Source organism: Pseudomonadota bacterium (assembly GCA_039193195.1).
In the GTDB taxonomy this organism is placed as follows: domain Bacteria; phylum Pseudomonadota; class Gammaproteobacteria; order Steroidobacterales; family JBCBZW01; genus JBCBZW01.
In genome coordinates this window covers 1-57,671 of record JBCCWS010000011.1, presented here as the reverse complement: position 1 = coordinate 57,671, position 57,671 = coordinate 1, and the positions used below count along the sequence as shown (strand labels likewise).

The 57,671-nt window shown below is 63.3% G+C and carries 46 protein-coding genes and 1 pseudogene (1 of these 47 running past the window's edge); 24 read left to right on the top strand and 23 right to left on the bottom strand.

All coding sequences use genetic code 11. The features are described 5' to 3' along the window. Positions 1-1,551 carry the 3' portion of a diguanylate cyclase gene (locus AAGA68_11580; GenBank protein MEM9385693.1) on the top strand. It extends 144 nt beyond the left edge of the window, so the window shows 1,551 of its 1,695 coding nt (coding positions 145-1,695); its start codon lies beyond the left edge, outside the window; its stop codon occupies positions 1,549-1,551. A gap of 653 nt (positions 1,552-2,204) precedes the next feature. Here the strand turns inward: AAGA68_11580 and AAGA68_11575 are convergent. From AAGA68_11575 to AAGA68_11545, 7 genes are all read right to left on the bottom strand, one after another. Next, the gene (locus tag AAGA68_11575; GenBank protein ID MEM9385692.1) at positions 2,205-2,369 is read right to left on the bottom strand and encodes a diguanylate cyclase; all 165 of its coding nucleotides are present in this window, start codon (positions 2,367-2,369) and stop codon (positions 2,205-2,207) included. Between the two features lie 93 nt (positions 2,370-2,462). Next, positions 2,463-5,546 (bottom strand): efflux RND transporter permease subunit, encoded by a 3,084-nt coding sequence (locus tag AAGA68_11570; protein ID MEM9385691.1) that lies wholly within the window; start codon positions 5,544-5,546, stop codon positions 2,463-2,465. Between the two features lie 3 nt (positions 5,547-5,549). Beyond that, positions 5,550-6,653, bottom strand: a complete 1,104-nt coding sequence (locus AAGA68_11565) for an efflux RND transporter periplasmic adaptor subunit (protein ID MEM9385690.1) — start codon at positions 6,651-6,653, stop codon at positions 5,550-5,552. After that, positions 6,650-9,052 (bottom strand): TolC family protein, encoded by a 2,403-nt coding sequence (locus tag AAGA68_11560; protein MEM9385689.1) that lies wholly within the window; start codon positions 9,050-9,052, stop codon positions 6,650-6,652. Before AAGA68_11560 ends, AAGA68_11565 begins: the two co-directional genes overlap by 4 nt. 193 nt (positions 9,053-9,245) lie before the next feature. Next, positions 9,246-11,909 (bottom strand): TonB-dependent receptor, encoded by a 2,664-nt coding sequence (locus AAGA68_11555; protein ID MEM9385688.1) that lies wholly within the window; start codon positions 11,907-11,909, stop codon positions 9,246-9,248. 477 nt (positions 11,910-12,386) lie between these two features. Continuing rightward, positions 12,387-13,544, bottom strand: coding sequence for a Rid family hydrolase (locus AAGA68_11550; GenBank protein ID MEM9385687.1), 1,158 nt, complete (start codon positions 13,542-13,544; stop codon positions 12,387-12,389). 1 nt (position 13,545) lies between these two features. Continuing rightward, the gene (locus tag AAGA68_11545) at positions 13,546-15,123 is read right to left on the bottom strand and encodes an FAD-dependent oxidoreductase (GenBank protein MEM9385686.1); all 1,578 of its coding nucleotides are present in this window, start codon (positions 15,121-15,123) and stop codon (positions 13,546-13,548) included. Positions 15,124-15,531: 408 nt separating this feature from the next. On the opposite strand from AAGA68_11545, the gene AAGA68_11540 reads away from it, so the two are divergent. Beyond that, entirely contained in the window at positions 15,532-16,431 is a 900-nt protein-coding gene (locus tag AAGA68_11540; protein ID MEM9385685.1) for a DUF1295 domain-containing protein, read from the top strand. Between the two features lie 169 nt (positions 16,432-16,600). Here AAGA68_11540 and AAGA68_11535 read toward each other — a convergent pair whose 3' ends face one another. Next, positions 16,601-17,149, bottom strand: coding sequence for a DUF1415 domain-containing protein (locus AAGA68_11535; GenBank protein ID MEM9385684.1), 549 nt, complete (start codon positions 17,147-17,149; stop codon positions 16,601-16,603). Positions 17,150-17,249: 100 nt separating this feature from the next. Here AAGA68_11535 and AAGA68_11530 point away from each other — a divergent pair, with 100 nt between their 5' ends. The 4 genes from AAGA68_11530 to aqpZ all read left to right on the top strand — a co-directional run bounded on the left by AAGA68_11530 (position 17,250) and on the right by aqpZ (position 22,058). After that, entirely contained in the window at positions 17,250-18,188 is a 939-nt protein-coding gene (locus AAGA68_11530; protein MEM9385683.1) for an AEC family transporter, read from the top strand. Between the two features lie 99 nt (positions 18,189-18,287). Further along, on the top strand, positions 18,288-19,106 hold the full coding sequence (locus AAGA68_11525; protein MEM9385682.1) for an alpha/beta fold hydrolase: 819 nt from the start codon (positions 18,288-18,290) through the stop codon (positions 19,104-19,106). An 83-nt stretch (positions 19,107-19,189) separates the two neighbouring features. Then, positions 19,190-21,247 (top strand): serine hydrolase, encoded by a 2,058-nt coding sequence (locus AAGA68_11520; GenBank protein MEM9385681.1) that lies wholly within the window; start codon positions 19,190-19,192, stop codon positions 21,245-21,247. Positions 21,248-21,329: 82 nt separating this feature from the next. Then, entirely contained in the window at positions 21,330-22,058 is a 729-nt protein-coding gene (gene aqpZ / locus AAGA68_11515; GenBank protein ID MEM9385680.1) for an aquaporin Z, read from the top strand. A 747-nt stretch (positions 22,059-22,805) separates the two neighbouring features. Here aqpZ and AAGA68_11510 read toward each other — a convergent pair. The 6 genes and pseudogenes from AAGA68_11510 to AAGA68_11485 all read right to left on the bottom strand — a co-directional run bounded on the left by AAGA68_11510 (position 22,806) and on the right by AAGA68_11485 (position 25,457). Further along, positions 22,806-23,615, bottom strand: coding sequence for an NnrU family protein (locus AAGA68_11510; GenBank protein MEM9385679.1), 810 nt, complete (start codon positions 23,613-23,615; stop codon positions 22,806-22,808). Positions 23,616-23,630: 15 nt separating this feature from the next. Next, positions 23,631-23,879, bottom strand: coding sequence for an EAL domain-containing protein (locus AAGA68_11505; GenBank protein MEM9385678.1), 249 nt, complete (start codon positions 23,877-23,879; stop codon positions 23,631-23,633). A 48-nt stretch (positions 23,880-23,927) separates the two neighbouring features. Then, on the bottom strand, positions 23,928-24,281 hold the full coding sequence (locus AAGA68_11500; GenBank protein ID MEM9385677.1) for an EAL domain-containing protein: 354 nt from the start codon (positions 24,279-24,281) through the stop codon (positions 23,928-23,930). Between the two features lie 18 nt (positions 24,282-24,299). Further along, positions 24,300-24,817 (bottom strand): annotated as a pseudogene (locus AAGA68_11495) (GGDEF domain-containing protein). 67 nt (positions 24,818-24,884) lie between these two features. Further along, positions 24,885-25,124: a PAS domain S-box protein gene (locus AAGA68_11490; GenBank protein ID MEM9385676.1), complete on the bottom strand. Its 240-nt coding sequence runs from the start codon at positions 25,122-25,124 to the stop codon at positions 24,885-24,887. A gap of 129 nt (positions 25,125-25,253) precedes the next feature. After that, a complete protein-coding gene (locus AAGA68_11485; protein MEM9385675.1) occupies positions 25,254-25,457 on the bottom strand; it encodes a PAS domain-containing protein in 204 nt (67 codons plus the stop codon). Positions 25,458-26,424: 967 nt separating this feature from the next. Here AAGA68_11485 and AAGA68_11480 point away from each other — a divergent pair. The 3 genes from AAGA68_11480 (at position 26,425) to AAGA68_11470 (ending at position 29,834) form a co-directional block, all read left to right on the top strand. Then, a complete protein-coding gene (locus AAGA68_11480) occupies positions 26,425-27,663 on the top strand; it encodes a porin (GenBank protein MEM9385674.1) in 1,239 nt (412 codons plus the stop codon). Between the two features lie 276 nt (positions 27,664-27,939). Next, positions 27,940-28,872, top strand: a complete 933-nt coding sequence (locus tag AAGA68_11475) for an SHOCT domain-containing protein (GenBank protein MEM9385673.1) — start codon at positions 27,940-27,942, stop codon at positions 28,870-28,872. Between the two features lie 2 nt (positions 28,873-28,874). After that, entirely contained in the window at positions 28,875-29,834 is a 960-nt protein-coding gene (locus tag AAGA68_11470; GenBank protein MEM9385672.1) for an MBL fold metallo-hydrolase, read from the top strand. Here AAGA68_11470 and AAGA68_11465 read toward each other — a convergent pair. Then, positions 29,831-31,351, bottom strand: a complete 1,521-nt coding sequence (locus tag AAGA68_11465; GenBank protein ID MEM9385671.1) for an erythromycin esterase family protein — start codon at positions 31,349-31,351, stop codon at positions 29,831-29,833. The genes AAGA68_11470 and AAGA68_11465 overlap by 4 nt on opposite strands. A gap of 146 nt (positions 31,352-31,497) precedes the next feature. Between AAGA68_11465 and AAGA68_11460 the strand changes: the two genes are divergently transcribed. After that, a complete protein-coding gene (locus tag AAGA68_11460; protein ID MEM9385670.1) occupies positions 31,498-31,740 on the top strand; it encodes a hypothetical protein in 243 nt (80 codons plus the stop codon). A 501-nt stretch (positions 31,741-32,241) separates the two neighbouring features. Here the strand turns inward: AAGA68_11460 and AAGA68_11455 are convergent. Further along, positions 32,242-32,721: an SRPBCC domain-containing protein gene (locus AAGA68_11455; protein MEM9385669.1), complete on the bottom strand. Its 480-nt coding sequence runs from the start codon at positions 32,719-32,721 to the stop codon at positions 32,242-32,244. Further along, complete coding sequence (locus AAGA68_11450; GenBank protein MEM9385668.1) at positions 32,711-33,049, bottom strand: metalloregulator ArsR/SmtB family transcription factor; 339 nt, start codon at positions 33,047-33,049, stop codon at positions 32,711-32,713. Before AAGA68_11450 ends, AAGA68_11455 begins: the two co-directional genes overlap by 11 nt. A 578-nt stretch (positions 33,050-33,627) precedes the next feature. On the opposite strand from AAGA68_11450, the gene AAGA68_11445 reads away from it, so the two are divergent. The 5 genes from AAGA68_11445 to AAGA68_11425 all read left to right on the top strand — a co-directional run bounded on the left by AAGA68_11445 (position 33,628) and on the right by AAGA68_11425 (position 41,290). Continuing rightward, entirely contained in the window at positions 33,628-34,698 is a 1,071-nt protein-coding gene (locus AAGA68_11445) for a glycosyltransferase family 1 protein (GenBank protein MEM9385667.1), read from the top strand. 169 nt (positions 34,699-34,867) lie between these two features. Next, a complete protein-coding gene (locus AAGA68_11440) occupies positions 34,868-36,163 on the top strand; it encodes an NCS2 family permease (protein ID MEM9385666.1) in 1,296 nt (431 codons plus the stop codon). A 124-nt stretch (positions 36,164-36,287) separates the two neighbouring features. Then, a complete protein-coding gene (locus AAGA68_11435; GenBank protein ID MEM9385665.1) occupies positions 36,288-38,483 on the top strand; it encodes a TonB-dependent receptor in 2,196 nt (731 codons plus the stop codon). Between the two features lie 348 nt (positions 38,484-38,831). Then, positions 38,832-40,142, top strand: a complete 1,311-nt coding sequence (locus AAGA68_11430; GenBank protein ID MEM9385664.1) for an amidohydrolase family protein — start codon at positions 38,832-38,834, stop codon at positions 40,140-40,142. Next, the gene (locus AAGA68_11425; GenBank protein ID MEM9385663.1) at positions 40,142-41,290 is read left to right on the top strand and encodes a purine nucleoside permease; all 1,149 of its coding nucleotides are present in this window, start codon (positions 40,142-40,144) and stop codon (positions 41,288-41,290) included. The genes AAGA68_11430 and AAGA68_11425 overlap by 1 nt, the downstream gene beginning before the upstream one ends. A gap of 164 nt (positions 41,291-41,454) precedes the next feature. On the opposite strand, the gene AAGA68_11420 is transcribed toward AAGA68_11425, so the two are convergent. Beyond that, positions 41,455-42,630 carry a serine hydrolase domain-containing protein gene (locus tag AAGA68_11420; GenBank protein MEM9385662.1) on the bottom strand — a complete coding sequence of 392 codons (1,176 nt, stop codon included), beginning with the start codon at positions 42,628-42,630 and terminating at the stop codon, positions 41,455-41,457. Positions 42,631-42,638: 8 nt separating this feature from the next. Then, a complete protein-coding gene (locus tag AAGA68_11415; GenBank protein ID MEM9385661.1) occupies positions 42,639-43,313 on the bottom strand; it encodes a helix-turn-helix transcriptional regulator in 675 nt (224 codons plus the stop codon). 110 nt (positions 43,314-43,423) lie between these two features. Here AAGA68_11415 and AAGA68_11410 point away from each other — a divergent pair, with 110 nt between their 5' ends. The 3 genes from AAGA68_11410 to AAGA68_11400 are packed head-to-tail and all read left to right on the top strand — an operon-like array spanning position 43,424 to position 45,217. Further along, complete coding sequence (locus AAGA68_11410; GenBank protein ID MEM9385660.1) at positions 43,424-43,825, top strand: carboxymuconolactone decarboxylase family protein; 402 nt, start codon at positions 43,424-43,426, stop codon at positions 43,823-43,825. Next, positions 43,822-44,451: a sulfotransferase family 2 domain-containing protein gene (locus AAGA68_11405; protein MEM9385659.1), complete on the top strand. Its 630-nt coding sequence runs from the start codon at positions 43,822-43,824 to the stop codon at positions 44,449-44,451. Before AAGA68_11410 ends, AAGA68_11405 begins: the two co-directional genes overlap by 4 nt. Positions 44,452-44,473: 22 nt before the next feature. Next, positions 44,474-45,217, top strand: coding sequence for a carbon-nitrogen hydrolase family protein (locus AAGA68_11400; protein ID MEM9385658.1), 744 nt, complete (start codon positions 44,474-44,476; stop codon positions 45,215-45,217). Positions 45,218-45,573: 356 nt separating this feature from the next. Here the strand turns inward: AAGA68_11400 and AAGA68_11395 are convergent, their stop codons facing one another. After that, positions 45,574-46,497, bottom strand: coding sequence for an OmpA family protein (locus AAGA68_11395; GenBank protein ID MEM9385657.1), 924 nt, complete (start codon positions 46,495-46,497; stop codon positions 45,574-45,576). Positions 46,498-46,954: 457 nt separating this feature from the next. Here AAGA68_11395 and AAGA68_11390 point away from each other — a divergent pair, with 457 nt between their 5' ends. Beyond that, positions 46,955-47,284, top strand: a complete 330-nt coding sequence (locus AAGA68_11390; protein MEM9385656.1) for a c-type cytochrome — start codon at positions 46,955-46,957, stop codon at positions 47,282-47,284. A gap of 13 nt (positions 47,285-47,297) precedes the next feature. Continuing rightward, positions 47,298-48,602 carry a PQQ-dependent sugar dehydrogenase gene (locus AAGA68_11385; GenBank protein ID MEM9385655.1) on the top strand — a complete coding sequence of 435 codons (1,305 nt, stop codon included), beginning with the start codon at positions 47,298-47,300 and terminating at the stop codon, positions 48,600-48,602. Between the two features lie 99 nt (positions 48,603-48,701). Here the strand turns inward: AAGA68_11385 and AAGA68_11380 are convergent, their stop codons facing one another. Together AAGA68_11380 and AAGA68_11375 are read right to left on the bottom strand one after the other, a co-directional pair. After that, entirely contained in the window at positions 48,702-50,474 is a 1,773-nt protein-coding gene (locus AAGA68_11380) for an alpha/beta hydrolase-fold protein (GenBank protein ID MEM9385654.1), read from the bottom strand. A 74-nt stretch (positions 50,475-50,548) separates the two neighbouring features. Next, on the bottom strand, positions 50,549-51,592 hold the full coding sequence (locus tag AAGA68_11375) for a serine hydrolase domain-containing protein (protein MEM9385653.1): 1,044 nt from the start codon (positions 51,590-51,592) through the stop codon (positions 50,549-50,551). Between the two features lie 437 nt (positions 51,593-52,029). Between AAGA68_11375 and AAGA68_11370 the strand changes: the two genes are divergently transcribed. The 4 genes from AAGA68_11370 to AAGA68_11355 all read left to right on the top strand — a co-directional run bounded on the left by AAGA68_11370 (position 52,030) and on the right by AAGA68_11355 (position 55,654). Then, on the top strand, positions 52,030-52,737 hold the full coding sequence (locus tag AAGA68_11370; GenBank protein MEM9385652.1) for an ABC transporter ATP-binding protein: 708 nt from the start codon (positions 52,030-52,032) through the stop codon (positions 52,735-52,737). After that, complete coding sequence (locus tag AAGA68_11365) at positions 52,734-53,849, top strand: FtsX-like permease family protein (GenBank protein ID MEM9385651.1); 1,116 nt, start codon at positions 52,734-52,736, stop codon at positions 53,847-53,849. The genes AAGA68_11370 and AAGA68_11365 overlap by 4 nt, the downstream gene beginning before the upstream one ends. A gap of 3 nt (positions 53,850-53,852) precedes the next feature. Beyond that, entirely contained in the window at positions 53,853-54,734 is an 882-nt protein-coding gene (locus AAGA68_11360) for an outer membrane lipoprotein-sorting protein (protein ID MEM9385650.1), read from the top strand. A gap of 131 nt (positions 54,735-54,865) precedes the next feature. Next, positions 54,866-55,654 carry an aspartyl/asparaginyl beta-hydroxylase domain-containing protein gene (locus AAGA68_11355; protein ID MEM9385649.1) on the top strand — a complete coding sequence of 263 codons (789 nt, stop codon included), beginning with the start codon at positions 54,866-54,868 and terminating at the stop codon, positions 55,652-55,654. Positions 55,655-55,885: 231 nt separating this feature from the next. Here AAGA68_11355 and AAGA68_11350 read toward each other — a convergent pair whose 3' ends face one another. Then, complete coding sequence (locus AAGA68_11350; GenBank protein MEM9385648.1) at positions 55,886-57,184, bottom strand: hypothetical protein; 1,299 nt, start codon at positions 57,182-57,184, stop codon at positions 55,886-55,888. Between the last annotated feature and the right edge of the window lie 487 nt (positions 57,185-57,671).

Genomic DNA, 57,671 nt, shown 5'->3' with positions numbered 1-57,671 from the left:
GAACACCGTCGCGCCGTGATCCAGCTGGCGCAAAGCGTGGCTCACAGCATCGAGTATGGGAGCGACGATCGCCTGCGCGATCTCCTCGCCTTCCATCGCGCCTACGGGGACTTCAACACGACCTTGTCCACGGACGTGAAGGCGAACATCCTCGCCTCCACGATCCGCGAGGCGGGCACCCCCGTGCAGTGGGTGGTAAGCGCAGACAACGTCAGCGACCGCAACTATTTTCAGATCGCCAAGGCGACCGAGAGCGCCTTCGTATCGGAGGTCTTCCTTGGCCGCGGCACGGACGTGCAAGTGCTCATCGTCGCGGTGAGTGCACCGATCCAGCTCAGCGACGGTAGCTTCGCCGGCATCGTCGAGGGCTCGCTTGTCCTCGACGAGTTCGAAGGTCTCTTCACCGCTGAGGAACTCCCACCAGGGTTAGAGGTGATGCTAGTGGACCAGCGAAATCGCATGATCCACCAGTCCACGGGTCTGCGCTTCGGCCCACTCACACAGATCTCCGACAGCAGCTGGGCCAGGGACGACCCCCAGGGCATCGAACGACCTGATGGCTACATCACCGCCGCCGCGCCAGCAGGCAGCGGCTGGCGCGTGCTAATGCGCCTGCCGCGCGATCGTATCGCCAGCCAGCGCTGGGGCGAGTTCCGCTTCGCGCTGCTATGGGCCGCGTTGGCGCTACTGGTCACGGTGGCGGTGGCGATCGGCCTGGCCGCTTTCATCTCCCACCCGTTGGCTTGGCTCGATCAGGAGGTAAGCGCGTTGGATCCGGAGCAGGCACAGGCACCGGAGGCTCCCCGCTTGGCGCCCCCTGAGATTCGACGGATCGCCATGCATTTGAAGGAAGTCACCCAACGTCTGCGTGTCTCCTACAGCGCCCTTCGCGAGGCCGTCGACCGCGGCGAGACCCTGCAGGCTCAGTTGACCAACACCGTGCGCGAACGGGAGGCGGAGATCGCCGAGCGTACCGCTGATTTAGTGGAGGCCAACGCACGGCTGGAAGTACTCAGCCGCCAGGACGGCTTGACCGGTGTGCTCAATCGACGTGCCCTAAATGAGGGTCTGGAATGCGCCGCGAGATCGGCCGCGCGCGAGGGAACACCGCTTTCCGTGCTGCTCATCGATGTGGACTACTTCAAGCACTACAACGATCACTACGGGCACCTAGATGGCGACGACGCCCTGCGTCGAATCGCCAGCGCCCTGCAGGAAAGCTGCGCCCGCCCGCGAGACGTCGTGGCTCGCTACGGCGGGGAGGAGTTTGCCGTCATCCTGCCGCAGACGCCCTTCGCGGGCGCCGCTCAAGTAGCAGAGCGAATTCGCGCAGCGCTCGCGCGACAGCGAATGCCCCACGAACGATCGCCCCTGGGCCTGGTCACCGTCAGCATCGGATTCGCCACGGCCGAAGACTGCACGCGCCACGTGGGTGATCCCCTTGTGAAGGCGGCAGACGAGGCCCTTTACCTGGCCAAAACGCAGGGGCGCGATCGCGCTGTGGGGGCGCCGAGCGTCAAGCACTTGCGCTCCGTTGGGGACGCAGGCTAGACACCTCGTTCGGCTTTTGTCGGTCGAATTCCAACCCGCTGCAAAGGCGGTGACTCCCGAGGCGGCGTCTGGCGGCGTCGCTGACACGTGCGGGAAGTCGGTCTGCGGATCGAAGGCCTGGGCACTGACTGGCGCCTGGAACAGGAAGCCTTGCGCCGCCTGGCAACCTAGCCCGCGCAGGGCACTGAGCGCTTCCCTGGTCTCCACACCCTCTGCGATCACGCTCATGCCAAGCGCTCGCGACATAGACAGAATGGAGGCGACGATCGCCAGGGGACGTGCTTCGTCTTCGATGTTGCGGATCAATGAGCGGTCGATCTTCAGCACCTTGAACGGCAGTGCCTCGGCGCTCTCCACCCGCTGGGTGCGCAGCTTGACCACCGGCTGGAAGTACACCTCCAGCTGCTCCTGCTCGATCGCCTGGCGAAGATCGCGCTGGATGCGCACTCGGTCGGTCAGGCGATCTTGGAGCGTGGTGTCGAAGACCCGCACGCGGTTCTTTCCCGCTCCCTTTGCGTCGTACATGGCGATGTCGGCATTGCTCATCAGCGTACTTGCGTCCGCCCCATGATCCGGGTAAACGGCGACGCCGATGCTGGTGGTCACGCCCACCTGATGACCGTCGATCGTGATCGGCTCCGCCACCCGCTCGATCATGTCCTGGCAAACCGCATCGATGCGCGCGGCATCATTAGGTCCGTGAGCACTGCGGCGAACTCATCACCACCGAAGCGGGCGACCGTATCCTCACCACGCACACGCGCCGCAAGGCGCATAGCGGTGGTCATGAGCACGATGTCGCGGGCGGCGTGACCCAGGGGCCAGCTGCTTGCTCAGCAGGCGGGCGGCTGAGGAAGCAGCGACGAGCAGGAATGCCGCCGAATCGCGATGCGGGTAAAGGCCTTAGGCCCCTAGGTGCGCTTGAAGCTAACCCCGAAGAACAGGGAGTAGAGGAGCGGCACGACGCCAAGGGTCAACACGGTGGCGAATAGCAGCCCAAAGATGATGCTGATCGCCATCGGCTCCCACATGGGGCCACCGCTCAACCACAGGGGCAGCAGCCCGCCCACGGTGGTGACCGTCGTCAACAGGATCGGCCGCAGGCGCGTTTGCGCCGAGCGCAGCACGGCGTCCGCTGGCGACAGGCCCTGCTCATCAGTCTCGATTCGGATGCGATCGAGCAGTACGATGGCGTTGTTGATCACGATACCTGCGAGTGAAATGATACCTAGCAGAGTCATAAAGCCAACGTAGGAGCGTGCGATGAGCAGCCCCGCCACCACGCCGATGAGGCCGAGGGGAATCGTAATCAACACGATCAAGGGGCGGCGCAAGCTGTTGAACTGCGCCACCAGCAAAAGCAGGATAATCAGACCGGCGATCGGCAGCTTGGCTGCGATCGACGCATTGGCCGTGCCCGAGGTCTCCGCCTCACCGCCGAATTCCCAGGCGTAGCCGAAGGGCCAGGTCTTCGCTTGCTCCTCGAGCCAGGGACTGATCGCGGCGTTCACTTCGCTCGCCGTATACCCTGGTACTAGCAGCGCTTCCACCGCCACGGTGCGCAGGCGATCGCGATGGCGGACGATCGCCGGCTCCCATACCAAACGTACGGTGGCCACATCGTCAAGGGGCACGTTGCGCCCGCTGGACTGGGCGTACACGTTCACCGATGGCACCGCGCTGCCGCGCTTGGGCAAGCTGCCCACCGCGCCGCGCGAACGCAGGATCACGGGGATAAGCTCATCCGCTTCGCGGTACTCGGTGGTCTCCAGACCGTCGAGGGCCGTCTGCAGGGAGAGCGCCACGTCTTGGTTCGTCACCCCAGCGAGGCGGGCGCGGGTCTCATCCACCCCCACCTGCAGCTTCTTCGAGCGAGGGCCCCAGTCGTCGGTCACCTGTCGCGCGCCGGCCACCTGCTCGAGCTGCCCTTTGAGCGCGTCGGCGATACGGAACAGCTCCTCCGTGTCTCGTCCCGAGAGCCTTATGGAGACCGGCGGCCAGGCGGGAGCACCGAGGGGTAGCGGGCGAATGGTGGGGTTCGCATCCGGAAACTCGTTCTCCAGGTAGTCCTCCAACTCAGGTACGATACGCGCCGTGATCTGCTCTACGCTGCTCGCCTCACCGAGCACCATCGCGTAGTTCGGCGACGCGGGCTCGGGGTTGTAGGGCAGCAGAAACTTCGGTGCCCCGGCACCGACGAAGGTGCCCCATTGAGTAATCCCAGGCTCCTCATTACGCGCACTTAGTCGATCGCGAACGAAATCATCGAGTGCCTGCATCAGGGCGTCCATTCGCTCGATCGGTGCACTATTCGGCAGCTCAACCTCGGCCGTGAACTGCGGACGATCGTTGTCCGGAAAGAAGATGTTCGGCACGTATGCAAAGCCCTGCATGGCACCCCACCACACGGCTCCGACGAGGCCAAGGGCGATGAACCGATGGCGCAGAGCCAGCAACAGCAGCGCGCGGTAGACACCATAAAAGGGGCCGCCGTAGGGATCCGTGCCCTCCTCGCGAACCTTGATGCGAAGAAATCGAGAGCACAGCAAAGGCACCATCGTGAGGGCGAGCACCCAAGAGCAAAGCAAGGTGATCGTCACCACGATGAACAAGGGCGCCGTGTACTCGCCCGTGGACGACTCGGCAAGGTAGATCGGCAGGAAGGCAGCCGAGGTGGTAAGCGAGGAGATCAGCAAAGGCAGACGTAGCTCCGCCGCCGCGTTCAGGCTCGCGTCCCAAGCGGATTCCCCAGCGCCCATGCGCACCATCACCGACTCGGTCATGACGATGGCGTTATCAACCAACATCCCAAGAGCGATGATCAACGCCGCAAGGGACATCTGATCGAGCCCGACACCGATCGTAGACATGATCAATAGAGCAGAGATCATCGCCGCCGGAATCAGGCTCGCCACGATCAGGCCCGTACGCAGGCCGAGGAACACCAACATGACGGCCGCCACAATCAGCACCGCTTGTACCAGGCTGCCGGTGAACTCATCCACCTTGCGCTGGACCACCTGCGCCTGATCCAGAAGCAGTTCGAACTCGACGCCGATGGGGTAGACGCTACGCGCGCGCTCTACAACGCGGCGCACGTCCTCCCCCAGATCGATGACGTTGCCGCCCTCACGCAGTGATACATGCAGGGAAAGGCCCGGCTCCCCGTTGTAGCGGAACAGCTCCTCGGGCGGATCCACATAGCCACGCTCGATGGCGACGATGTCCTGCAAGCGAATCACATCGTTCGAGCCAGGTACGTTGACGATGGTGCGCCCGAGTTCGTCGAGGGTCTGGAAGTTGCCGGACGGCTCGAGCAGGAGTTTCTCGTACTCGGTGATCAGGTCGCCGCCGGGCAGGATGATGTTGCGACTGGTGAGAATGCTCTGCAGCTGCACAGGAGAGAGACCTAGCTCAGCGAGGCGCGCGTTGTCGTACTCGACGAAGATCCGCTCCTCCTGCGTACCGAAGATCTCCACCTTAGCAACGTTGTCGATGAGCAGCAGCTCATCGCGCACCTCCTCGGCGATATCCTCGAGCTCGCGGTAGCTGAAGCCCTCGCCCACTACCGAGACGACAGTGCCGAAAACATCGCCGAACTCATCGTTCACGAAGGGGCCGATCACATCGTCCGGCAGGTTGCTTTGCGCGGAATCCACCTTGCGCCGCAGCTTGTCCCAGATGGGGCGCATCTGGGTGTAGCTCTCCTTTACATTGACGTATATGACGGAGACGCCAGCCTTCGAATCGCTACTGACGTAGTCGAGCTCCGGCATCTCTTGAATGGCCTCTTCGAGCTTGTCGGTGACCAGCTGCTCGACGCGCTCAGGGCTAGCACCGGGAAACAGGGTCTGCACTAACGCAGTGCGGATGATGAAACCGGGATCCTCGTTGCGTGGCATCGACTGGTAGGCAGCGAGGCCTGCCATCAGCACCACTGCCAAGGCGACCAACGTCACCCGGTCTCGGGACATAGCCAGCTGGGTGATGTTCACGGCTCAGCGCTCCAGCAAGCGCACGATCTGATTCGGCTGGATGCGACTAACACCAGCAGTAACTACGAGCTCCCCGGGTGAGAGACCCTGGCGAACGGAGACGCCCCCGGGCGTGAGGTCCCCAACGGTCACCTCTCTGCGCAAGGCCCGCCATAGTTCACCCTCATCCGGCTCCAGCACGAAGACGAATTTACCCGCCGCATCCTCGCCGACAGCCACCAGCGGCACGACCAACTCGTCCCCACTTGATTCGACGCCGATCTCGAAGATCACATCGCCCGCCATGCCGGAACGCACAGCGCTGCAGCCTTCGATCAGTGCCACCGTGACGGGAAATGCCGACGACCCGTTGCCCGACGCCACGCCGACCTCGGTCACCGTCGCCGGAAACTGCCGGTCCTCCAGAGCGCCGATCACCACGGAGACGGGATCGCCCTCGCGCACGCGCGAGATCACCGTGCCGGGAACGCTCACCTGCACTTCGGGACAGTCGCCGCAGTTCACCCGCACCACCAGCTGGCCAGCCGAAACGTTCTCACTCGTCTTCACCGGCGTTTGCGCGACCGTGCACTCCTGGGGCGCGCGCAAGCGCGTATAGGAGAGCTGCAAGCGTGCCGCTTCGAGCTGCTGAGTGGCTTGGCGTACCTGCGCGGCCGCCGATTCGGACTGAGCTCGGGACGCGTCCAGTTCGCTGCGCGACGCATTGCGGTTCTCGTACAGCCCTCGGGTACGGTCGTAGGAGGCACGGGCGTTGCGCTCGCTGGCTTCGGCCGAGGCCAGGCCCGCCTCCGCCTCTTGCACACGCACCTGGTAATCCGTGGGATCGAGGCGAGCGATCACCTGCTGCGGCGTGACCCCATCTCCCACCTCCACCAGCAGATTCGTGACCGTGCCGCTGACCTTGAAGCTCAAGTTACTCTCGAGGGCCGCCTGGGCGACACCTGAGAAGGTACGCACCTCCGCGGAATCCCTCGGCAGCACGCGTTCGTAACGCACCGGCCGAACCACGGGAGCCACCTCCGGTGTCGGCGTGTCACACGCGGCCAGGGTGAACAGGGGCAGTGCGGCGATCAGCGCGGCGCGAGGCTGGGCGTTGGCACGGGTCATCTCGGTCTCTCCGGCGCGAGCGGCTGCACGCCGCGATCAGCAAAGTACTCCGCTAGGCGGACGAACCAGGCTTCCAGCCCATCCTGGCTGAGCACAGACTCGAAACTGCCTGAGGCTCGTACTAGTTCCACGTAGTCCAGCAGGAAGGCGTAGCGGGCCTCGGCTTGGGCCAAGTTGGCGGCCAGGGCTGCGTCCTGGGCGTTCACCAGATCGGTGATGGACACGGCTCCCTGGGAGTAGGCATCGGCGATAAGCTCGAGGTTCTCGGCCGCCGCACGGGCAGCATCCCCAGACAGCTCAATCGCCGGATAGGAGCCGCCCGTCTGCTTGAGCGCCGCGCGGGCGCGCGCCTCTACCCGCTGCGCCAGGTCTGCTCGCTGGGTTTGAATTTGATCGAGTTCGTGGGCCGCCTGGGAACGCGCCGCCCGGCGGGCGCCGCCAGCGAAGAGCGGCAAGCTCAGCTGCACGCCCACGTTCCAACTCTCATCATCGAGGCCGGCACCCGCGAAGTCAGAGCCGCGGCCACTGCGATCGAGGTTGCTCGAGCCGCTACCACCCACGGTCACCGAAGGGATATAGAAGCTACGTTTCTGCGCAAGCAGGTCCCGTTCTTGGGCCGATTCCAGGGCGTCGAATTGAGCTAACTCCGGGGCCTGGCGCAGGGCGTCTTCGACGACGTACTCCTGGAACGTCTCCCATACGATGGGGTTGTCGATAAAGCGCGTGAATCGCGGATCCTCCAAGGCCTGTAAGGGGCCCTGTGTCCCAGCGTCGGTAGTAGCCAAGGCGATACGCTGAGGTCGATTGAGAACCCGGCTGAGCTCCACTTCGGCGGCGCGACGGTCCGCCTCTGCCGCCAACAGATCGCGCTTGTCCGTGGCCAGCTCGCTCTCCCAGCGCAGCACATCGCCGCGGCCGCTAATGCCGATGCGCTCGCGGGTACGGGCGAGTTCGAAGTTGGTGCGCGTCACTTCGAGGTTGGACGCTCGAACGCTCTCGAGGGCCTTCGCCCGAAGTACGCCGAGGTAGGCGTTTGCCGCCAGCTGCAGTACATCGAGCACACGAGCGCGATAGGCATGGTCTTGAGACTCGCGCAGGAAGCGAGAGACCACGAAGCCCGCCCGCACCTCTTCGGCATAGATCACCTGCGAGACTTCGATGCCCGCATCGATGGAGCGCTCGCTGGAGATCCCGGGCGCGGCACGGTCGCCGTCGATCTGCGTCCGGCTGAGAGAACTTGATACCTGAGGCAGCAGACCTGAGCGAGCCTGATCGACCGTATCCTCGGCGATGCGCACATCGAGCTCGTCCGCGCGCAAGCCGAGGTTGCGATCGATCGCGTCTAGCATGGCGCCGATCAAGCTGAAGGCTTCCCCTTGATCGGGTTCGACATCGTCAATGCGGATCGCATCGACCAGGACGGACCACCGGGGCAGGAACCCGATGGCTCTTGCGGAGCGCATGTTGATCGCGACACGCTCCGCTTGCGGCAAGGCGACTCCCAACTCCGCGGCCGGCTCGCCGAGCAGGATTCGCTGGGCCATCAAGGCGATTCGGCGGGCGTACCGCGTGAGATCATCACTGCCGCCGCCGGTGGCCAGCATCAACCCCTGCTCCACCTGGGTGCGCCCAAGCAGGGAGAAGCTTGGCAAGCGCTGCGCGATCAGCCCATCGGCCAGGGCGCGCATGTCCGCACCGCTAAAGCGGTGCAACGGTGTCACGTACACTGCGTCCGTGCGCTTGGGCAAGCGCCGGAGCGCGTCCGCCACCGAATCGGTGACTGGGACCACATCCACGCTCACTGAGAAGGCGGCCTCAGTCGCCTCGGCACGCTGGCGCAGCTGCGGAATCGACTCCAAGGTGAGCGCGTCCACCAGCACCGTGAGGTGCTCGAAGGGGCTGATGCGATAGAAGCTCTCCAGGTCCTGCTCCACCTCGCGCAAGCTCGTCACGTAGGTGAAGTTCGCCTTACCGCTCGCGCCGGCCTCGAAGGGAAAGCCCTGCAGTGCGGCGTCTGCCACTCGCGCCGCAATCACCGGCTTTCGCAAGCGCTCAACGCGGGCGGCCTCGTGAGAGGCAACGAGACCTAAGGTGATGATCAGGTCTACCTCGTCATCATCGAGAAGCTGGCGCAAGCTGGCACGCACCCCCGCTAGGCGCCAGCCTCCGTCGAGCTGCTTGGCGGCGGGAAAGCGCGGCTGTACATCTGGGCGCAGGAGATCGACCATCTCGCGCTGAATCGCGGGGAGTTGCGTTTGCGCCAGCTCGTCAGGGCCGTCGAGCAACACTCCGATCGTGACCGAAGGTTGGGCTAGCGCGGGCAGGGCAAGGCACAGGAGCAGCCGGGCGAGCAGCGACAAGAGGGCGGGCCGCGAGCCAAGGGCGGCTGAGGAATTCATGGGGAGGGTCGTTCCCTGAGCGATCACGCGAAGGAGCGTAACCGCCTGCCCTGACGAACACCAGCGATGTCCACCGTGGCCCAGGGCAACGAGGGGCTAGGGTCGATACGTCGCTAGCCCCTCGTCAGCAAGAAGGTGGGCGCGGCCAAAAGAGGGAAGAGAGGGATTGGCCGCGCCCGGGGGGATCGTCGCGCTAGAAACTAGCGTTCAGGCGCGCGTAGTAGTAGCCACCTTGCCAGGGCACGATCGAGCTCGACGCGAATATGCGCCCGCAGCAAAAGTCGTTATCGCTGGCGATGCGGTCCACCTCGTCGGGGAAGGTGTCGAATAGGTTACGACCGCCTACGGTCATGCGGACGCGGTCCGTGACCTGATAGCTCGCCTCGAGGTCGACGAAGAGCGTGCTGTCGTACTCCTGGATCGACAGTGGATCGGTGTTATCCGAGTTGTCGCTCGGGCCGAAGAAGCGGCCGCGCGCGAGCACGGTGAAGCGGCCGATGTTGTGCACTCCGGTCACATTGAAACGTAGGTTCGGGTCAGCGTTCTCAAAGTCGAACTGTGCTTCGGGGTTTAGAAACTCACTAGCATCCGAGCGAAGCTCGTTTTCGTTGTAGTTCATCGAGAACATGAAGTCCGTGGTGCCCGCATTGCCCCAGGCCACCGGGTAGGTGGCCACCACGTCCACACCCTGCGTGCGGCTATCGAAAGCGTTGGTAAAGTAGTTGACGCCGCCGATCGACTCTGCACCCACCACACCAGCCGCTTGCAAGGCCAGGAAGTTGTCGAAGGCATCTCCGCTTTCGGGATCGGCAGACACGTCGAGCGTAGAGATCGCGTTGAAGCGGTCATCAATGTCGATGCGGTAGAAGTCAACCGTTAGATCCAGCGCACCGACCGCGGCGGTGAAGCCGACGGTGAAGCTGTCGCTGGTTTCCGCATCGAGGGGTGATGCGCCGAGCGCCTGGGCGACGGGGCCAGAGGCTGGGAACAGGCCGGTTGCGACGGGGAAACCGTTCGGCAAGCGGGTGGAGACGTTCGTAGTGCCTTGCTGCCCTGGCGTGGGCGCGCGAAAGCCCGTGCCCCAAGAGCCACGGATGCCAAAGGCCGGCGTGACGTAGTAGCGCGCCGCCACTTTGCCCACGGTCACGCTACCGAAGTCCGAATAGTCCTCAAAGCGCACGGCCCCCTGCAACAGCAACTTCTCCGTGACGTCCGCGCTTAGGTCGAGGTACACCGCGAAAGAATCGCGTTCATAGGTATCAGAGAATTCGGGCGAATAGCCTGGGAAACCGTTCGAGCCGACACCGACCACTGTGTAGACCGCATCGTTCGGATCCGCGCAGCTGAGGCTGGAGCCGTTGGCGATGACCGCCTCGCCCGCTGCCGTGGGCGTGCGTGTGGCCACGTCGGCCTCGTCCGTGCAGAAGCCGAAGGGATCTTGAGCAGCGAAGGGGCCTGGCGTGTAGGAGGCAGGGTCGTCGGACTGGCCTACCTCGTAGCTCTCATCCAGGTATGAGGCGCCATAGGCGACCACCAGCGGCGACGCCGTCCCGATATCAAACTCGCTGGTCATGTCCAGCTGCACTTGGAACTCTTCGTTGGACAGGGTGCCGGGGCGGAAGTCCGTCGGCGTATCCGGCCCCAGTGATGGATTAATCGTGTTGAACAGGCGGTAGTCGATCTCGTTGAACCCGTAGCGTGCACTCGCGTCCCAGGAGAACAGGGCGTTCTCCCGGCTGCGCAAGCCACCAGCCACGGAGTAGTCGGTCACCTCGCCTTCAAATCGCGGCGTGAAGCCACCCGGGAAGATTTCCAGGGGGCTGTAGAGTGAGCCGTCCTCGAGTCGCAGATCCTCCACTGTACCGTTGCCCGGATAGCGGTAGAAGAAGCTACCGTCGCCCTCGCTGTCGGAGTAGTTACCGAAGCTGTAGAGTTCCATGCCGTTGTCGAAGTCGTAGCCCGCGTTGTAGAAAAAACGCACGGACTGGGCGTTGGGCTGGCCCCAGGGCTGGACGACGCTGCCCTCTACGGACGCATCGTCGATGCCCCCCGGGAAGGCCTGCTGAAGGGCGTCCAGACGCGCATCATCCTCATTGGGACGACCGAGAACGAAGTCTGCGTAACCGGCGTCCGGATCGAAGCGCGGGTTGCTAGGGTCGACGCAGAACCAGGACTCACAGTATTGCTCAGCTCGCTCGGTGAAGTCGGCGTCGTTGAACTCACCGGAGATGGACAGAAAGCCTGAATCGCCCAAGGGCAAGCCTACGTTGGCTTGGGCGGTGACACTGGTGCCATCGGACTCGTAGAACTGCCCTGTGTCCAGGGCGACGTCGATGCCTTCGGAGTTCTGCTTCAGGTTGAAGTTGATGACGCCAGCGATAGCATCCGATCCGTACTGTGACGACGCGCCATCGCGCAGCACCTCGATGCTCTGGATAGCGATAGAGGGAATCGTGGCAACGTCGGGGCCCTGGGCCCCATCGCCGCCAATCGTCACCAGTGAGGCACGATGGCGGCGCTTGCCGTTCACAAGTACCAAAGTGTGGTGCGAAGGTAGCCCCCGCAGTGACGCGGGGCGAATGAAGGTGGAGCCGTCGCTGATCGGTTGGCGACCGACGTTGTAGGACGGCACCAGCGTCTGCAGGATGTCCTGTGTGTCCGTGTGCGAGACGGCTTCGATGGCCGAAGCATCAAAGGTGTCTACGGGTACTGCCGCATCCACGGCCGTGCGCGGCGCGCCGCGCAGGCCCGTTACGGTGACCTCTTCCACTTCGCCTTCCTGTGCGATCGCGACCCCCACCGCACTCATCGCCCCCAAGGCGAATGCGATCCTAATACTGTTGCTGCGTACGCTCATTGCGTCACCTCTCCCCAGAAACGAATTTGGCCCCACCGCCATCCCCAGACGTTCGGCGACCGACGGAACCCCTACGGGCCCTCGGGGGGAATTGTGCATAGGTCGTGCCAACCCTATCGCGGCGCAGCGGAAGTAGCGCCACGGGCATGCTTACTAACTGATTAACCGAAGCTTTTCCCGCTTGCAGCAACAGCGCCAGGGACGTCTGGGGCAGCTCAAGCCTTGGCTAAGCGAGCGACGGCCCGCACCCCTACGCTCTCCGCGATGCACCAAAACTGCGCACTCAGCTAATGCAATTGATTGCAGTTGTAGTTGACAACGATGAGCGGCTTATCGATAAGTACGAGAGTGACGGGCAGGAGACTTCGGCGTGCCGGTTGGCCCGAGAAGTGAGCCGCCTGGGCAGGCGATACACCCACGCGAGCGACACCGACAGGGGCGCTCGCACACACGCTCGGGAGGGGGGCGAGTGGGACGCTACTCGCCAGCAGGCCTTGCGATGATGACCTCTACTTCTACCAACATCCCCGGGGCTGCCAAGCCAGCCACTTGCACGGCCGAGCGGGCGGGCAGATTGGGCTGCTCTTCGGTACCGAAGTACTGCGTGTACGCTTCCATAAAGCCCGCGAAGTCCAGCCGACCTCCCGTCGCCTCCGTACCGACCAGGAACACGGTCATCTTGATGATGTCCCCGAACCCCACGCCAAGGTTCTCCAGCGACGTCTCCATGCGGCTGAAGACACTCATCGCTTGGGTCTTCGTGTCTCCCCAATAGGCCTCACTGAAACGCTCGGCGTCGGGGTCCACGGGACGCGGTGTCAGACCACTGTGGTGAATGAGCGTAGTGTTCGGCGAGGTTTCCACCGCGAGGGCGATGGGGAAGGTGGAGCCGTTGGGCAGGGGGTACCGGGTGACTTCCTGCGCCGCTAGCGGTGCTGCGGCGATCATGGTGCTGGCTAGCATGGCCGCTGCACGCACGCGGGGGGTGTTCATCTTGGCTGACTCCTGTTGGCCGGAAAGACGGTCGTGGTCCACTGGCGGCAAGGCCGCCAGGTACTGACTGAGTTGATCTAGAGCATCCGCTCCGCCGAGGCTAACGAGTGAGGCCTGCATAGCCAACACACTGCTGTCCTGCTCGGACTCGCTGGCGCTTGTGAAGGCATCCATGCGCTTGCGCAAGTACCAGGCGTTCTGCCCCGCCAAGGCCGGGGCGCCGAGCGTCTGATTGCCACCGGCATCATCACCGTGGCACGCGGCACACGCTGGGTATGCGGCGGCCGCGGTAGGCTCCGAGGGCACAGCGCCAGCGGGTGAGGACTGCTCCGGCTCCAAGGAGATGACCGTGCGCGCTACGCTTGCGATCTGCTCATCGCTCATAGCCGCAGCCACAGCCTGCATCACCGCTCCGTACTCATCGTTGCCACCGCGTCGACCCTCCCGGTAGGCATGAAGCTGCTGTTCGACGTACCAGGGGGCCAGCACTCGCAAGGAGGGCGCGCCGATCGCTTGATTCCCCTGCGCACGTACACCATGACATAGCAGACACTGCTCGTGGGGCTGCGCCCCCGTGGAAGGGGCGATCAGAGCAGCACCTAACAGTATCGTTGCAATCCCTGCATCAGACACTGTCCCCATGTTAGGTGGATGCCATCGTGGTCCGCTCGTCGATCTGCTCGATCACCTTGAGCGCTGATGCCAAAGCGCCCTCCTGCCAGCCCGCGTGGTAGCTCACCTGATCGCCGATCATGAAGTGATTACCGACGGGGGCGGCTAGCGTGGGGAAGTACTCACGCCGGTTCTGCTCATCCCAGCGCGCCGCGCAGCCGAGCATGTGATTCATCCGGTGCCACGCCACAGAGATGCCCGTTTGCATGTAACTGCCGTACCCCGGGTGCACCTTCTCGCCCTCCCGAATCGCCTTGGCGATGCGTTCGGCGGGGGTGAGGCGTGCGAATTTCTCACCCACCTGTGGCGGGAAGGTGTAGGCACCGAGCACGATTCCCTTGGCGCTATGGATGCCATGGCTGGGGTACCAAATCTGGGCAATGTCCTGGAAAGTCCATGAGATACCGCCGTAGATACCCTCACGCTCCCAGAACCGTTCACGCGCCTGCAGACCAATTTTGAACAGCTTGCCTCGGGTCGGTGCCTGCAATGCGCGAGCGTAGCGGGCCGGGAAGTTATGCTCTATGCCGGAGAGAAGATGGGAGGGGATACTGTTCAGGCAGTAGGTCGCGTCGATCTCCTGACGTTCCCCATTGGCGTCCTGGTAGGCGACGCGCACGCCACCCGGGCGCAGGAACACGCCGCGTACGGGACAGTTCAGTCGCACCATCGATCCAACCTGACGCATGAAGCCCGCAACGATGCGATCCATGCCGCCGACGGGCTGCATCATCGGTGTGGCCTGATCGCCTAGCTCTCCCCAGTGCATCGGGAATCGCCAGAAATCGGACTTCAGCAGCTCCTTTAACTCGAAGGGATCGCGCTCGCTCGCGGGGATGATCATGCCGCCGCCCGCGATGCCCGCACGATGGGAGCCCTGGTAAGTGTGATCCGGCCCGAGATCGCCGTAGGCGCGGGCAAACTCGCGAACGCGCTCGATGTCGTCAGCGGACAGCGTTCCGTCCATGGCTTGGGGCGACATGGCCTTACAAAGCAGCTCACTTAGGAAGCCGCGCATGTCCGTCACGTACTCGCGGTTGCGGATCGGCCGCCCTCCCAACATGCGATCGTCCTGCACGTAGGCGCTGCGGTTCTCGTTGACGAACACTTCGAGGGGCACGCCGAGGACGCGGCAATAGTGCAACAGGCGGCGGTGGTTGCCGGGGATGCGGGCCGGCCCCGCATTGAAGTAGAGGTTGGGGTGGTCGTCGAAATCGCACACTTGGCGTGCGCCAATCTCGTCGATCACGGTGCCGTGGCGAACGGTGAAGTTGCGCCCACCGGCTCTGGCAGACGCCTCCAACACCGTCACCTCGTAGCCGGCCCGCCCAAGCTCGTAGGCCGCTGCAAGCCCTGCGATGCCGGCACCTAGGATGACCACACGCTGAGGTGAGCGCGGGCGCATCAGCGCTGAAGGGATGCTCGCGCCGTTGGCAAAGTCCGGCAACAGACCAAGCGCCATCGCGACGCCGTAGGCGGCACTCGCGCCGCCGGAGGATCCGACAAGTTCAAGAAACCGTCGACGCGATAGCTGCGGCGGTGGCTGCATGGGGGCTCCACAAGACGACCCGTGACAAGACAGCCATGCATTTTGTGCGCCAGCTCACAACTCTTACGCCGTTACCGGGCACGCGCCATCACCTTACCCAGTTGTTCGCTAACGCCAGGCGTTGCCCTGCAAACGTTTGCTGCCCGCGCTGACGGCCGCCGCAACCGCCAAGTCGTGAGTATGGACCGGCACGCGGCGACTCTTGAGGTGCTCCCGACTTGCCGCAGCGCCGATCAGGTGAGCGGCGCGCTAAAGTCGTGCGCCACGCCGGTGCAGTGCATCAAGGTTGGGCATCGGGCGCGCGTCCCCGCGACGGCGCATCCGGGCACGGGAGGCGGACGAACGCTGCCAGTGGGGTAGCCTAGGCCCCCTGTATCCCATTGGCGCTGCAGGCAAAGGAGCCCTCAGGTGGCCGAGTCAGAGTCCGAAAACTCCAATCCCAAGTCGCTGATCGCCACCGTGATCGCCACGGCTGTCGGCGCAGCGATCGCATTCGCCGGGAGTGACGGTGGCGAGACCACCGCTGGCGGTTGGCCCATCTTCGCCCTCTGTGCCGGCCTCGCCTTCGCCATCAACTGGGTGGCGTTCATCCCCTCGGCAATTGCTCGCAGCGAACGGATCTACGACCTCACCGGCGGCATCACCTACCTAAGCGTGACTTCCGTAGCGGTCCTTTTGTCCAGTGATTTGGACCTGCGTGGACAGCTGGTTGCCGCGGGCGTGATCCTCTGGGCCACCCGGCTGGCGTCCTTTCTGTTCATGCGCATCATGAAGGACGGCAAAGACGGACGCTTCGATGAGATGAAGACCAACCCCATCACCTTTCTCATGGCCTGGACCCTACAGGGCCTTTGGGTGCTGCTGACTGCCGCGGCCGCCCTCGCAGTCATCACCGGGGGCGAGCGGCAACCCCTCGGCGTGATCGGTGCGATCGGGATCGCCGTCTGGGCAGCAGGCTTTGCCGTCGAAGCGCTGGCTGACGCGCAGAAGTCTCGCTTCAAGGCCGATCCGGCCAACCACGGCAAGTTCATCGACACGGGGCTGTGGGCCTGGTCGCGACATCCGAACTACTTCGGGGAGATCGTCATCTGGGTGGGCATGGCGATCATCGCCCTGCCGGTGCTCCAAGGCTGGCAGTACGCCACATTGATCTCACCGGTATTCGTCGCATTCCTGCTCATCAAAGTGAGCGGTATCCCGATGCTCGAGGAGCGGGCGGACGCGCGTTGGGGCGGGCAAGGCGACTACGAGAAGTACAAGGCGGCAACGCCCGTGCTGGTGCTCAAACCTCCCTCGCGCAGCGCCTAGTGGGCCGCTTGGCAAATAAGGTAACGCTCAGTCTGCGTAGGGGCAGCGTCAGCAAGGCGCGTCGCGCAGCCGATGGCATCGGCCATTGGCAAGCGATGCAACGCCGCGGACGCTGCCCCTGGCAAACCCGAAGGGCGAGTAGCACCTTGTTTACCAAGTGGCCCACTAGCTAGGGCCCGCTGCGGCAAGCGTCTAGCAGTCGCGCTAACTCCTTCTCACCTAATTTATTCATTTGCTGAATGTTACGCACGGGTACGTCGTTGGTGTCGATGCCGGAGGCGACGGCCCTCCCCACGCTCTCCTCGCGCAACAGGTGGAGCATCGGGTAGGGCGAACGGTTGGTGTAGTTTTCGGCCGCGTCGGGCGCGGTGCCCGCAAACTGGTAGGAGGGGTGGAAGCTCGCCACCTGGTACACACCGTCGCGATCGCAATCGACTAGCAGGGCGTCCGCCAAGTCGAGGAAGTCGTTGTAGGCCAGGAAATCCTGCAGGACAGCCGGATGGATCAGCAGCGTGGTGTCGATCGCCGGCTGCCGATCGAGAAACGCAATCTCCTCCTGCAAGGCCACAAGCAGAGCCCCCTCCTCGCTCGCCGCGCTCACCACAAAGCGCACGCGATCCTGCGCCAAGGGAGACGCCGCGAAGGGGCACAGGCCCATCCCTACCACAAAGCGCTCCAGCCAACGGCGCGTAGCGCATTCGACGGTCTCATCTTCCATCGTGGCAGTGTGCCACGGGCGACGGCAGACCGTTCGCCCATGCTAAGGTGCCGCGCGGCCCATCGGCTGCGTATTGCGCCAATCGCCGTCAGGTACCCCCATGTCTGACCTGCTGACCGTCATCCTGCCGGTCTTCGTGCTTATCTTCGCTGGCTTCCTCGCGGCCAAGGCGAAGCTCATCGGCGCCGAAGGCGCCAAGGGCCTGAGCGACTTCGTCCTCTATTTTTGCGTGCCGCCGCTGCTCTTTCGCACGATGCAAACGGTCAACCTGGACGCGGGCTCCACCCTTCGCGTGTGGGGTGTCTACTACTCCGCTGTCGCCATCATCTGGGCGATCGTGGCGATCGCGGTGCGACGTATCCCCGGTCTAGGCGCTGCGGGCGGGGCGGGGACAGCCTTCGCTGCAACCTTTGGCAACTTAGGGATGATCGGCCTGTCGATCGCCTACCTGGCCTTCGGCGATGAGGGCCTTGTGATCGCCGCTCTCATCATCGCTATCCACTCGGCTAATCACTGGTTCTTCTGTACCTTGTGGGCGGAGTTCGCCCTGCGCAGGCAAGACGTTTCCCCTGGCGCGGTCGCCGCGAGCGTCGTCCTCAGCTTGTTGAAGAACCCGATCGTGCTGGCGCTGATGTTCGGAGCCGCCTGGAACGCCCTCGACCTGACCATGCCCGCCACTGGCGAGCGGCTGATCGCCTTGGCTGGCGATGCGGCCATCCCAACGGGATTGTTCGCCCTGGGACTGGCGGTGGCGGCCTACCCGATGCGCGGCAACCTCACCGCCATCGGCGCCCTGATCGTTCTGAAGATGTTGGTGTTTCCCCTCACGGCGTGGGCTCTCGCCATGTTCGTGTTCGCCCTCCCAGCGCGCGAAACAGGTCTCGTCGCGCTGTTCGCAGCCCTACCCACAGGAATGAACGCCTACTTCTTTTCCGTGAAGTTCGATACGGGCGTAGCGGCGGTGACGGGCGCGATAGCGGCAGGCGTTGCGCTGTCGGCTGTCTCCATCCCACTCGTGCTCCACCTGGCCGGTGTCTAGACAGGCCGCGCCCGCAGCGAAGAGGATGCCGCGGGTGCAGATCCGCGTCGGCCGGCGCGGCGAACCTATGCTTGCACCAGCGATCACTCCAGAGAGTAGATGAGCACAGCTTCCCCCCACCTGAGCCCACCGGGTCGACTCGGCTTGATCGGTGAGAGCCGCACGGCACTGGATCTACTGACCATGCTCGCGCCCCTGGCCGCGGCGCAGCTACGACCGCGGCAGCCGCGGCAGCGGACAGTTGTCGCCGTACCCGGCTTCGGCGCGGACGATCGCTTCCTTGCACCGCTGCGCCACTACCTGCACCGCCATGGATACGACGCCATCGGCTGGGGCTTGGGTCGTAACTTGGCAGGCGTCGACATGCGCCACGCGCTCGAAGACATCTCCAACGCCTGGCCGATCGAACCTCGCGAACCCTATCGCGGCGAAGGAGGCGTCCCTTACCTCTGCGAACGCTTCATCGAGACCTTGCGCGAGCAGCACGCGACGCACGGCCGCCCCTTGACACTCGTCGGCTGGAGCCTAGGCGGCTACATCGCCCGCGAGGCCGCCCGCGACCTTCCCCAGATCGTTGAGCAAGTAATCACCCTGGGAGCGCCTACCGTCGGTGGCCCCAAGTACACCATGGCGGCATCCTTCTTTACCCGCCGCGGCATGGACCTCGACTGGATCGAAGCGGTGGTCGAGCGGCGTGAGCGACAGCCGATCCAGCAACCCATCACCGCCATCTACAGCCGCAGCGACGGCATTGTGCAGTGGCAGGCCAGCCTCGATGGGCACAGCCCCAACGTGCGACACGTGCAGATCGCAAGCGCCCACCTCGGCCTGATCTTCAACCCAAGGGTGTGGGCCGAAGTCCTCGCCGCCCTGGCGCAACACAACAGCTGCGCTGCCAAGATCGAGGTGACCGCCTGAGGTCGACGCAAGGCCCAAACAAACGAACTCCGCCCGGGTGACATCCCAGGGAAGTCGTCTTCCCATACCCCCGGAGCTTGCCCATGTGTCGCTGCGTCACCGTCCTGTTCGCCTCGATCGTCCTCGCCCTTACGGCCACGACCAGCCAAGCGGACAACGGCCAACTCGCCCACGCCCTGCCGTCCACCAACGCGCCGCATGTGGACGGCGACCTCAGCGACTGGCCCGACCACCTGCCGCGCTACGCGATCGCCTTCGACGGCGATGGCGCCCGCCGCGCTGGCAACGCGGACTTCGATGCCATGTTCCGCACCACCTACGATGCCGCCACACGCTCCCTCTACGTGGCCCTTGAAGTACTGGATGACGTGCACAGCGTGGCAGACTCAGCGCAGGCGGATTGGTCAGCCCAGGACGGCGTCATCCTCTACCTCGATGAGCGTCACGAGACGCGCGGGTCCGGCCCCATCCTCTACTCAGTAACCGGCGAACATCGACGGCTACTGAGCGACGAGAACAGTTGGGACCCGGCGGTCCGGCAGGCCAGCTGGGAGCAAGTCTCCCTGGCCACGACACGCGGCGACGACCGCCGCACGCTATACGAGTGGCGTATCGTCACAACTAGCCCGCTGGCACCGGGACTCAGCTTCGGCCTCGACTTCCTGCTGAGCGACGACGACACGCCGGGCCAGGCAGACCCCGCGAAGCTCTACTCCTGGGGCCCCGGTTTCGGCAAGAGCCAATCCGGTGGGCGCCTCGGAGATTTGCTGCTAATCGACACGCTGGCACCGCTCGGCACCCTCGAGGGCAAGGTCGATTGGCAGCCCCCAACGGCCATGGGCGAGGAGGACACGCGGGTTGCGCGCCCAACCCGCGTGCGGATAACACCGGCACAAGATCCCACGCGAGCGCTGCATGCGGCGCTCGATGACGCCGGTCACTACGAGCTACTCGTACCCCGCGGATCCTATCGGATGAGCATCGCCGATAACGCTGTGGGCGACCCCTGGGGCGCCCATGCGGTAGTGGGCGATAGCGTTCCGGTAACGGCGACGGTCAGTGCCGCCCAACGCACGATCGCGCCAACGCTACACGCGGCGGCAGCCGAAGCTCCGGCGATCTTCGAGCCCCAAGGGGTGCTGTTCGATTTCGATGCCAGCTTACACAGCGGCAAGGTGGATGCGGCGCTCGCTGAACTTATGAATTACTACAGTGTGCCCGGTGTTTCCGTGGCTTTGGTAAAGGATGGCGCGGTCGCCTACCAGCGCACCCTCGGTCTCGCCAATGCCTACACGGGCGACTCGGTGACAGACGCTACCCTCTTCGAAGCCGCCTCGATCACTAAGATCGTCTTCGCCTTCGCCGTCAACCGCATGGCCGAACGTGGCGATATTGACCTCGATCGCCCCTTGCACGAGTACTTGCCCTTCGAGGAGATCGCCGACGACCCGCGTCACCGCAAGATTACCGCGCGGCACGTGCTCTCTCATCAGACGGGCTTTCCCAACTGGCGCTGGAGCACCGTCGACGGACGCATGCACATCAACTTCCACCCAGGCACTCGCTACGGCTACTCCGGAGAGGGCTTTGAGTACCTTGGCCGGGTAGTCGCAAAGCTGGGCGGTAAGCCCCTGGCCCAGGTCGTCTACGATGAGGTGCAGGTGCCGATGGGGTTCGCCGCACACACGGTGTTTTCAGCCACCGACGACCTGCGCAAGGTCGCCTCTCGAGGGCACTTCTCTGGGTTCACGTCGGTACAAGACCTGCCTGCGCAGATCGGCGTGGCGCACAGCATGTACACCCATGCGGGTGAGTTCGCCAACTTCATGCTCGCCCTGATGGCACGACAGGGGCTCTCGGCCCAAGGCTATGCGAGCATGTTCGAACCACAGGTTGCCATTCCACAGGAGCCTGAGGACGATCCCCCATGGCCCGCGCAGTACGGCCTTGGCTTTCACCTCATGGAGTCGCCCTACGGACTGACCTACGGGCACGGCGGCAACAACGGAGACTTCGTGTGCCTGTTCGAGGTGTACGATGAGCACGACGTGGGCTTCATCGTCTTCACCAACGCCGATACGGGGGCAAAGCTAGTGCAGGGCCTTCGCAAGTTCCTCATCGTCGGCGAGGGGAGCGGTTGAGGTAAGGCCCGGGATCATTGTTCACATCCTTGAGCGGGGAACCGCGCTAGCTTCAGCGTCGGTTTCCTTCAAGGAGTGATCGATGAATCTGATCCAGCGCAGCGTCGCCGAGTCTATCGGCACCTTCTGGTTGGTACTCGGTGGCTGTGGTGCGGCGGTATTCGCCGCTGGCGTCCCCGCCGCAGGTATCGGGTACCTAGGGGTTTCACTAGCTTTTGGACTCACGGTTCTCACCATGGCATACGCCATCGGCCATATCTCCGGCTGCCACCTCAACCCCGCCGTGTCCGTGGGACTGGCCGTCGCGGGGCGCTTCAAGGCAGCAGAGGTACCAGCTTACATCATCGCACAGACGATCGGCGCGATAGCTGCCGCTGCAGCTCTGCTCTGGATCGCTGGCGACATGGGCGCCCACCGCCCCGACCAACCAACGTTGCAGCTCGGTGCCTCCAGCCTAGCAGTGAACGGTTACGATAGCTTATCACCTCAGGGTTACGGCATGACGGCGGCCCTAGTCACCGAGTTACTGATGACCGGCATTTTCCTGTTCATCATTCTCGGCGCCACGGACAAGCGCGGCGTAGCGATGAACGCGGGCCTGGCGATAGGCCTAGCGCTCACCCTGATCCACCTAATCTCGATTCCCATCACCAATACCTCGGTGAACCCGGCGCGAAGCACAGGGCCTGCGGTGATACTCGCCTTGTCCGGTCATGGAAAGGCACTGCTGCAGCTGTGGCTGTTCTGGCTGGCCCCGATCGGCGGTGCGGCGGTCGCCGCGATGGCTTACCGCGCGCTTGAGGAGAGCTGACTCGATAGCTCGTCGAAAGCGGAGGGTGCTGGCGCGCTGGCGCTAGCGCCTTCGCTCTCCCCGGGCACTTGGCACTCGTGCGACTCCCCACGACCGCAAGGCACTCAAAGTGCTGATATATGTTGATTTCTCCGGCCACAACAACCAAAGCCGTGGTCGCCGCATCTAAGGGGTTTGAGTCACCCGGTTTTGAGGTCACGACGCATGTCGCAGCGCGCCCCGTTCTCCTCCACAGTAGCCGCGATAGCGGCGTGTAGCTCAGTCACCCTGTTGGCCATAGGCGCCACGGCACAGGCTGACACCTGGGTGCAGATCGGCCCAACCCACGAGATCAGTCTGACCGTGCCCCACAACGCACATCTGCGCCTCGACCTGCCGGTCGGCGAGGTGCAGGTTGTCGGCACCGATGGTGACGAGCTGCGCGCTCGGATGCAGATCGAGTGCAAGTCGAGCAAGGGCCGCTGTGCGAAACGAGCCGGGCGCGCCTCCCTTACAAGCGAAAGCGACGGGGCTTACCTAACGCTAGCGGCGACCCCCGAAGGCATGAATGCCTACAAGGGCAGCAACGTACGTATCACCGTGGAGGTACCACGTAGTGACACGCTCGAGGTGGAGTTCGGCGCCGGTGAACTCGAAGTGAGAGACGTCGATGCATGCCTGAGCATCCGCATGTTTGCCGGCGAGGCGGACCTGTATCTGGCAGACGACCGCATCGACGAGATCAACCTAAAGACAGGCATGGGCGAGTCAGCGCTGTACGTAGATGACAATGCCATCGACGGCAAGCGACCGCTGCTGGTGGGGAGCAAGGTAGTGCACGCCCTCGGCAACGGGGACTGCTCCCTCGCCGCACGCCTGCGCTTCGGCGAGCTCACCGCTCATTTGCACTAAGCCTGCTCTCAGGGCGCCCCTCAGGGTGATCAGGGGGTCGACGGCGAAGGCAGCCTGATGACCCCACAAGAGCATCGCGAGCCACAGCACGCTCCCGAGCAAAATCCCGGCGACCGCGCGGCCATCCAAGTGACCACGCCCAGGACTCAAGCGTGCCCACGCTGCGCGCCCCAGCTGTCGGCGGCGGCGGCGTTCCACGGCACCCGCTCCCAAGATGCCGAACACACCAGCACCTAGGAACAGGACCAGACTCGGCCAGTCCCCGTTGGCCGGTACGTGGGCGAAGCCCCATGCACTGAGGCCCCAAAGCAACGGATGGCGTAACCACCCAACCACGCCCGGGCGGTCCGGATCGTAGCCCTCCTGCGGCCGCAGATTGACGGAACACGGGGCTGGCGTGGTCGCCCCGACCCCGATCGAGCAAAACGCGCCAAAGCTGGTTACGATCGCGAACGGGTAAGCCCACGCTGGCGTCACCCATAGGGTCGTCCGGGGAGCTTGCGAGAGTGCCACCACTACCCAGCTGAGCAACGCCACGGAAACGGCGCTGTAGATCACCAGATAGGCGGGCCGACCGACAACCTCGACACAGCGCACCTTCACCGCCGGCCTGGCCATCAGAATGTGGACGAATACAAAGGCCGCCATCGCGAGCAGAACGCTCACCGGGACCCTTCTGGATCAGACGTCGCTGAGCGATGAGATCGGCTCGAGCAGCGCAGCCGCATCGTCCACCAGCAGATGGAATGTCCTTTCGAAGGGCATGGGTTTGCCAAACAGGAACCCTTGATAGAGCGAGCATCCAAGCGATCTCAGGCATTGCGCCTGCTCCCTAGTCTCGACGCCTTCAGCCACGACACCGAGGCCGAGGTTGTCCGCCAAGCCGATGATCGAGCGCATTATTTCATCGTCATCGCCGCCGTGCTGCAAATTGGCGATCGATCTTCAAGATATCAACGCGGAAGCGTTTGAGGTGAGTCAGGGAGGAGAACCGGTGCCGAAGTCGTCGAGGGCAACCGTGAAGCCATGTTGGCGAAGCGCGCGGACGTTGCGCTCTACATGCTCCGTCGCCTGACTGATGAAGGCAGTCTCGGTGATCTCCAACTCCAAGCACCTGGGCTCGATCCGGTGGTCGCGAGCGGCGGCGATTACCTCCTGAGCCAGCCCAGGCAGGCGTAGCTGCTCGGCGCTCACGTTGACGGAGAACACGCCGGGATCGAAGCCCGCCTCGCGCGACTGCTGCAGCGCGAAGCGCGCCTCGATGTCCTCCTGCAGAGCACTACTGAAGAACGCTTTGCTCGGCTCTTGAGCCTTGGCCGCACGCGTCGCCATACCCGCACAGCGCAGCAACTGTGGCGCGTCTGTCGCATCGCCAGGGTAGCGCCTGGCACCCATTGAAAGCGCGAGGGCTAGGGGGACACCATCGACGTGGAAGGGCGCCTGCAGCGCGCGATCGATTCGATCCACCGCACGTTCCGCCTCGGACGCTTCCACATCGTGCACGAGCAGGCAGAACTCATTGCCACCGACACGCGCCACCGTATCTACCTTGCGCGAGAGATCATCGAGCGCCGTGCCACGGCGTAGAGCACACGGTCGCCCACCTGGTGCCCCCGAGACTCGTTTACGGACTTGAAGTCTTGGATGTCCAAGAACAGGACTAAGCCGCAGGCCGCCTGTCCGTCCCGCCCCGTGGCAGACAGCGCCTCATCCAGTGCCCGCAGCAAGGCTCGCCGATTACACAAGGCCGTCAAATCGTCTTGCTCAGCAAGGCGCTGCGCCTGCGCTTCAGCTTCCTTGTGCTCCGTGATGTCTATGCGAATCGAGACGAAGCGCTCAGGTGTGCCGTGGTTACCGGCGATGGGCACGATAGTGGTATCGACCTAGTACAACTCACCGGTCTTACGACGATTGCAGATTTCACCGCGCCAGCAGCTACCAACCCGAGATCGTGCGCCAGAAATCGCGGAAGAAACCCTTGCTGTGCCAGCCGCTGTTGACAACCCGATGTTCCTGTCCGAGCAGTTCTTCGCGCGCATAGGCGTTGATCGCACAGAAGCGGTCATTCACAAAGCGGATGGCGCCAGTGCGATCGGCGATGGAGACGATCGCCTGTTCATTGAGCGCTTGCTGGAAGGCGGATAGGGTGCCGCTGACTTCGCGCGCCTCGGTCACGTCGCGCTCGACTGCCACGAAGCACTCGATGTCACCGTGAGATCTCCATGTCGATCCAGTACTCCTGGCCGTGCTTGGTGCAGTTGAGGAGCTCCACGCGTATCGACTCGGCCGCACTGAGTCCATCTGCTACGCGCTGGCGCAGCCGAGGGTCAGTCGCCGGCCCCTGCAGCAAGGAGCCGGGCGATTGCCAATCGACTCCTCGGCGGAGTAGCCCGTTCGCGCGACGAACGCAGCATTGACCCACACGATGCGCTCCTGCGCGTCGGTGACGATGATCATGTCCCGCGTGTGCGTCGCGACGAGGGCGAGCAGGTTAGGATCGCCGATCATGGCCCCGGCATCAGGCATCGCAGGTGAGGGCGCTGGCGGGGCTCATCGCTGAACACTGCCATGGGGCCCTGCGGCGAGCCTGACCCGATGCGCAGATCGTCGGCAGGCTAACTGTGTCGACTGACTTATGAACGTTGCCTGTAGCCCTTTCCGATCCGCTCGGCCCCGGAGCGGCGGGGTCGCACCGCCCTGCTGTGCCGGGGCGCGGTTCGCAAGAAGTTACCTTGGCCTGGCAGCAACGATGCTGCGAGCTTGGCGACAGCAGGGCCGACCGTTCGAGTACGTAGCCGATTGTTTTGCAGAGGAAACGACTTGAGCACGGAGTCGCCAGGTTGGCCCGGAAACGAGGCGCTACGATCGTTTGCTGCAGCGCGCAGACAAGACCCCAACACCCCCTCGGCCGGAGGTCCGTCAAACACCGTCTAGTTGCTCGGGAAGGCGGAGCGCAGCTAACGGTGCATCCGCAACGATGCAAGCTCGGAGCTAGAATCGATCTAGATATAGGGTTCGCTGACCAGCCGTACCTGGCTGTCCACGTGCACTCCGACGTTGCTGGCGACGGGCCGCCAACACCCTTAAACCTGTTCCGCCATCTCCTCATCAAACTCTCCATGCTACTTGTGGTGCGTTGACCCACCTTGGGCGACCCGTGAACGGTGAGGTGCATCAAGGGTAGGAACGGCGCGAGCACCTTGTGGCGAAAAACTCACCTACGAGACTGTGTGATTAAGGGTTGGGTCCGTATTAACCGCAACTTACGTGCATTGTCGCGAATGATCAGTTATGTTTTTTTCCGCTATTCGGGGAAGTTCGCGATGATCGGGGGGTCTGTCTTGGAGACTTGCTCCCTTCCGGACGCTTCGGGGCGTAGCTCCGAAGCAACGGACTAGCGATCTTTGAGGGCGTAAACGGCGTGCTCGCAACACCAATCGAGAGCCGTTGCGGTTGAAGAAGAGGGGAACTATTGATGATCTCTAAATGGAAGACGAGAGGCCTGACGGCAGGCGTCGCTCTAGCCCTGGCAGCTGCGTATCCCGCAGTGGCCCAGGACGACGAAGCGACGTTCAGCATTTCAGGGTGGATCAACGAAGGCGCAGCCTTCTACGACGATGGCGAGAGTTCCGACATCGTACAAACGTCGGACAACGGCACGACGTTGGGTAGCCGCATTACCTTTGCTGGCTCGGCACCGCTGCCCAACTCGGGCATGAAAGCAGGCTTCGAGGTAATCCTCGAGCCGCAGTCCATCTTCACGCCACTCATCTTCAGTAACCAGACCAACTTCGATTCCCAGGTCGGTGGCGACATCCGGCTTTTGGGCAGCAGCGCGTACGTCGAAGGCAAGGCCGGTAAGCTGACCTTCGGTCTGCAGTCTATGCCGACAGATAACATCGCCGTGCTGGCAGACCCCTCGCTCACGCTGTGGTCCTCGATCTCGCCGCTGTTCCGCTTCAACGGCTTCAGCATCCGAGGCACCGGTGACGGGGCCGCGGTCTGGGGTGACTTCGCCGAGTGTTTGACCGGCAACGAGCTGCAGGGCGCCGGCGGTATCGGTATCGACTGTAACGGTATCTACCGCAACGGTATCCGCTACGACCTACCGACCATCACCGAAGGCCTCAACATCGCCATCGGTTACGCTAACGACGACATCTACGACGTCGCACTGAAGTACAACCACGACTTCGGCGGTGCTACCGGTGTCTTCCACATCGGCTACGCCGAAAACAATGGCGGCACGACCTTTTACGAGTCCGCAAGCAACCTGCAGGTGCAGGCCGGCCTAATGCATAAGGACTCAGGCATTTTCGGCACCCTAGCCTTCCAGTCCGAGGAAGCCGAAGACCTGAGCGCCACGGCGCAGGCCATTGGCTACGGCGACGACACCACTGCGTGGTGGTTCAAGGGCGGCGTCAAGCGCAGCTTCTTCTCCTGGGGCGACACGGCACTGACGGGTTGGTACGGCCAGTACAACGATCAATTCGGTGACATCAACGCCACGCTGACCACCGGCATGATCACCGACTCGCAGATGGATCGCTTCGGCCTCTCCATCGACCAGTACTTCGGCAGCAAGCTGATCATGTACTTGGTGTGGGAGACGCTCGACATCGAAGTAGATGGCACTACCACCCAGGTGGAAGCGGCCTTCAACAATGCTGAGCAGATCAATTCTGTGGTGCTCGGCATGACATTCTTCTTCTGAGCTAACGACGCTTACCTCGACGGGAAATGGCACGGACGTCGGTCTCGACGTCCGTGCCTCGAAGGCTCCCCGGCCACCCCCATAGCGCTACCCCAGCGCCCGCTTCCCGTCGTACACTGATCCATCAATTTCTGACGCAGGCGTATCATGCTGAGTCTTCTCTCGTCGTGCGGCGCAAGGCCGCGCCCGCTCCGCCCCCTTGTCTCGCAATTCATTGCTTTGGCAACAATTTTCACCCTGACCGCCGGAACTGTCAGCCACGCGCGAGACCCGAACGTGTTCTACAAGGACGGGGCCTACTCCACCTTCGCCTTGGCCGACCAGGACACGGATCGCTACGGGCTTAACGAGCACCCTGTCGAGCTGTCGCCGGACGATCTCAAGCCTATCCTTCAGGCCATCACCGTGCGCGCCGATGGACTATTCTCAAACAACGAGCTGGAGACTTTGTTCTCACCCCAGCAGGCGACTTTGCTCGCCGGTCAAATCGCGAAAGGCCTGCAGCTGGCGCAGCCCGATCAGGACGTCACGTTTGTGATTCAGCGGCGTGCGCGGCGGCTGGTGCTGCTCAGCGGGTTGGCCCTGACCTCGGGCCGCATCTTCTACGCGGACGGCAAGCTGAACATCATCATCGGCGAGCTCGATCGCCAACGAAACCGAGAGTTCGAACGGCTCTTCGATACCACCGGTGCGGTGCAGCCGTACGCGCTCAGCTCGGGTAACCGCAAGCGCAACTCTGGCGCTCTCAAAGGTCAGCTGCTCGCCTACGAAGGGCTCAGCAACCAGGTGACCTCCAAGGGTAAGGTTCGCACGGACTGGATCGTTATCGACGTGGACCTGGCCCTCGACAGTATCGAGGCCCAGCCTACCCTAGCGACCGCCGCCGGTGGTGCTGCACCCGCCGCCGAAGTCTCTGCGCCTAGCGCGGGCATGACGAGCGAGGAGGCCACCGCGCTGCAGGCTGAGCAAGAAGCAATGCGGGCGGAAATGTCCCGCATGCGTGAGCAACTAGAGGCCGCCCCCAGCAACAGTAGCAGCGCTCCAGCCGCGGTACCCGCAGCTGCCAGTGCACCACCGAGTGCTCCCCTTAGGGTGCCTGGAACGAACATCGAAGAGCGCCTTCGCTTGCTGATCGACCTGTACCAGCAGGGCCTGATCACCGAGGCAGAGTACAACGACAAGCGGCGTCAGATCCTCTCGGAGCTGTAGCCATGCTGAGCGCCGCCACCGCTGCGGCGCTGCTCGCGGCCGCGGCCCTCGGAACCTGCGAGGTGGAACTGCTGGTCCTCGGTACCTCCCAGGACGGCGGCACGCCCCAGTTCGGACGCTGGCAAGACCCTGCGTGGGAGGACCCTGCCGCTGCGCGTTTGATCGTCTCCCTGGGCCTGGTCGATCACCGACGGGGTGCTCGTTGGCTGTTCGAGGCAACACCGGACATACGCCGTCAGGGATACGACCTGACTCGCCTAGCAGGACCACAGGCGCGTGGACGACCAATACTCGACGGCGTGTTTATCACCCACGCTCACATCGGCCACTACACGGGGCTCATGTTCCTCGGACACGAGTCCCTCGGCGCGCGCAGCGTCCCCGTGTACACGCTGCCGCGCTTCGCGCAGTTCCTGCGCGAACACGGACCCTGGAGCCAGCTCGTCGCTTACGAGAACATCAGACTCCAACCGATGACCGCAGGCGGCATCCAACGGCTAGGTGCACGCCTAAACGTGACCGCCTTCACCGTGCCTCACCGTCAGGAGTACGCCGAAGTGGCGGGCTTTCGCATCGAAGGTCCGCAGGCATCCGCTCTGTTTATCCCCGACATCGATTCCTGGGAGCAGTGGGATGACTGGGGCGTGCGCATCGAGGAACTGATCGCCGAAGTGGATCTAGCCTTTCTCGACGCCACCTTCTTCGCCAACGGCGAGATCCCCGGGCGGGATATGAGCGGCTTCCCTCACCCCCTCGTTAGACACTCGATGGAGCGCTTTGCGCCCCTAGCCGTGGAGGATCGCGCGAAGGTGCATTTCATCCACTTCAATCACACCAATCCCCTGCGCGACCCGCAAAGCACGGAGGCTGCACAAGTGCGCGCGGCGGGCTTTCATGTTGCGTCCGAGGGCGATCGGCACTGCCTCGGGGGTGCAAGGCAAGAAGCTCACGCCAAGCCCTAGTCGACAGGCTCCTCCCGCAGCCGTTGGGCGGCTGCCGTTCGCCTGACAAAACCGATAGCATCAAACTGCGACTCAAGGGTAACTGGCAGGAACTGATCGAACGGCTGTGGCAACGCGCCGAGCACCCGCAGTCCTCGCCGCTCTCGAAGAGGATGCGCTTCGGGGACATCCGCGAGCCCTAGGATAAAGCGCTCCAGGCCTGTATCTGCGAGGAGGTGCTCGTGAGTGCCAGGGTAGGGGGTTTGCACTGGGTAGGGCGAGTCGGGGCCATGGGCGGCGTAGGCGCCCTCTGCGAAGGTAAATCCAATCACGGCGTAGTCTTCGCCGAGCGCTTGTGCCAGCTCGCCTCCCAGCCGGCCCGCATGGCGCGCCACGTGCGAGTTATCTGCCCATAGGACAAGTTGTCCGGTTTGTGCTCGCGCCAGGCGCAGCACCTCGTCCGCCATATAGGCGCCACGGGATCGACCACTCAGGTCAGGACGGCCCACGAGCAAACCTCGGCGGGCCAGTCGCAGGTAGCGCGCAAGGGCAGGATCCCCGGCCGTACGCGGGGCCAATGCTTCGATCCTGGCCAGCGCGCGCGCCACCTCGCCGCGTTGCCACGGCTCCAGCACTGCGTCGATGCGAATGCTTGCCCTCTCTAGCGCCCGCAACGCCCAGCGCGGCTGCCGTACGTCGAAGCCGGCGATGCCAATCGCCTGCGGACGCTCACCATTGGTAGTGCGCAGCCAGTCGATGATCTGCAGCATCTGCGCGGACTGAAAGGCGGGGTAGGTCAGAGCGTCGACCACGGCTTCCCGATCGTCAGCGCTGCCGCGTACGTAGCGATCCACTCGCTCCGCTGCCACTGCCGGCACGTCCAGCACGAGCATGCGCATTCGCCCCGTGCTGGCGAGGTGGCGAATGAGATCGAATTTGGCCAAGAACACGTCTGCGGCACCGTCGCCATTCTCGCCCAAGGCCAGCACCCGACGTCCTAGCACAGCGGCGAGACGCGGTGTTCGCGCGGGCTCTGCCGGGCTGGCGGCCACCCGCCGCAAGACGGCAAGATCCGCCCAGCGCACCGGCGAAAGACTCGGCATCACCTCCGGTCGACCGTCCAGCAGTATATGCAAACGGCGCAACTCCACATGTCCGCGCACAGCGAAGCCGACCAGCGCGTTGGGCGCCACACAGGGAATGCCCTCGACCTCGTGGCGCGCTTCCACCCACTCGCGCGAAAGCGGGACGGGCGCTCCAAAGTTGGGGCTACCGTCGATGCGCACCACGCCACTCACGGAGCCGGAGTCTTCGGTCCTCGCCTCGGCGGCTATGCGCAGGCGCCGATGACATACGCTGGCACCATCGCTGCGCGTATAGGCGATCGCTGGCGACGGGCCGGCGTTGCGTAACACCCAACGAGGAAGCCCTGTCGCCGGGTCCGCCAGCACTTGCTGTTCCAACTTCTCCGCATCTGCCTGCAGATACCAACCGAAGGGCTCGCCCGTGGGGGTCAAATCCTGAAGCGACAGGGACACCGCTGGCCGCGCTCCCTCGAATGCGACAGCCGCCACACTCCAAACCAGCAATAATGCGGTGGCGGCATGAACATGCGGCAGCTTGCGTCGGCTGCCTCGCGATCTAGACAAGGCCATGACCTAAAGGCAAGCGAGAATCCGTATCCATGATGACCAAGCTCCTGAGGCGCGCCCTCGCCGCCTGCTTCCTATTGACCGCGCTCGCTGCCATCGGTGCCCAGGCCCGCGATGCGAAAGCACTAAAGGCCACGATCGACGCGCTGGCCACGCAGCTCCTGGCTGAGGAGCATCGGCCCGGTCTTACGGTGGCGATCGTGCACGAGGGGGAGATTGTCGTACAACGGCTATGCGCAACTCGAGCCGCGACGCCCCGTCGACCCCAAGCGTAGCCTGTTCCGTATCGGCGCTATCTCCAAGGCGTTGACTGGGCTCCCGGCTGCCCGCCTGATCGACCGCGGACGCCTCACCCTGAACGACCCACTCAGCAAGTACATCGACCAGGTGGATGATCGGGCGAGCAAGGCGCTGCCGATTCGGGCATCGGCGAGGAGCACTTCCTCGCGACGGCGGTACGCGACGTGTTCGCGAGCGAGGACGGCTCGCGGGCCGTGTTCTTTCGCCGCGATCATCGCGGGGCATTGCGGTCCTACAGCTACAGCACGTCGGCGGACAGCTTCGAGCGGATTCACTAGCCTTGAGCGGCCACCCCCCCAGGGAGCGACCCGGTGACCGGCGACACTTCGTCGTGGGGGTTGCACAACCGCCGCGCTACGGGGCAATCGATGAGACCGGTTGATCGATCTACGATCCGAGCACGGGTTTTATGGCCAGGGCTAGCACCTCAGGTGGCCGGAGTGAATCGCGACTACCATTCGACGACGCGCAAATCGCTAGGCGGAACGCGCGCAGTACGCGGCATAGCCTGCATTGATCACAGAGTCCCATCCGGTGTGGTATTGATCGCGGGTCCGCCTGGCATCGTCTCCTCGCGCCTCCCAACCATCATGGGTGAGAACCACGCGGGTTTGGCCGTGGCCGTGGGGCTCGAAGCGCACGTCCACGCGCGTCGCCTGCGCCTCGGGCAAGCCAGGATGCCAGCTAAAGCTGAGTCGCACCCCCGGCTGCCACAGGTCGATCTTGCCCCAGACATGGCGCCGCCCCTCGGAGTCGACCTCGTAGAAGGCGCCACCTGCGATCGGTTCGAAGGCACAGCGCTGCGCTGACATACTGCCGGTCTGCGCGCTCACGCTGTGGGTGCCCAAGGGCCACCAATACTCCACGTGGGAGGTAAAGAGCTCGAAGGCTCGTGAAGGCGTGACGGCGATAGTCACGGATTTGCGGACCGCATCCGGCGTTTGCTCACTCGTCATCGCGTTCTCCCGCATGCTGCTGATTCACGTAGTCTGCGAAGCAGCCGAGGGCATCGCCCCATAGACCGTCCAAATACTCGCTCAAGGCGGCCGGACAGGTGGGCGCCAGGCGGTAGTGGCGTCTAGTGCCCCGAGCCTGCACCACGACCAATCCGGCAGTGAGCAGTTGCTTTAGGTGCTGGGATACTGCCGGGCGCGACACGGGGAGCTGCGCGGAAATCTCCCCGGGGGTGCTACGGCCTCTGCGCACTGCCTCAAGGACTCGCCGCCTAGTGGGGTCCGACAGAGCCTCGAACAACGGCTGGACTGCATCCGTTCGGTAAGCCATGACTTACGGTAAGCGATGACTTACACGAATGCAAGCGTGTCGAGGCCGAACTCTGCGCAATCCCGTTTTTCGGTGTCGGTCATACAAGTGAGCATAATCAATAGGTATGCAGTAGACCCGCCTTCGCGCACCGACAAGCGGGATCGCATGGCTAGGGTGCTATGCGATCCTCTTTGGCAAGCGGTTGCAGCGAGACTCGCTGGCGCACTCATTGCGCCGTTCGCCAGGGCCCATTTCAGTAATCGTGTGGTGCTGAGCTTCCCCGCGTCCGGGGCCGTCGCTAACTAGGCCCACGCGCGCCGCGGCGAGGCTTCCTCGCAGGCCCCGCCCCGTCCAGCGACGACATACACGGCAATCCTCGGGACTCCTGCCGCTGGGCGAGGTGCGAATGAGGGCGGTCGAGCGGTCGATGGCGCATACTGTGCGCGTATGACTCGCACGCCGCATTGGGATACATGAGCCGCAACGACCACTCACCCGATCACCCCCCCGGCACGGAAAAACCCCAGGCCAAGTCACGTTTCGCGCGGGTGCGCTCCGGGGTGTCGCGTCTGACCCGCCCCAAGCAGAAATTCACGATGCCAACGGGGCGGTCGGGCCTCAGAGTCGTCGTAGCCACTGACGCCTGGAAACCGCAGCTCAACGGCGTGGTGCGCACCCTGGACGTGCTCGGCCAGGAGCTGGAGAAGTTCGGCAACGAAGTGCGCTACATCACGCCGAATGAATTCCGCTCGATTCCGCTCCCTTCGTACCCCGAGATTCGCCTTTCCCTGCTGCCGAATCGAAAAGTGGCGAAGATCATCAACGACTTCAAACCGGACGCGATCCACATCGCAACGGAGGGGCCGATCGGCCGCGCAGCTCGACGTTTCTGCAAGCGACGGCGTTACCCCTACACCACGAGCTTTCACACCCGGTTCGCCGAGTACGCCGCTGAGCGCTGGGCCATCCCCGTGTCCTGGGGATACGCGATGCTGCGCGACTTCCATGGCGACGGCGCAACCATGATGGTGGCGACCCCCGGCCTGATCGAGGAGCTTACCGAGCGCGGTTTCTCCAACATGAAGCTCTGGTGCCGCGGGGTCGATCTGCAGGCCTTCACGCCCGGCGAGGCAGAGCTGTTCGCCGATCTTCCCCGGCCGATTTGGCTATACGTCGGGCGGCTTGCGGTGGAGAAGAGCATCGAAGACATGCTCAAACTGGCGTTGCCTGGCACCAAGGTGGTCGTCGGCGAAGGCCCCCAGCGCCCTGAGCTCGAGAAGCGTTTTCCCGAAGCGGTGTACCTCGGCGCTAAGTTCGGCGACGAACTCGCCGCCTGCTACCGTGCGGCAGACGTTTTCGTGTTCCCATCCCGCACGGACACTTTCGGCCTGGTCAACGTCGAGGCCTTGGCCTGCGGCACGCCCGTCGCAGCCTACCCCGTGCGCGGCCCCCTGGAGATCCTCGATGGCGCGCCCCCCGGCGCCGGGGCGATGGATGAGGACCTCGAGCAGGCCTGCATAAAGGCCCTCGAGAACCGCGATCGTGCGCAGTGCCGCGAATGGTCCGAAAACTACTCCTGGGAGGCGGCCACGCGACAGTTCATCTGCAACCTGGAGATCCCCGGATTCGACGAGTCTTTCTGGCTGAAGTCCGCTAGCATGGAGTAGGCACCTGCCAGTACCTACTTCTCATCAAGTTATCGATTGTGATAGCTACAGGGCAACGCCCATCCCAACTCTTCGCATCGCATCGCCCACCGCAGTGTCTTAGTCTTCGTCTGGAGGACCCGCCCGACGCCGCCGCGTCGGGGGTCTCACCCCTCACCACGGAGCCGTCATGGAGGCGATAAACCGCCGATTTCAGCTCGACAGCGCCGGCACGAGCGTGCGCACGGAAGTCATCGCCGGCCTGTCGACCTTCCTCACCATGGTCTACATCAGCGTGGTGAACCCGGCAATCTTGTCCGATGCGGGCATGGACTTCGGCGCCGTCTTCGTTGCCACCTGCCTCGCCGCCGCCTACGGCACATTGGTGATGGGCCTGCTGGCCAACTACCCCATCGCCCTGGCGCCGGGGATGGGCCAAAACGCATTCTTTGCCTACACAGTGGTACTGACGCAGGGCCACAGCTGGCAGACAGCCCTCGGCGCCGTCTTCGTCTCTGGCGTGCTGTTCGTGGTCTTGAGCCTGCTGCCTGTACGCGAATGGTTGATCAACTCGATCCCGCGCAGCCTAAAGCAGAGCATGACGGCAGGGATCGGACTGTTTCTCGGCTTCATCGCCTTGAGCAACGCGGGCGTGGTGACGGACAACGAGGCCACGCTGGTCGGTCTTGGCGAGCTGCTTGCGCCCGGCCCTGCCTTGGCCCTGTTCGGATTTATCCTGATTACGGCGCTCGCCGCGCGAGGAGTGGCGGGCGCCGTGGTGATTGGCATCCTCGCGGTGGCCGCCATCGGTTGGCTCACGGGGGTGGCCGAGTTCCGCGGGCTCGTCTCCCTGCCGCCCTCACCGGCGCCCGTGTTGCTGCAGGTGGACATCTCGAGCGCGCTTGAAGTCGGCATGCTCACCACGGTGCTCACGATGCTTCTGGTAGATGTGTTCGATACGGCGGGCACGCTCGTTGGGGTGGCGACGCGCGCAGGATTAGTCGATGAGGAGGGCAATCTGCCGCGCCTTCGGGGGGCGCTCTTCGCCGATTCAAGCTCCACGGCAGTGGGCGCACTGGTCGGTACTTCCTCCACCACCAGCTACATCGAAAGCGCGGCCGGCGTGGAAGCGGGGGGGCGCACGGGGCTCACCGCGGTGGTCTGCGGGCTGCTGTTTCTCGTATGCCTATTCTTCTCGCCCTTAGCACAGAGCATTCCGGCCTACGCCACGGCGTCCGCCCTACTGTTCGTCGCCTCCCTGATGGCAAGTTCCCTGGCCGATCTCGATTGGGATGACCTGACGGAGGTAGCGCCCGCCATGGTCGGCGCCCTCGCCATGCCATTGACTTTTTCCATCGCCGAAGGCATCGGACTTGGCTTCATCTGTTACGCCGCCATCAAGCTACTGAGCGGCAGGGGTGCCCAGTGTCCGGCCGCCGTGTACTTGGTCGCGGCAGTGTTCGCGCTCAAGTACGTCTTCCTGTAGCGAAAGGGCGCTGCAATCGGATTCATTGACAAGCGTCAGAGTGTCAATGATGAATAGGCGCGGCTGCCACCGCCCGCGGTGGCCGAGTTCATTGCGTCATTCAACTCGGAGAGTTCCACACCCGATGTTCCGCCATGCCTACCGAACGCCCATCGTGGGCGCTGCCCTCCTCGCCACTACGCTCACGCCACCGGCCTTCGCCGAGCTCGAAGAAGTCACTGTGACCGCCCAGCGCCGCGAACAGGCGCAGAGCGACGTACCGTTCTCCCTGGTCACGCTCTCCGGTGAGGATGCGGCAGATTACTTCGAAGCCGGTGAGGACATCCGCGCACTCTCCGCGCGCATCCCAAGCCTCAACGCCGAGTCGTCCAACGGCCGCGTCGCGCCACGTTTCTACATTCGCGGCCTCGGCAATACGGACTTCGACCTCGCCGCCTCCCAGCCCGTGCAGGTGCTAGTCGACGAAGTCCCGATGGAAAACGTGGTGCTAAAAAGCTTCCCGCTGTTCGACATTGAGCGAGTGGAGGTGCTGCGCGGCCCGCAAGGCACCCTGTTCGGCCGCAACACGCCCGCCGGCACGATCAAGTTCGACACGGTGAAGCCGTCTCAGGAGTTCGACGCCTACGGCGCCATCACCGCGGGTAACCTCGGCACCTTCAACGTGCAGGGCGCCCTGGGCGGCGGCCTCTCGGAGCATTGGTCAGGTCGCGTCTCCGTGCTGTCCCAGACCCGTTCGGACTGGATCGACAACGACTTCACCGGTGAAGAGGACGCCCTCGGCGGCTTCAGCGAAGTCGCCTTCCGCGCCCAGCTGCTGTACGAGAACGACGGCTTCTCCGCCCTCATCTCCGGCCACGGCCGCGAGCTGGACGGCACCGCCGCCGTCTTCCGCGCCAACATCTTCACCACCGGCTCCAACGAGTTGAACGAGAACTTCGATCGCGACGCCGTGCAGTTCGACGAGGGCGACAACAACATCCAGCGCTACGAGAGTTACGGCGGCCTCATCCGCTTAGAAAGCACCTTCGCCAACGACATCACGCTCACGGCGATTGGCTCCTGGGAGACCACCGAGGGCTTTTCCATCGGCGACATCGACGGCGGCTTCGGCGCCTCTTTTGCACCGCCCTTCGGGCCGGGCTTCATCCCCTTTAACTCCGTGACTCAGGACAGCATCGATACGCTGGACCAGTACACCGCCGAGGTGCGCCTCGCCTCACCAGGAGACGGACCGCTCACCTGGCAGTTCGGCGCCCTGTACTTCTCCCAGCAGTTCGAGATCACCACGGCACCGTTCTTCGTCGGCCCCACCACCGTGGGGCACGACAACGACTCCTGGGCCGTGTTCGGCCAGACCAGCTTCGACCTAAGCGACAAGCTGACCGCCACCGCCGGCTTGCGCTATACGGACGACACGCGCGACTTCGAGGTGACCCAACTGTTCGGTGCTCCCGCCGCAGGCCTCGGTGCCGAGTTCAGCCCCAGCACCGACGAAGGCGAACTCACCTGGGACCTCGCCCTAAACCTCGCAGCGACCGAAACGACCACGCTGTTCACCCGCTACGCACGCGGCTTCCGTGCCCCTACCATTCAGGGCCGCGACGTCGCCTTCTTCGGCCTGCCCTCCGTGGCTGACTCCGAGACCGTCGACTCCTTCGAGATCGGCATGAAGAACGACTTCGGGGTGTTCCGCTCGAACGTCGCCGTCTTCTACTACACGGTGCAGGACCAGCAGCTCTCCGCTATCGGCGGCGACGGCAACCTGGTGCAGCTGGTAAACGCCGACGAAGCCACCGGCTTCGGCATCGAGGGCGACCTCGAAGCCTTGTTCACCCTCAGCGAGACCAGTAGCCTGCTCACCCGCGTCGGCGGCAGCTACGTCGACACGGAAATCAACGACGACGATCTACTCGTCGCGCCCTGCGGCTCCGGCGCCTGCACGCCGCTCGATCCCTTGGTCGACGGCAACGCCCTGGTCGACGGCAACCCCCTGCCCCAGGCGCCGGGCTTCACCCTCTCGCTCCTCGCCCGCTACACCCTGGACATAGGCGAGGCGCAGTTCTTCCTGCAGACAGACTGGTGGTTCCAGGGGGAGACGAACTTCTTCCTCTACGAATCGGAAGAGTTCTTCACCGACGACGCTTACGAGGGTGCCGTGCGCGCCGGCTTCAGCTGGAACGACGGCCGCTACGAGATCGCCGGCTTCGGCCGCAATATCACCGACAATGAGTTTGCCCGTGGCGGCATCGACTTCAATAACCTGACCGGCTTCGTTAACGCGCCGCGCATCTGGGGCGTCACCTTCACGGGCAGGTACTAGTGGGCCGCTTGCTAAATAAGGTAACGCTCAGTCTGCGTAGGGGCAGCGTCAGCAAGGCGCGTGGCGCAGCCAATGGCATCGCCATTGGTAAGCGATGCAACGCCGCGGACGCTGCCACTGGGCAGACCCGAAGGGCGAGTAGCACCTTATTTGCTAAGCGGACCGCTAGGGCCGCGCACCCCCACCGTGGTGTTCGCACCGCCGTTTAGCTCAAGGCCAGGGCCCCTCTGCGCCCCGGCACCCAGAAGGCGGTGGGCGGTCATCGCCGCCTGCTCGTTTCTGTCGCTTGCTGCAAGCGCCGAGAAGATCCCGACCGATCTGATCGTAGGTGGGGACTGGGTGGTCACTATGGACCCGGCCCAGCCACTGCTCGAAGACGCCGCCCTCGCCATCGACGCAGGCCGCATCATCGCCATCGGCCCGCTCGAGGAGATCGCCGCCACCTACGAAGCCAGAGAGCAGGTAAGCGAGAGCAACCGCGTGCTCATGCCCGGCCTGGTGAACACGCACAGCCACGCGGCCATGACCATCCTGCGCGGGATCGCCGACGACCAAGACCTCATCACCTGGCTCAACGACTACATCTTCCCGGCGGAAGTGCGCTTCGTCGACGACGCCCTGGTCAGCCTTGGCACGGAACTGGCGTGCGCGGAGATGATCCGTGGTGGCACCACCACCTTCGTCGACATGTACTACCACCCCGATGCCATCGCCGAGGCGGTCGCGCGCTGCGGCCTGCGAGCCTTCGTCTCGGCGACGGTAATCGACCAGCACAGCCCTGACGCCGCCGATGCTGCCGAGGGCCTCGCCAACGCCCACGCGTTCATCCGCCGCTGGAAGGGCAAGCACCCGCGCATTACGCCCATCCTGGGCCCTCACTCGGTGTACACGCTCGCCCCCTCGCACCTGAAAGCGGTGAGCGAGGCGGCGCGATCCCTGGACGTGCCGATATCGATCCACCTGTCCGAGTCGCGCTTCGAAATCGACACGATCCAATCGAAGCACGACACCACCCCGGTCGGTCTGCTGGACAGCATGGACTTCTTCAACAACCGCGTGATCGCTGCCCACGTGGTGTACCCCACGGAGGAAGACGTGGAGATTCTCGCCTCGCGTCGTGTGGGCGTGGCTCACTGCCCGACATCGAACATGAAGATCTCCTCCGGGATCGCACCGATCAGCGCGCTGCTCGCAGCCGGTGTCGAAGTGGGCATCGGCACTGACGGCGCGGCTAGCAACAACGACCTCGATATGTTCGAGGAGCTGCGCCTGTCCGCCCTCCTGCAGAAGGTGGCGACGATGGAACCGACGGTGCTGCCGGCATCCGCAGTGCTGGAGATGGCCACGGCCGGCGGCGCACGCGCCATCGGCCTCGGCGATGAGATCGGATCGTTACGCGTAGGCATGCGCGCCGATCTGATCCAGATCGACTTGTCCAACCTACACTTCGCTCCCCTGTATGACGTGATCTCCCACCTCGCCTACGTCGCCGACGAACAGGACGTGGTGACAGTGATCGTGGACGGACGCGTGGTGATGCGCGAGCGCGCGCTGCTTACCATCGACATCCAACGAGTAAGGGCGCAGGCACAGACCCTCGCCGAGCGCATCGCCAAGGACCTCCGCCGTAACCACACCCCCGTCGACGAGATCGAATAATGTTGATCACCCTTTCCTACGCTATGCGTCGAACGCTCACCTTCGCTCTCGCCAGCACTGCCCTAGTCACGCTCGCCGCGTGTGCGGACAGGGATCCGAAGAGCACTAGCGCAGGCGCCGGTGACGAGCTGACCGTATGCAAGATCGCAGCCCCCTGCGCCAACCCCCTGCCCGTCCGCCTGGTGCTGATCACGATGTTCGAGATCGGCGAGGACGCGGGCGACCGGCCAGGTGAGTTCCAGCTGTGGAAGGAGCGCCGCCCACTCGATGTGGTGATCCCCTTCCCCCACTCCCACCACGACCTGCACTACGACCCGCAAAACCAAGTCCTCGCGGTGGTCGCCGGCATTGGCAGCACCAAGACGACGGCAGCGACCATGGCCCTCGGCCTCGACACGCGCTTCGATCTGAGCAAAGCCTATTGGCTCGTCGCCGGCATCGCGGGGATCGATCCGGAGGACGCTTCGATCGGCTCCGCCGTCTGGTCAGCCTACCTCGTCGACGGTGACCTGGCCCACGAGATCGACGCCCGCGAGAAGCCCGAGGACTGGCCCACCGGCTACTTCGCGATGAACAGCAAGCGCCCCTACGACCCTGATAAACCCGAGCCCTCGGGCGAGGTACACCTATTGAACGAGGGCCTGCGCGACTGGGCCTACGAGTTGACACGGGACGTCGCGCTGCCGGACTCCGAGGCCCTGCAGGAGACCCGCTCCCACTACACGGCGCACGACAGGGCGCGCCTACCGCCCTTCGTGACGCGGGGCGGACACATCGCGGCCATGACCTTCTGGCACGGCGAGATCTTGAACCAATGGGCCAACGACTGGGTGGCCTACTGGTCCGACGGCAACGCCGACTTCGTCACGTCGGCGATGGAGGACACGGGCACTTTTCAGGCGATCCGCTATCTCGATGCGATAGACCGCGTGGACGCAAACCGCTTCATGGTCTTACGCACCGGCAGCAACTACACGATGCCACCCCCGGGCGTCACGGCGGCCGACAACCTGCTGCGTGAGAGCGAAGGCTACGCGGGGATGCTCGCGTCGCTGGAGTCCCTATACCTCGTGGGCGGTGAGGTAATCGACGAGATCACGGGAAACTGGGAGCGCTACGAGAACGACGTTCCCGGCATCGAGGAGTAGGCGAGAAGCATTTAGCGACTTCACGGAATTGAGACTGGTGCCTGATCCGGACGGTGGCGCAGGCGCCACCTCGCCACTCGTCCTGCTCCTGCTTGGTATCGGCACGCGCCTTAGCAGAGGTCGGGAGAATCCGCGCCCCCTGACCAAAGCGAGCGAAGCGCACGTTACCTCGAGATAGCGGCCGGCGTGCCGTGTAGCGCCGGATACACCCACCACCACGGATAGGCCGTCTCTGCGAGCATCAACTGCGCGAGCTCGGGGAAGATGATCTCCGCCCTGACGCTATTGGCCAGCATGACCAAGCAACGCTCGGCCCGGGACTGGCAAATCACCAGATTGGCGGTCCAGGGGTTGTGACCGCCTTTAGCAAAGGCAGGTCCGTGCGGCCCTTCCCAGACCTCTACGCCCAATCCGGCTGCTAGGGCGATTTGCTCGCCGCCGGGCATTTCAGTGTCGTGCATCTGCACCGTCGGGAACTTCTGCGCCGTACGGATGGGAAACTGGGCGCGCACCCACTCTGCCCGCATCTCCTCGGACAGTCCTTCACCCGCGAAAAGCGCGCGCCACAGCTTCGCTTGGTCGGCGATCGTGGTGTCCATGGAGCCTGCTGCGCTTACGTTGCTGCGCTCGTCGTGCGGTTCGAAGCTGCCGTCCATGGCGTAGCCATCAGCCAGGTTCTTTGCAAAACTGTCGCGCCACTGCATGTCCGTGTTGCGGAGACCGAAGGGCTCGAAGACGCGCTTGCGCATCTCTTCTCTGATGTCGAGGCCTAGGCCGTACTCGAGCACGCGCTGGAGCACCCAGAAGCCCTCGCCAGAGTACGCGTAGTGGGTGCCAGGCGCGAAGTGAAATCGCGGCTGGCCGTCGGGCTCAAGAAACCTCAGATTCGACAGGCCCGTGCGGTGGGAGAGGATGATTCTCGGCGTCAGCGCCCGCCACGTGTCATCGTCGGCGAAGGCGCGATACTCCTCATACGCGGGGAGTGGCTCTTCCAAGTAGTCCGCGATCGAGCGATCGAGCTCTAGCAGGCCTTCATCCACCAGCTGCAGCACCATGTAGGCGAAGGCCGCTTTGGTGAGGGACGCGCCGTACATGATCGTGTCCGTCTCCAGCGCAAGCTGCTGCTCTCGATTGCGGTACCCGTAGGCTTGCACGTGAGAGATCTTCCCACCCTCTATGACGGCCACCGCGAGCCCAACGACTTGTTCTCGCTCCATGAGTTCGCCGATCCGAGCATCGAGCGACTTGCCGCTGATTTGCGCGGGCGCAGTCGATGGCGCTTGCGCGTGGGTGTGAAGGGAGAGCAACAGCAGAATGGCAACTACGTAAGTCATTTTCATTTTCTCTCCTAACGCCAGCGCCAACTGGCAACGAAACAGCCAACACCTGCGAACAGGAGCGCGAAGGCGGGCACCAGCGCCAGACGGTAGGGCCCCACCCGCTTCTCCTCATAGCCGCCGACGAGCGTCCAGACGCGCCTTGCGGAGGACGGCAGGGTCTCGACGAAGCGCGGCCCTCGGTACTTGTGGAAGGACGCGATCTGCTCATCCACCCGGGCGAGTAGATCGGCTGGCCCGTCGTCGTCTACGGTCGCGAAGAGCTCCAGCGGTTCGTCGGCGTTGACCACGCCCATAGACTGGTAGGTAAAGCGCTGCTCTGCGCCACCGTGCCCGAGCTGTGCCAGGCCCAAGAGCGCCCCGCCTAGGGCCAATGCCGCTACACCACCGATCAGCCAGCCCTGGCGAGTGGACTCGGTGCGAGTGTCCTGGGCCAGAATGGCGTTGCGGACCGCGCTGATCGATCGCAAGCGATCTAGTTCCGCGGGGTAGAGGGAAGCCGCTAGATCAGCCGCCTGCAGCTCGTAGACCGCCACCAAACGCTGATAGACGTCCTCCGAAGGCACCGATTTACCTGCCTCCAGCTTCGACAGATACGACTGCTCGATGCCTATCTCGGCACAGGCCTGCGGTTGGGTCCAGTCTCGCGAGGCTCGCGCCTGCTTTAGTAACTCACCGAATTTCATAGAATTCCTCCTGCCTAAGAGCGTATTTTCAGCAGGAATACTGTGAATGCCAGTTGAATAGTGAGGAATATTGCGTCCTGGCGTTGCCCAGCACAGACAAAGGAGCCACCGTGTCGTCGCAAGATAATGAGAGCAAGGGGTTGGAAGTGCGCAGGGAGGTGATGGGCGAGGCTTTCGTTGAACGGGCCGCGCGCACTACCACCGACCTCACTCGCCCGCTACAGGCCTGGATCAACGAGCACGCGTGGGGTTCCACCTGGCAGCGCGACGGTCTCACACGTCAGACTCGCTCCTTGATCACCATCGCGATGCTCGCCGCCTTGAGAGCGCCCACCGAACTCAAGGGCCATGTGCGAGGAGCCCTCAACAACGGCTGCACCGTGGAGGAGATTCGCGAAGTTCTTCTTCACTCGGCCGTCTACTGCGGCGCCCCTGCCGCCCAGGAGGCATTCCGCGCCGCCCAGGAGGTCATCGACGGCGCGGCGCAAGCGGCCAGAGCTACCGAGTCATGATCGTTTCCCACGAGAAGCACTTTGTGTTTCTGCACGTCGGCAAGGCCGCCGGCACCAGCATCACCCGCGCCCTCTCCCCCTACGCAGATCCCATGCCCCGTGATGCTCTGTCGCGAGCCTTGAGCAAGCTTGGGATCGTGCTCTCACCGAGGCGCGTTTACTGGCCCATCCACGCGAGCGCGCATTACGTACGGCAGCGCTTAGGCCCCGGTGCTTTCGATGACATGTTCACCTTCGCCTTCGTGCGCAATCCCTGGGATCTCTTGCTGTCCGCCTACGAGTACATCCGCGCAACGCCGAGCCACCATCGTCATCGCCAAGTGCATGCACTCGGCACCTTCGAGGCCTATCTAGCCTACGAAGCGCGAGCGCGTCGCTACCGTCAGGCGCATCAATTGTGTGACACGCAGGGCCGTGTACTGGTCGATTTCGTGGGCCACTTCGAGCGCCTCGAGCAAGACTTCTCGCAGGTCTGTGAGCGCCTTGCGCTAGACCACGTAACGCTGCCTCACGTCAACGCAACTCAACGCGCCCCGTACGTCGAGCGGTACACTACACAAGCGCGCTCGTTGGTGGCGGAGCACTGGTCTGAGGACATCGAGCGCTTCGCCTATACGTTCGATTGACACACGGGAAAGCTGAGCAGCAATGAAACTCGCCCTCGCGCAACTTGCATCCGCCCCGCTCGACATCGCTGGCAACCTCGCGAGCCACTTGTATGCCGTGGAGCGCGCCGCGGCCGCCGGCGCGGAGCTGGTGGCATTTCCGGAGCTCTCCCTGACCGGTTACTGGCTCGACAGGCTCGGTGACCGGGCCTTTGCAGCCGATGACACTGCCTTCGACCCCCTTCAGGACGCTGCCGAGCGATTCCATTGTGCGATCCTAGCGGGCCTTCCGACCCGATCATCGGCGGGACGCCACATTAGCCAGGCAGTCTTCCGCCCGGACTCCGCACGTCAAGTCTACGCAAAGCAACTGCTCCACAACGATGAGCAACCTTACTTCATCGGCGGCGACACTCCCCTAGCGCCAAAAGTCGGAGAGACGCAGATCGGGCCGGCAATATGCTACGAATCGCTGCACCCTACCCACGCGGAAGCCGCCCGCGAGGCCGGCGCGGAGGTGTACCTGGCCTGCGTAGCCAAAACCGATGCAGACGTGGCGAATGCCTTGGACTACATGGCGTCATTGGCGCAACGCCTGACGATGGCGGTCGCCCTGGTGAATGGGATCGGCGAGAGCGAGGGCTTCGAGAGCGCTGGCGGCTCCGCCGCGTGGAGCGAGAAGGGGCGGCTCGTCGCGCAGCTGCCGTACCGAGAGCAAGGCCTACTGATCTGGGATCCAGAGTCGACTGAAGCGGAGGTTATCATGCTGGACACCACGCTCTGCTGAATGGCGCCTTCGCTCAGGTCCGCTACGCTCGTGTAGCTTGGCTGCCAGCAGCGCCAATCAGATCCTTGTGCTTATCTTTTCTCTTCGCTCTTCGAGGAAAGGGGACTCCCGACCTCCCGCCTTATCTGAAGAGCCAGACTGACGTTAGGGACCACCACAGGGAGCATAAGATGTACAACTTGGCGAGCCTGGATCCGAGCGAGATCAGCAGATTCATCGAGGACGACATCTCGCAGATGTTTGCACAGCTTCGCGATGAAGCGCCCCTGCACTTGTGCCAGGAAAGCGCTTTCGGTGCCTACTGGTCGCTGACGCGCTACTGCTGGCACGAGTCGATGGCTTTAGGGACCCCCGCCTCAGCGTACTACCAGCTCCACGCGCCGGTTCCGTGCCCTGCCCTGGGCGGTGCTGTTCAGGGCTCGTGGTGCAAGAAACCCGACACCGTGCGCCCCTAAGCGATCCCCGGAGATAGCAAAGTCTCTAACGAGTGCAGTTCGCACTGCACCCGCACGCCGCCTCGATAGATCGAGGTTGTACTCGAGCGAGCCCTGGTTATCCGTGTGACCCACGAGGAGCATCGAGGAGGTGCTATCGCGCTTTAGAAACTCGGCCATCTCCACCAGCGCCGGACGGGAGGTCGACAGTAGCTCCGCCGAGTCCGTCGCGAACTCGAGCCCGTGGATCGCTACGGCACCCGCGTTGCGGATTGCAGCGGAAATCTCGTCGGCAGAAAGGGGCTCTAAGTCCGCTTGCTTGCCGTCCCTTTTCACTGACTCCACAAAAACCGCTGGCGGTCGGCTCCCCGCCATCATCACAAGCACGTGGACGACTTCGAGCACTCCATCGCGCTTGCGCTCCAACACGGCATACTGGAAGTCGTTCCCCAACCCGACCTTGCCGCGGCCGTCGCGGTTGATGAGGTAACCCACGTTGCCCCCGCAACCTGAGACGCCCGAGCAAACGTAGCGCTCCGCGTAGCCAAGATCGGCCGCAGCTCGCTGGTAGGCCTTGAACACCTCTAGCGTCGCCCTCGCCTCCTGTAGCTGATAGGCGACGATGCGCACACTGCCCTCCAAGGTCAGCGATGGACCAGGCTCGAACTTCGATTGCATGTCACCGATGTAGAAGGTGGCGGACGCGTAGGGAAGTTGATCCTCGCCCACGAGCTGCGCCCCGGGGAATTTGCTATCAAAGAGACTCTCAGCGTCGGCAACGGATATCAGCAGTACGGCAACGCACCATACGCGAAGAGACAGCGCGGTGAGAGAGGGCTTCGTCATCTGCAGTCACCAGGGGGTTAAGCGTGCGATCGGAGGTCTTCGACACTGACGGGTACACGATAAGGGCCGTCGGCAGTTGGCGCCAGATCCCGCGCGGTGTCGATAGCCGCAGAGTCCGCCCGCCGCCATGCCCGAATTGCCAAGCGCGATCCCTCCGGCCGCCCTGTGGGGCATAGCCTCTAGACTCGGGACTTTTTCCCGTTCGATGATGTGGCGGTTGGTCTCGCACCGGTAATGCGTAACCATCTGAACGGCGCCGGGGCAGCACCTCGTGAGGCGTCGAGGGCTTCGGGGCACGCGAATCGTCCGCAGGATCGACGAGGCGGTAACCAACCTGGTAGACGAAACATCGCGACTGCAGCGCAATCAGGGGGCTTCCCGGCGCATTCCGGGAGACAACGTACACTCCATCAATGCCTTAGCTTTGGTCAAGGCGCCACAAGCCTCGAGGTCTTTTGTGCGTATATTCTTATTAGGTATATCGATACTGATAGGTACTATCAGCACAAGCTATGCCGACGACGAGACGACTGCCACCGAAGCCGGTGAGGCGCGGTATGCGCAGAACTGCGGAAACTGCCACGGCCCAGGAGGGATGGGACTCGCCAGCTATCCAAGGTTAGCTGGAAAGGACGCTAGCTACATCGAAGAGCGCCTCAAGACCTACAGGGCGGGCACGAAAATCGGCCCCAACTCTGCCCTGATGATCATGATGGCGAAACCGCTTTCCGATGCGGAAATCAAGAATTTGGCTGCGTACCTATCGACGGTCCAGCCGAATGGCTAGAGGAGCACAAGCCTTGAATCGAAAACTGAGCCTATCATCAGCAGCGACCCTGACGGCCACCGCCGTCGCCGTACCCCTCGCCCTTGCGGACACCATGGGGACACCGAGCATCAGCGCAGAGTCGATACTCAGCGGTTTGGAAAACCCCTGGGACATGGCCTTCACCGATGACGGGCACATGTTCTTCACGGAGAAGTGCAGGGGCCTCTCCCTAAGGACCAAGTCTGGAGATGTGGTGGCACTGTACGGCATGAAGGGGTCCAGCGGCTACGCCTCGGCCGGCCAGGACCTGTTCTGCGAAGGCCAGGCAGGCATGCTGGGCGTGGCGGCAGACCCCGACTTCGACAACAACCGCCGGGTCTACGTGGCGTCCACCTCGAACAAGTACCATGGCTCGGGGTGCAAGACGAACTTCGACAAGTGCGATGGCAACATCGTCATGCGACTCACGCTCAACAAACGCATGAACAAGGTTGCCAACCGCACTGACATCGTGAAGGACATCCAGTACAAGCCCTTCGAATCCAATCACCCCTTCGGCGGCCCTGGCGCTCACAACGGCGACCGACTTCGCTTCGGCCCAGAGGGCTACCTATGGGCAACATCAGGTGATAGGCACAAGGGCGATGTACCGCAGTCGCCGACGCTCCTTGGCGGCAACGTTTTGCGTATCGATACGGACGGCAAGCCCCATCCGGGCAACAACCCGCCGGACGGCTTCGACAAGCGCGTGTACACCTACGGCCATCGCAACGTTCAAGGGATCGACTTCCGCCCGAGCGACGATAGGGCCTTCGTGGCCGAGCACGGCCCCTGGCACAACGATGAGATCACCATGCTGGTCAACGGCGGAAACGGTGGCTGGGACCCACGACCGAACATGGGCGGACGCGGCGACTGCCCAGACGAATACTGCGGGTACATGCCCAACCAGATGGACGGCATGCTACCTGCCGCTCGCGCAGCCGCCGGCACGCCAATGAGCGACACCCGCTTCGAAGATCTAATGCCGCCCGCGTGGAACAACAACGGATTATCCCAGGGCACCGGCTCCGCCGCCTTCCTGAAGGGCAGCAACTGGGGCTATTGGGAAGGTCGTCTGGCGGTTGGCATCATGGGCATCGGATTCGGCGGTACGCCCTCGGGAATGCGTATCGACGTCATCGATATCACCGACGACGGCCAGGCCGTAAGAAGCGTCATTCGGATGCCGACGGGGCTGAAGAAGCGTTTCCGAGGACTGCGACTCGGACCCGATGGGGCTCTTTACGCCGCAGTGGATGAAGGGGAGATCTTCAGGATCACTGCGCAACAGTAGTCGCAGGCCGGTTGGGAAGAAGGGGTTTTTCGCGCGGCGTTCGCGGCGCGAAAAACCCTCGGAATCACTCACCGCGCAGCCCCCTGCAAATCTTCGTCCTCAGTAGCCCCAACTCTCTAGATCTGCATTGGCAGGGGCTCGCTCCCTCACGAACTGTGCTACCACGCGGATGAACTCCCGATAGCGAAGTTGCTGCGTGGGATCTTCGAGGCTGTGCCCTATCCACGAGTGACGGCCGTTCGTACCGTATTGAAAGGTCGCCGCTGCGGCGGGGTTTGCGAGCGCCGCCATGCGCGCGTGGGTCAGGTATACCGCCTGCTCGAGGTAGTAGTTGTCGCGCCGCCCCACAGCGAAATGAAGCTTGCCAGCAAGCTTCGGACCTAGCCTTGGCCAGTCTCGCTGGATGATGTGACTTAGATCCCAATGCTCTCGCCAGTAGGTAGCGACCTCGCGGTTGATCTCCCCCGTATCCGGATCCCACAGTGGCGCCGGGTAGCCGTCATCGGCGACCGGGCTGTACAGCGCCTGCCAAATCGCCCACTGACCGCCTGAGCGATCTTTAGTGGCCACCACTTGCTCGTAGCGGTGCTCATCAAGCACCGAGTAGTTAATGATTCCATCAATATCTCGTTGAGCTGGCAAGGGCGTGCGAATCCACTCGAGTTCGTTGTAGAAGGCGCTGTTGGAATCGTAGATGTTGATCTGCATCAGCTTGCGGAAGTCGATCGGGTCTGGCGCCCAGGGAAACGCACCCGCGAAGCGCTCCGGGTTGAACACCATCATCGCCGCCGCCTCCCAGCCGCCGGTCGAACGACCCGCCAGCACGCGCCCCCAAGGCTCAGCAACGATTCGAAACTGCGCCTCTAAGTGAGGAATCAGCTCCTCGTAGATGGCGTCGGCATACGGTCCGACGTTCGGGGAGTTCACGGAGTAGGACGTATCAAAGAAGGGGTTGGCATCGCGAATCGTGATAACGACGATCTTGGGCAACTCCCCCGCGGTCCAGGCCTCGTAGAAACCCTCCAGCTGCGGGCCGACGGCTACATGCTCCGGTTCGTAGCCCGGCCGAAACCACGGCGCCGGCGCCCAAGGCATGGGCGTTAATCCTGAAGAGTGGCCCTGCATGTAGAGCACCGGGAAGGTGGCGTCAGGGCGCTCCTCGTACCCGGATGGAAGCAGGACGTTGGCGCCGATGTACATGTCTCGGCCCCAAAACGCTGAGAGCTTCTCGCTTCGAATTTTGATGTAGCGGACCCATACGGTGTCCTCGAAATTCCCTTGCTGAAGAACCTCGCCATCTTGCAAGGGCCGCGATGGCTGGATGACCTCGCTGATGGTCAGGTCAATCGCACCCAAGCCCTGCTCGCCGACCGTGACGCTCTGAACCTCGCTGTACGCGTTGCCCGGCGACTTGAAGGGACTTTGAAACGCGCCGCTATTCATGTGCGCCTCGATCACGTGCCCATCGGATCGATGGAAAGTGGTGTACACGTTGATGAAGGCCTGCACGTGATAGTCCCCGGGCGGCAGGTCTGCGAGGGCGTTGAAGGGATAGCCCGAGACCGACGTATCCCCGTCCCGGATGAGCGCGCGATCGCCAGGGCCGAAATCGCGCACATCGACACCCCAGAGCGGATTGCCTGTCACGCCAGTACCTAGGTGAGGCATCTGCTCATCGTCGCGAGCCACGATAAAGAAGATGCGCCCAACGATGGGCACCTGCAAGCCTAGCGCTGCGATGGCCGTGACCGCCCCTTCACTTATTGATACGCGGACCTCTGCTGCCCCCGGTTCTTGAGCGAGCGAAGCGAGTGGCGCAAGCACTGGCACGCAGAAACACAAGGAGAGAACGAGCGGCTTCAGTGAAGGCATGGGTGACTCCGGACGTAAGGGCAGACTCCTCCCGCGAGTCTGCAGACGAATCCGCTAACCAGGCAAGCCAGCGATCAATCGTATAGCGCGTCGACAACCGCATCGAACAACGCTTGGGAAGTCGCCTCACTGCTACCGCCCGTATTGTTCACGAACTGCACCACCACCGTGTCGATATCGGTGAAGTAGTAGGTGATGCTCTGGTACCCCGGCAGCCATCCCGAGTGACCCACACTACCGAAAAGACCGAGATACCGCTCACGTTGCGCCGCGCTGAGGAGCGCTCCCGTCGCCAGCGCCCGCAGAAACGCCCCGGTTTCCTCAATGGTCGAGATCATCGATCCGCCTGGCACCACGTAGTCTTGGGTGGTTCGATCCACACCATCCCAGTAGCCACGCGCCATCAGTGACGTATCGACCTCGCTCAGTAGGGAGACAGTTCTGATCAACCCTAGGGGCGAAAGAATGTCGTTGCGCACGAATTCGTGGTGACTGTAGCCGAGGGCGGTATCGAGGATCAGTCCGAGCAGCAGGTAGTTGGTGTTGCTGTATGCGTAGCGGGCGTCGGGAGAGAAGTCCCCCGGGTCGTCCACTACGAGGGCTAGCAACGCCTCAAGGTCCGTGTGGGCAGCTTCCCAGCTGAAGCCCGGCTCGCTGTCGAAGTCGGGCACGCCGCTGCGGTGCTGGAGGAGATGGCGCAGGGTGATCTGCTCGGCGTTGGCCAAGCGCCCCGCGAGGGAAGGCAACCAGAAGGCGACCGTATCGTCGAGCTGCAGCAGGCCGGTGTCGGCGAGTTTGACGACGCTGACGGCGATGAACAGCTTGCTGACACTGGCGATCTTGAACAGAGCGTCCGCTTTGGCAGGCTCATCCGTGCGTAGGTCCTCGACGCCGTCGAAGTAGGTCGCCTTTGCACTACCACCCGCGTCGACGTAAACCCACGCGGCATCGAGTCCCTTCTGGAGGCCGCTCTGTAGAGCTCCGCTGATACCATCTGAGGGCGTTGCCGCTGAATTGGTATCTGCAGTGGTCGCCGGAGAACTGGTGCTGCTGTCGCCGCCACAGGCGGCGAGCAAAGCCATCAGCCACGCTATGCAAATGAGGTGTCGTAGCAACATCCGGTCTCTCCATACTCACCGACTGCGCCTCATGGTCCAGCAGCGTTCGATGGGCTGGCAAGGACCATTCGCCCATCCACCGGCGGGTCAGCGCCCATTCCCCAGGCCCCACCAGATTGAAACTGCCCGCGCCAACGGTGAAGAGCCAGCAAACATCGTACTATTACGGAGCACGCTCGAGAGCAGGAATTGTCGCATCCAGCCGCCCCGCCAAACGCGGTCGCACCCGCCACCAACCGGTCGTTCGACAGCGCCGAGTAAGCAACGCATACTCCGGCTTCGTGCGGGCCTCGCCGGCAACCACCTGCGCTGCCCGACCCAAACCCGCGGATGAACCATACGCTGCCCGCAGCGCCACCCTCAGCAGCCGCCACTGAGCTTCCGCTCCAGAAGCGAGCCCGTGGCGTTGCTCACCAGGATTCGACCCTACGCAACCGATGACTGCAAAATCACCGCTGATCGAAGCCAGGGGCCTACAGAAATGGTACGACGGGGATCGGGTACACGCCTTGCGTGGCCTAGACCTCTCGGTGGCACACGGAGAGGTGCTGGCGATAATGGGCCCCAGCGGCAGCGGCAAGTCGACGCTGCTGCAACTCCTCGGTGCCCTGGATGAGCCCACCGATGGCGAGTTGCTCTTCGACGGCAAGGCGATCCGCGGGCAACGCGCGCTGGCCAGCTACCGCTCCCAGCACATCGGGTTCGTCTTCCAGTCCTTCTATCTCATTCCCACCCTGACGGCCCTGCAAAACGTTCAGGTGCCGATGCTCGGCCAAGTGCGCTCAGCGCGAGCGCGAACCGCTCGCGCGCGCGAGCTATTGGAGAGCGTAGGCTTGGGCGAGCGCCTGCATCATCACCCCACGGAGATGTCCGGCGGCGAACGACAGCGCGTAGCAGTGGCCCGGAGCCTTGCCAATTCCCCGGCCTTGCTGCTAGCCGACGAACCGACCGGTAACCTGGATTCGGAAAACGCCAAGCGCATCCTGCAGGTGCTGCTCGACGTGCATGAGCGTTTCGACACCACGCTCATCATCGTCACCCATGACGCGAGCGTAGCATCGAGCGCCGACCGCGTGGTGCATATGCTCGACGGTAGCTGCCAGGCGCAATCCGGCGCCGCCGAGTCAGCGGCAACAAGCGCATGAACCTGTTCACCATCGTGTGGAAGAACCTGCAGCGCCGAGTGGTCCGCACGGCACTTACGGTGGTCGGTATCGCCGTCGGCATCGCTGCCGTGGTCGCCCTCACCGGCTTCGCCCGGGGCCTGGAGGCGAGCTGGGCCGGTATCTACGAGGCGCGCGACACCGACGTGGTGGTAAGAAAGGTGACCAGCCGCAGCGTGGTGGCGGCCAACTTCGAACAAGATATCTTCGATGACATTACGGACCTTCCGGAGGTGGAATCCACGGCTGGGCTGCTCACTGACATGATGGGCGTCGAGGAGGTCTCGACGATCTTCGTCTTCGGCTGGGAGTACCCGAGCTTCCTGTGGGACCACCTCACGATCATCGAAGGCCGTATGCCCTCAGGCAACGACTCGCGCGAGGCACTGCTCGGTGAGCTGGCCGCGGAGACCTTGGGCAAAGGCGTCGGCGATCCCCTGCAGATCGAGTTCGACGACTTCGAAGTGGTCGGCATCTACCGCACCTCGGCGCTGGTGGAGACCGGCGCGATCGTGCTGCCCTTGGAGGCTATGCAAACGGCCACCGAACGCCCAGGGCTGGTCAACCTGCTGAACGTGCGCCTGCACGATCCGGCCAATGACGGCCCAACCGTGAAAGCCTCCCTGGAGGCATCACACCCCACCTTCACCGCACTGGAGGCCACCGAAGTGGCGTCGAGTAACAGCGGCATCGAGGTGGCCAAGGCGATGAGCTTCGCCACCTCGCTGATCGCCATCGTCGTAGGCGCCTTCGGCGTTGCCAACACCATGCTCATGAGCGTGTTCGAGCGCACACGGGAGATCGGCATCCTGCTCGCAGTCGGTTGGAACCGAAGGCGCGTGATGGCCATGATCCTGCTCGAATCGCTGATGCTGGCGCTGCTCGGCGGCGCTGTGGGTACGGCGATCGGGATCGGGGCGGCGCGCCTGATGGAGACCACTGAGGTGATGCGCGGTCGCCTGCAGGCCGAGGTGGGCCCCGATCTGTTCCTAACCGCCTTCCTGGTGGCCGTGGGGCTCGGCACAGCGGCGGGGCTTTACCCTGCGTGGCGCGCGGCCCGCCTGCGTCCCACCGTTGCACTGAGCGCGGAGTAAGCCGTGAGAGGTCATCGAAATCCTTGGGCGCCGCTGGCCTTCATCTTGTGCGTGCAAGCACCGATGGCCTTGGGCCAGGGCATCGCAGACGCCGTGCCTACCGAAGACGTCCCAGTCAGCGCGGACAGCGAACTGGTGGCGAGCGCGCCGCAAGACGGGGTGGAACTGCCCTCCCCGAACGACCTCGTAGAGCGGCTTCAAACGCAGGAGCAGCGCAGCAGCAGCCTGCGCCTGCGGGCGCGCTTGGAAGTCGACCTGCCCGGCGAGGAGAACGACCGCGCCGTGCAGCTACTGATCAAGCAGCGCCAGGACGAGAAGATCCGCCAGACCCTGCTGATTGCCATGTGGCCGCGAGACCGCAAGGGCGAAGCGCTGATGATCCAGCGCGACGACGAGGCCGAGGTCTCTGGCTTTCACTTCGTGCCGCCCGATACATCCACGCCCCTCACCGAGGACGATCTCGGCGAGCCCCTGTTCGGCACCTCCGTGCGCCCGGAGGATCTGTTCGAGTCCTTCTGGGACTGGCCGCGCCACGCCACCGTCGGCGCCATGAGCGCTGGGCGGCGGGACTGCTGGATCGTTGAGTCCTATAAGTACGAGGAAAGGCGCTTCCCCGCCGTGCGCTCCTGCGTCGGTGCAGAGGAAGACATCCCTTTGATCATCGAACGCTTCAACGGCGAGGGCGAGCTTATCGCTCGCATCCGGGCGGAAAAGCTCATCTTTCGTGAAGACCGCGGCTGGTTGCCGGTCGTGCTGACCGTGGAGACGCCGGGCACCCAGGAACGCGCCACCATTCGCTTCACGCGAAGCGATCGCGACGTAGTCTACGAGACGGAGGAATTCACGCCGGAAGGCGTTCGCGCGCTAAGCGCGCCGAGGAGCTGAGACGCATCGTAGCGAGGCGCGTTTCGCGGGCTTGCTCTGCCCTTCGGACGCATTGCGGGCGGACGCCGCCGCCGGCTCCCGTATAATGCCGAATACTCTGTCGATCCAATCAAGGAAGAAGCATCCTCCTTATGTCGGACACCGCTATCGCCACCGGCCCCCTGGGCCGGATTCGCGCCGCCAGCGCCTACGTGTTTCGCAAGTCGGTCTTCTGGATCGGCTTCTACATTCGGCCGCCCATCCATTGGTTTATCGGGCTGTTCTCGAAGGTCGGCAATCCACCCGTCTTCGAGTCCGACGTGTTCGACTGGACCTCGAACCTGGAGGCCAACTGGGAGGCCATCCGGGACGAGGCTCTCGCCGTCTGCCGCCCGGAGGACGCGCCCCCGCTGCGCGAGGTCTCGCCAGACCACAGCCGCATCGCCACCGATGAAAAATGGAAGGTATTCTTCCTCTTCGGCTACCGCTACGAGATCGAGGAGAACACGGCTCGCTGCCCAAAGACCAGCGAGCTGGTGAGGTCCGTGCCGGGACTGATTTCGGCGTTCTTCTCTATTCACACGCCGGGCACACACCTTCCAAGGCACTACGGCCCTACCAATGGCATGATCACCTGCCATCTCGGGCTGCAGGTGCCCGAAGACAGACACGCGTGCCGCATCAATATCGATGGCTCTGACTACAGCTGGGAGCCCGGCAAGTTCCTCGTCTTCGACGACACCTACTATCACGAGGTCTGGAACGATACCGAAGAGAACCGTGTGGTGCTGCTGATGCACGTTGAGCGACCGCTGCGCCAGCCGGGCAAGGCCATTGCAGACGGGTTTCTGTGGCTAGCGACCAAGAGTCCGTTTATCCAAGCTACGCTGAAGGCGTTGGATGACTGGAAGGACGAAAAAGCGAAAACCGAGACCACATGAGTGCATGAGTCTGAGGGCGCGACAGGTATTGCGTGACGGTTGAGCATGATCGGGGCAAGTCTTGATAGGGCCGCCGCCCCACCTCGCCTTCCGGCACAATCCAGTCGCCGCAACCCGTTGCGAAGATACCCAGGGGCCTCATCCGACGTATCTGGCGACGGCTCTTGAAGGGACGCTGAAGCAGCAGCTTCTCCGCGCGACGATTCCTTGTGGAATCAGCAGCAGTGCGCGCTACTCAGAGTCTGATTCCTCGGCACCCTGAATACTGGTTTTCTCAAAGTGGTATTGCCATGCAGGATCAGAGAATTCGTCTACAAGCTTCAGTGTGAAGTCCAGCTTTTCCACTCGGCCAGCGTAGTACAGAACTAGGCGCGCGGACGTAACCAAGTTCTCTTGCACAGCGCTCGCAATGACCGGAACGGTAAACGAGTCGGTCGAAGCATATCCAGGTGGGAAGTTCGCCTGGAACTGCATACCAGTAGAGTACGCGAAGCCGGCTTCCAAGAGACTCGGGATACCAGCAGGCAGCTCGTCGGTAAAGTAGATTCCGGCAGACTCGATCCTGGCTGCTTCCCCGCCCTCGTTCCGAAACACGTACGGGACTAGAAGGCGGTGAGTAATCCAATCCGCGTCCTTAGCTCTCTTCGGGATAAGAACCGCCTCTAGCGCGGAATCCTCCAGCGGTTCGCCAGAGGGGGCGTACATCCTTAGGCTGGCTGTCTGTCCGCCGCGTGACTCCTTCGTCGCACGAACTTTGCGGTTTTCGCGCTCGTTGCTGAACTCCTCTACGAGTCTGATTTGGTGCTCGACAACTTCGGAGTCGCCTTCAGAGACCAGTTCGACTGCCACCCGGTGAACGGAATCGACCTGCAGTTCACCTTCGTCCATCCGAATCCAAACGGGAAAGTGCAAACTGACTGAGAGTCCGGGTAGCATCTTGTGGGACACCAATTTTGGGTTGACCATCTCAAATTCATAGCCTCGGAGCAGGCTGCTCGGAGAGAACATCGGGAGGGTTTCATCCGTGTAGAATTTGGCGATGAGGTTTTCGGCAGCTGCATCCCCTCTATTGATGAGAGTGTAGGGAATCACTAAGCGGTGCGTGTGCCAGCTCTTGCGCCTTTCAGAAGGGGCCGCAGCCACGAGAAGCGCTTCAATCGTTCGACCCTCGAGCGTCTCGCCATTGGCATCCAATGGAATGATGTGAGCATCGCCCAAAAGCCCATCTATCTTGTTCTGGAGCTGCGTTTGCGCATCCTTGATCAGCCCCTGCAGCTTCTCCTGTTCGTTATCGATACGTTGCTCAAGCCGAATCTGCGCATCCTGGATATTCTCCTTTTCACCAGTAAAACTCAGGAAAGCGCCAGCGCTGAGGATACCAATCGTTGCGACGATGAACTGGATCTTCAGCCTTATCTCAGAAACGAGCTGAGTCGCCCACCATCCCTCACCCTTGAGAGACTCACCTAGAGCCCCGCTCCTAGTATCACTCACTTCGCTAGACACCGACCGTTCTCTCTTGTAAATCAACCCGGATCGCACCCACGACATACACTGTGTGCTTCATAATATTAGCTTATGCTGGACGGATTTCCGAAATTTCGGCAGTAGCCGTTCGTTGGCGCATCAATCTTCGGTGACGTGCGACCGTGATCGGAAGGTTGTCTTTTCGAAAGGAACCCACTCGGGGTGCTCCGGAAGAACATGGAATTGCGCGAAACTCCCAAGAGAGCACTACTCCGGCTGGGTACCGCTGGGCTCGCTCTGACTCCAGATCACGCGATCTGAGCCGAATCTATAACCGACATGTAGTGTTAGGTATGTGGTAGGAAAGCACTCAGTTTCACATCAGCTCAAGTGGCAGGTACGGACGCGGCTACTAGCCTGCTTTATTCATGAGGTGTGGCGTTGAGCCCCTGAGATGAGATCGTAGGGCGTTGACCGCAGCTGAGCGAGTGCCTGTGAGGCGTTCTCAGGGTTGAGGCCGGCGTTTTCCGAGTGTTGGGGTCGCTCATGC

Bases quoted from the DNA above. Each gene is read 5' to 3' on its own strand.
- AAGA68_11565 (MEM9385690.1), bottom strand. From the start codon at position 6,653: ATGACCCGTGCCAACGCCCAGCCTCGCGCCGCGCTGATCGCCGCACTG.
- AAGA68_11375 (MEM9385653.1), bottom strand. From the start codon at position 51,592: ATGTTGCTACGACACCTCATTTGCATAGCGTGGCTGATGGCTTTGCTC.
- AAGA68_11520 (MEM9385681.1), top strand. From the start codon at position 19,190: ATGTGTCGCTGCGTCACCGTCCTGTTCGCCTCGATCGTCCTCGCCCTT.
- AAGA68_11435 (MEM9385665.1), top strand. From the start codon at position 36,288: ATGTTCCGCCATGCCTACCGAACGCCCATCGTGGGCGCTGCCCTCCTC.
- AAGA68_11500 (MEM9385677.1), bottom strand. From the start codon at position 24,281: ATGGCGACGCGTGCGGCCAAGGCTCAAGAGCCGAGCAAAGCGTTCTTC.
- AAGA68_11525 (MEM9385682.1), top strand. From the start codon at position 18,288: ATGAGCACAGCTTCCCCCCACCTGAGCCCACCGGGTCGACTCGGCTTG.
- AAGA68_11455 (MEM9385669.1), bottom strand. From the start codon at position 32,721: ATGACGAGTGAGCAAACGCCGGATGCGGTCCGCAAATCCGTGACTATC.
- AAGA68_11560 (MEM9385689.1), bottom strand. From the start codon at position 9,052: ATGAATTCCTCAGCCGCCCTTGGCTCGCGGCCCGCCCTCTTGTCGCTG.
- AAGA68_11450 (MEM9385668.1), bottom strand. From the start codon at position 33,049: ATGGCTTACCGAACGGATGCAGTCCAGCCGTTGTTCGAGGCTCTGTCG.
- AAGA68_11380 (MEM9385654.1), bottom strand. From the start codon at position 50,474: ATGCCTTCACTGAAGCCGCTCGTTCTCTCCTTGTGTTTCTGCGTGCCA.
- AAGA68_11355 (MEM9385649.1), top strand. From the start codon at position 54,866: ATGTCGGACACCGCTATCGCCACCGGCCCCCTGGGCCGGATTCGCGCC.
- AAGA68_11415 (MEM9385661.1), bottom strand. From the start codon at position 43,313: ATGAAATTCGGTGAGTTACTAAAGCAGGCGCGAGCCTCGCGAGACTGG.
- AAGA68_11425 (MEM9385663.1), top strand. From the start codon at position 40,142: ATGTTGATCACCCTTTCCTACGCTATGCGTCGAACGCTCACCTTCGCT.
- AAGA68_11535 (MEM9385684.1), bottom strand. From the start codon at position 17,149: ATGGAAGATGAGACCGTCGAATGCGCTACGCGCCGTTGGCTGGAGCGC.
- aqpZ (MEM9385680.1), top strand. From the start codon at position 21,330: ATGAATCTGATCCAGCGCAGCGTCGCCGAGTCTATCGGCACCTTCTGG.
- AAGA68_11445 (MEM9385667.1), top strand. From the start codon at position 33,628: ATGCCAACGGGGCGGTCGGGCCTCAGAGTCGTCGTAGCCACTGACGCC.
- AAGA68_11405 (MEM9385659.1), top strand. From the start codon at position 43,822: ATGATCGTTTCCCACGAGAAGCACTTTGTGTTTCTGCACGTCGGCAAG.
- AAGA68_11420 (MEM9385662.1), bottom strand. From the start codon at position 42,630: ATGAAAATGACTTACGTAGTTGCCATTCTGCTGTTGCTCTCCCTTCAC.
- AAGA68_11480 (MEM9385674.1), top strand. From the start codon at position 26,425: ATGATCTCTAAATGGAAGACGAGAGGCCTGACGGCAGGCGTCGCTCTA.
- AAGA68_11400 (MEM9385658.1), top strand. From the start codon at position 44,474: ATGAAACTCGCCCTCGCGCAACTTGCATCCGCCCCGCTCGACATCGCT.
- AAGA68_11460 (MEM9385670.1), top strand. From the start codon at position 31,498: ATGATGACCAAGCTCCTGAGGCGCGCCCTCGCCGCCTGCTTCCTATTG.
- AAGA68_11545 (MEM9385686.1), bottom strand. From the start codon at position 15,123: ATGCAGCCACCGCCGCAGCTATCGCGTCGACGGTTTCTTGAACTTGTC.
- AAGA68_11550 (MEM9385687.1), bottom strand. From the start codon at position 13,544: ATGGGGACAGTGTCTGATGCAGGGATTGCAACGATACTGTTAGGTGCT.
- AAGA68_11430 (MEM9385664.1), top strand. From the start codon at position 38,832: ATGGACCCGGCCCAGCCACTGCTCGAAGACGCCGCCCTCGCCATCGAC.
- AAGA68_11370 (MEM9385652.1), top strand. From the start codon at position 52,030: ATGACTGCAAAATCACCGCTGATCGAAGCCAGGGGCCTACAGAAATGG.
- AAGA68_11470 (MEM9385672.1), top strand. From the start codon at position 28,875: ATGCTGAGCGCCGCCACCGCTGCGGCGCTGCTCGCGGCCGCGGCCCTC.
- AAGA68_11440 (MEM9385666.1), top strand. From the start codon at position 34,868: ATGGAGGCGATAAACCGCCGATTTCAGCTCGACAGCGCCGGCACGAGC.
- AAGA68_11395 (MEM9385657.1), bottom strand. From the start codon at position 46,497: ATGACGAAGCCCTCTCTCACCGCGCTGTCTCTTCGCGTATGGTGCGTT.
- AAGA68_11530 (MEM9385683.1), top strand. From the start codon at position 17,250: ATGTCTGACCTGCTGACCGTCATCCTGCCGGTCTTCGTGCTTATCTTC.
- AAGA68_11555 (MEM9385688.1), bottom strand. From the start codon at position 11,909: ATGAGCGTACGCAGCAACAGTATTAGGATCGCATTCGCCTTGGGGGCG.
- AAGA68_11485 (MEM9385675.1), bottom strand. From the start codon at position 25,457: ATGATCGGCGATCCTAACCTGCTCGCCCTCGTCGCGACGCACACGCGG.
- AAGA68_11365 (MEM9385651.1), top strand. From the start codon at position 52,734: ATGAACCTGTTCACCATCGTGTGGAAGAACCTGCAGCGCCGAGTGGTC.